This window comes from Burkholderia sp. SCN-KJ, assembly GCF_024656005.1.
Taxonomy (GTDB): Bacteria; Pseudomonadota; Gammaproteobacteria; order Burkholderiales; family Burkholderiaceae; genus Burkholderia.
Genome location: NZ_JANKOG010000003.1, coordinates 282,356 through 338,701 on the forward strand (window position 1 = coordinate 282,356; position 56,346 = coordinate 338,701).

52 protein-coding genes (2 of these 52 only partly in view) are annotated in these 56,346 nt (G+C 69.5%); 34 read left to right on the forward strand and 18 right to left on the reverse strand.

Going from position 1 to position 56,346, the window contains the following annotated elements; all coding sequences use genetic code 11:
• Window positions 1-814: the 3' portion of an alpha/beta fold hydrolase gene (locus tag NQV17_RS07110; protein ID WP_257770851.1), read on the forward strand. Its footprint begins 173 nt before the window's first position; 814 of the gene's 987 nt are visible here — the last part of the coding sequence; its start codon lies beyond the left edge, outside the window; it ends in the stop codon at window positions 812-814.
• Window positions 815-854: 40 nt separating this feature from the next.
• Here NQV17_RS07110 and NQV17_RS07115 read toward each other — a convergent pair whose 3' ends face one another.
• Both NQV17_RS07115 and NQV17_RS07120 read right to left on the reverse strand, forming a co-directional pair.
• Window positions 855-1,253 (reverse strand): carboxymuconolactone decarboxylase family protein, encoded by a 399-nt coding sequence (locus tag NQV17_RS07115; RefSeq protein ID WP_257770853.1) that lies wholly within the window; start codon window positions 1,251-1,253, stop codon window positions 855-857.
• 377 nt (window positions 1,254-1,630) lie between these two features.
• Window positions 1,631-2,593: a highly repetitive protein gene (locus tag NQV17_RS07120; RefSeq protein WP_257771223.1), complete on the reverse strand. Its 963-nt coding sequence runs from the start codon at window positions 2,591-2,593 to the stop codon at window positions 1,631-1,633.
• Between NQV17_RS07120 and NQV17_RS07125 the strand changes: the two genes are divergently transcribed.
• The 4 genes from NQV17_RS07125 to NQV17_RS07140 all read left to right on the forward strand — a co-directional run bounded on the left by NQV17_RS07125 (window position 2,577) and on the right by NQV17_RS07140 (window position 7,064).
• Window positions 2,577-3,770: a collagen-like triple helix repeat-containing protein gene (locus NQV17_RS07125; RefSeq protein WP_257771225.1), complete on the forward strand. Its 1,194-nt coding sequence runs from the start codon at window positions 2,577-2,579 to the stop codon at window positions 3,768-3,770. The two genes, NQV17_RS07120 and NQV17_RS07125, sit on opposite strands and share 17 nt — an antisense overlap.
• Window positions 3,771-3,890: 120 nt before the next feature.
• Window positions 3,891-5,174 (forward strand): isoprenylcysteine carboxylmethyltransferase family protein, encoded by a 1,284-nt coding sequence (locus NQV17_RS07130; protein WP_257770855.1) that lies wholly within the window; start codon window positions 3,891-3,893, stop codon window positions 5,172-5,174.
• A gap of 585 nt (window positions 5,175-5,759) precedes the next feature.
• Window positions 5,760-6,437, forward strand: coding sequence for a histone acetyltransferase (locus tag NQV17_RS07135; protein ID WP_257770857.1), 678 nt, complete (start codon window positions 5,760-5,762; stop codon window positions 6,435-6,437).
• Window positions 6,438-6,491: 54 nt separating this feature from the next.
• Window positions 6,492-7,064: an NADPH-dependent FMN reductase gene (locus NQV17_RS07140; protein WP_257770859.1), complete on the forward strand. Its 573-nt coding sequence runs from the start codon at window positions 6,492-6,494 to the stop codon at window positions 7,062-7,064.
• Window positions 7,065-7,094: 30 nt separating this feature from the next.
• Here NQV17_RS07140 and NQV17_RS07145 read toward each other — a convergent pair whose 3' ends face one another.
• From NQV17_RS07145 to NQV17_RS07160, 4 genes are read right to left on the reverse strand one after another with little or no spacing between them, the layout of a single operon-like run.
• Window positions 7,095-7,730, reverse strand: coding sequence for a DUF2894 domain-containing protein (locus tag NQV17_RS07145; protein WP_257770861.1), 636 nt, complete (start codon window positions 7,728-7,730; stop codon window positions 7,095-7,097).
• Window positions 7,727-8,371 carry an OmpA family protein gene (locus NQV17_RS07150; RefSeq protein ID WP_124487637.1) on the reverse strand — a complete coding sequence of 215 codons (645 nt, stop codon included), beginning with the start codon at window positions 8,369-8,371 and terminating at the stop codon, window positions 7,727-7,729. The genes NQV17_RS07145 and NQV17_RS07150 overlap by 4 nt, the downstream gene beginning before the upstream one ends.
• Before the next feature lie 3 nt (window positions 8,372-8,374).
• Entirely contained in the window at window positions 8,375-11,422 is a 3,048-nt protein-coding gene (locus tag NQV17_RS07155; RefSeq protein WP_257770866.1) for a DUF802 domain-containing protein, read from the reverse strand.
• A gap of 10 nt (window positions 11,423-11,432) precedes the next feature.
• The gene (locus NQV17_RS07160; RefSeq protein WP_257770868.1) at window positions 11,433-12,182 is read right to left on the reverse strand and encodes a DUF3348 domain-containing protein; all 750 of its coding nucleotides are present in this window, start codon (window positions 12,180-12,182) and stop codon (window positions 11,433-11,435) included.
• Window positions 12,183-12,687: 505 nt separating this feature from the next.
• Between NQV17_RS07160 and NQV17_RS07165 the strand changes: the two genes are divergently transcribed.
• Window positions 12,688-13,899, forward strand: a complete 1,212-nt coding sequence (locus NQV17_RS07165) for a hypothetical protein (protein WP_257770870.1) — start codon at window positions 12,688-12,690, stop codon at window positions 13,897-13,899.
• A 236-nt stretch (window positions 13,900-14,135) separates the two neighbouring features.
• On the opposite strand, the gene NQV17_RS07170 is transcribed toward NQV17_RS07165, so the two are convergent.
• Window positions 14,136-14,774 (reverse strand): LysE family translocator, encoded by a 639-nt coding sequence (locus tag NQV17_RS07170; RefSeq protein ID WP_044845331.1) that lies wholly within the window; start codon window positions 14,772-14,774, stop codon window positions 14,136-14,138.
• A 178-nt stretch (window positions 14,775-14,952) separates the two neighbouring features.
• Here NQV17_RS07170 and NQV17_RS07175 point away from each other — a divergent pair, with 178 nt between their 5' ends.
• The 7 genes from NQV17_RS07175 (at window position 14,953) to NQV17_RS07205 (ending at window position 23,759) form a co-directional block, all read left to right on the forward strand.
• A complete protein-coding gene (locus NQV17_RS07175) occupies window positions 14,953-15,417 on the forward strand; it encodes a GNAT family N-acetyltransferase (RefSeq protein WP_257770872.1) in 465 nt (154 codons plus the stop codon).
• The gene (locus tag NQV17_RS07180; RefSeq protein WP_257770874.1) at window positions 15,417-15,992 is read left to right on the forward strand and encodes a hypothetical protein; all 576 of its coding nucleotides are present in this window, start codon (window positions 15,417-15,419) and stop codon (window positions 15,990-15,992) included. The genes NQV17_RS07175 and NQV17_RS07180 overlap by 1 nt, the downstream gene beginning before the upstream one ends.
• A 226-nt stretch (window positions 15,993-16,218) precedes the next feature.
• Entirely contained in the window at window positions 16,219-17,595 is a 1,377-nt protein-coding gene (locus NQV17_RS07185; RefSeq protein ID WP_257770876.1) for an FAD-containing oxidoreductase, read from the forward strand.
• 202 nt (window positions 17,596-17,797) lie between these two features.
• Entirely contained in the window at window positions 17,798-19,027 is a 1,230-nt protein-coding gene (locus NQV17_RS07190) for a cyanate transporter (RefSeq protein ID WP_257770878.1), read from the forward strand.
• Window positions 19,028-19,178: 151 nt separating this feature from the next.
• Window positions 19,179-19,949, forward strand: coding sequence for an ABC transporter substrate-binding protein (locus tag NQV17_RS07195; protein WP_257770880.1), 771 nt, complete (start codon window positions 19,179-19,181; stop codon window positions 19,947-19,949).
• 311 nt (window positions 19,950-20,260) lie between these two features.
• A complete protein-coding gene (locus NQV17_RS07200) occupies window positions 20,261-21,748 on the forward strand; it encodes an alkaline phosphatase family protein (RefSeq protein WP_257770882.1) in 1,488 nt (495 codons plus the stop codon).
• Window positions 21,749-22,196: 448 nt separating this feature from the next.
• A complete protein-coding gene (locus tag NQV17_RS07205) occupies window positions 22,197-23,759 on the forward strand; it encodes a methyl-accepting chemotaxis protein (protein WP_124893083.1) in 1,563 nt (520 codons plus the stop codon).
• Window positions 23,760-23,852: 93 nt separating this feature from the next.
• Here the strand turns inward: NQV17_RS07205 and NQV17_RS07210 are convergent, their stop codons facing one another.
• The 6 genes from NQV17_RS07210 to NQV17_RS07235 form a co-directional block, all read right to left on the reverse strand.
• The gene (locus NQV17_RS07210; protein WP_257770887.1) at window positions 23,853-24,236 is read right to left on the reverse strand and encodes a hypothetical protein; all 384 of its coding nucleotides are present in this window, start codon (window positions 24,234-24,236) and stop codon (window positions 23,853-23,855) included.
• Between the two features lie 131 nt (window positions 24,237-24,367).
• On the reverse strand, window positions 24,368-25,840 hold the full coding sequence (locus NQV17_RS07215; RefSeq protein ID WP_257770889.1) for an amidohydrolase family protein: 1,473 nt from the start codon (window positions 25,838-25,840) through the stop codon (window positions 24,368-24,370).
• A gap of 103 nt (window positions 25,841-25,943) precedes the next feature.
• On the reverse strand, window positions 25,944-27,422 hold the full coding sequence (locus NQV17_RS07220; protein WP_257770891.1) for a sodium:solute symporter: 1,479 nt from the start codon (window positions 27,420-27,422) through the stop codon (window positions 25,944-25,946).
• A complete protein-coding gene (locus NQV17_RS07225) occupies window positions 27,419-27,631 on the reverse strand; it encodes a DUF3311 domain-containing protein (RefSeq protein WP_124528938.1) in 213 nt (70 codons plus the stop codon). The genes NQV17_RS07220 and NQV17_RS07225 overlap by 4 nt, the downstream gene beginning before the upstream one ends.
• A gap of 39 nt (window positions 27,632-27,670) precedes the next feature.
• Complete coding sequence (locus tag NQV17_RS07230; protein WP_374692682.1) at window positions 27,671-28,759, reverse strand: porin; 1,089 nt, start codon at window positions 28,757-28,759, stop codon at window positions 27,671-27,673.
• Window positions 28,760-29,106: 347 nt separating this feature from the next.
• Window positions 29,107-29,997, reverse strand: coding sequence for an IclR family transcriptional regulator (locus tag NQV17_RS07235; protein ID WP_257770894.1), 891 nt, complete (start codon window positions 29,995-29,997; stop codon window positions 29,107-29,109).
• Between NQV17_RS07235 and NQV17_RS07240 the strand changes: the two genes are divergently transcribed.
• The 9 genes from NQV17_RS07240 to NQV17_RS07280 all read left to right on the forward strand — a co-directional run bounded on the left by NQV17_RS07240 (window position 29,996) and on the right by NQV17_RS07280 (window position 38,626).
• Complete coding sequence (locus tag NQV17_RS07240; protein WP_257770896.1) at window positions 29,996-30,184, forward strand: hypothetical protein; 189 nt, start codon at window positions 29,996-29,998, stop codon at window positions 30,182-30,184. The two genes, NQV17_RS07235 and NQV17_RS07240, sit on opposite strands and share 2 nt — an antisense overlap.
• Window positions 30,185-30,291: 107 nt before the next feature.
• Window positions 30,292-31,374, forward strand: coding sequence for an ABC transporter ATP-binding protein (locus NQV17_RS07245; protein ID WP_257770898.1), 1,083 nt, complete (start codon window positions 30,292-30,294; stop codon window positions 31,372-31,374).
• Entirely contained in the window at window positions 31,375-32,373 is a 999-nt protein-coding gene (locus NQV17_RS07250) for an ABC transporter permease (RefSeq protein ID WP_257770900.1), read from the forward strand.
• Window positions 32,370-33,164: an ABC transporter permease gene (locus NQV17_RS07255; protein ID WP_257770902.1), complete on the forward strand. Its 795-nt coding sequence runs from the start codon at window positions 32,370-32,372 to the stop codon at window positions 33,162-33,164. Before NQV17_RS07250 ends, NQV17_RS07255 begins: the two co-directional genes overlap by 4 nt.
• The gene (locus tag NQV17_RS07260; protein WP_257770904.1) at window positions 33,164-33,511 is read left to right on the forward strand and encodes a (2Fe-2S)-binding protein; all 348 of its coding nucleotides are present in this window, start codon (window positions 33,164-33,166) and stop codon (window positions 33,509-33,511) included. The genes NQV17_RS07255 and NQV17_RS07260 overlap by 1 nt, the downstream gene beginning before the upstream one ends.
• Window positions 33,508-34,947, forward strand: a complete 1,440-nt coding sequence (locus tag NQV17_RS07265) for an NAD(P)/FAD-dependent oxidoreductase (protein WP_257770906.1) — start codon at window positions 33,508-33,510, stop codon at window positions 34,945-34,947. The genes NQV17_RS07260 and NQV17_RS07265 overlap by 4 nt, the downstream gene beginning before the upstream one ends.
• On the forward strand, window positions 34,940-36,091 hold the full coding sequence (locus NQV17_RS07270; RefSeq protein WP_257770908.1) for an FAD-binding oxidoreductase: 1,152 nt from the start codon (window positions 34,940-34,942) through the stop codon (window positions 36,089-36,091). The genes NQV17_RS07265 and NQV17_RS07270 overlap by 8 nt, the downstream gene beginning before the upstream one ends.
• Window positions 36,088-37,140 carry an ABC transporter substrate-binding protein gene (locus tag NQV17_RS07275; RefSeq protein WP_257770910.1) on the forward strand — a complete coding sequence of 351 codons (1,053 nt, stop codon included), beginning with the start codon at window positions 36,088-36,090 and terminating at the stop codon, window positions 37,138-37,140. The genes NQV17_RS07270 and NQV17_RS07275 overlap by 4 nt, the downstream gene beginning before the upstream one ends.
• A gap of 172 nt (window positions 37,141-37,312) precedes the next feature.
• Complete coding sequence (locus NQV17_RS07280; protein WP_257770912.1) at window positions 37,313-38,626, forward strand: MFS transporter; 1,314 nt, start codon at window positions 37,313-37,315, stop codon at window positions 38,624-38,626.
• A 110-nt stretch (window positions 38,627-38,736) separates the two neighbouring features.
• Here NQV17_RS07280 and NQV17_RS07285 read toward each other — a convergent pair whose 3' ends face one another.
• Together NQV17_RS07285 and NQV17_RS07290 are read right to left on the reverse strand one after the other, a co-directional pair.
• Window positions 38,737-39,747, reverse strand: a complete 1,011-nt coding sequence (locus NQV17_RS07285; protein WP_257770914.1) for a 3-hydroxybutyryl-CoA dehydrogenase — start codon at window positions 39,745-39,747, stop codon at window positions 38,737-38,739.
• Window positions 39,744-40,850, reverse strand: a complete 1,107-nt coding sequence (locus NQV17_RS07290) for an NAD/NADP-dependent octopine/nopaline dehydrogenase family protein (RefSeq protein WP_257770916.1) — start codon at window positions 40,848-40,850, stop codon at window positions 39,744-39,746. Before NQV17_RS07290 ends, NQV17_RS07285 begins: the two co-directional genes overlap by 4 nt.
• Before the next feature lie 149 nt (window positions 40,851-40,999).
• On the opposite strand from NQV17_RS07290, the gene NQV17_RS07295 reads away from it, so the two are divergent.
• Entirely contained in the window at window positions 41,000-41,974 is a 975-nt protein-coding gene (locus NQV17_RS07295; protein ID WP_257770918.1) for an AraC family transcriptional regulator, read from the forward strand.
• Window positions 41,971-43,002, forward strand: coding sequence for a LysR family transcriptional regulator (locus tag NQV17_RS07300; protein ID WP_044845355.1), 1,032 nt, complete (start codon window positions 41,971-41,973; stop codon window positions 43,000-43,002). The genes NQV17_RS07295 and NQV17_RS07300 overlap by 4 nt, the downstream gene beginning before the upstream one ends.
• A gap of 32 nt (window positions 43,003-43,034) precedes the next feature.
• Here the strand turns inward: NQV17_RS07300 and NQV17_RS07305 are convergent, their stop codons facing one another.
• Window positions 43,035-44,165: a porin gene (locus NQV17_RS07305; RefSeq protein ID WP_257770921.1), complete on the reverse strand. Its 1,131-nt coding sequence runs from the start codon at window positions 44,163-44,165 to the stop codon at window positions 43,035-43,037.
• Window positions 44,166-44,575: 410 nt separating this feature from the next.
• Here NQV17_RS07305 and NQV17_RS07310 point away from each other — a divergent pair, with 410 nt between their 5' ends.
• Entirely contained in the window at window positions 44,576-45,979 is a 1,404-nt protein-coding gene (locus tag NQV17_RS07310) for an MFS transporter (RefSeq protein WP_257770923.1), read from the forward strand.
• 282 nt (window positions 45,980-46,261) lie between these two features.
• A complete protein-coding gene (locus NQV17_RS07315) occupies window positions 46,262-47,242 on the forward strand; it encodes a PDR/VanB family oxidoreductase (RefSeq protein ID WP_257770925.1) in 981 nt (326 codons plus the stop codon).
• 150 nt (window positions 47,243-47,392) lie between these two features.
• Here NQV17_RS07315 and NQV17_RS07320 read toward each other — a convergent pair whose 3' ends face one another.
• The gene (locus NQV17_RS07320) at window positions 47,393-48,310 is read right to left on the reverse strand and encodes a LysR family transcriptional regulator (protein WP_257770927.1); all 918 of its coding nucleotides are present in this window, start codon (window positions 48,308-48,310) and stop codon (window positions 47,393-47,395) included.
• Window positions 48,311-48,449: 139 nt separating this feature from the next.
• On the opposite strand from NQV17_RS07320, the gene NQV17_RS07325 reads away from it, so the two are divergent.
• The 3 genes from NQV17_RS07325 (at window position 48,450) to NQV17_RS07335 (ending at window position 50,685) form a co-directional block, all read left to right on the forward strand.
• Complete coding sequence (locus tag NQV17_RS07325; protein WP_257770929.1) at window positions 48,450-49,733, forward strand: aromatic ring-hydroxylating dioxygenase subunit alpha; 1,284 nt, start codon at window positions 48,450-48,452, stop codon at window positions 49,731-49,733.
• Window positions 49,733-50,233, forward strand: coding sequence for an aromatic-ring-hydroxylating dioxygenase subunit beta (locus NQV17_RS07330; protein ID WP_257770931.1), 501 nt, complete (start codon window positions 49,733-49,735; stop codon window positions 50,231-50,233). The genes NQV17_RS07325 and NQV17_RS07330 overlap by 1 nt, the downstream gene beginning before the upstream one ends.
• A 65-nt stretch (window positions 50,234-50,298) precedes the next feature.
• Window positions 50,299-50,685 (forward strand): 2-hydroxymuconate tautomerase family protein, encoded by a 387-nt coding sequence (locus NQV17_RS07335; RefSeq protein ID WP_175818961.1) that lies wholly within the window; start codon window positions 50,299-50,301, stop codon window positions 50,683-50,685.
• A 125-nt stretch (window positions 50,686-50,810) separates the two neighbouring features.
• Here NQV17_RS07335 and NQV17_RS07340 read toward each other — a convergent pair whose 3' ends face one another.
• The gene (locus NQV17_RS07340; RefSeq protein WP_257770936.1) at window positions 50,811-52,367 is read right to left on the reverse strand and encodes an ATP-binding protein; all 1,557 of its coding nucleotides are present in this window, start codon (window positions 52,365-52,367) and stop codon (window positions 50,811-50,813) included.
• A 127-nt stretch (window positions 52,368-52,494) separates the two neighbouring features.
• Here NQV17_RS07340 and NQV17_RS07345 point away from each other — a divergent pair, with 127 nt between their 5' ends.
• The 5 genes in view from NQV17_RS07345 to NQV17_RS07365 are tightly spaced (at most 55 nt apart) and all read left to right on the forward strand, a layout consistent with a single transcriptional unit that may run on beyond the window.
• Window positions 52,495-53,688 (forward strand): acyl-CoA dehydrogenase family protein, encoded by a 1,194-nt coding sequence (locus NQV17_RS07345; protein WP_257770938.1) that lies wholly within the window; start codon window positions 52,495-52,497, stop codon window positions 53,686-53,688.
• Window positions 53,689-53,741: 53 nt separating this feature from the next.
• Complete coding sequence (locus NQV17_RS07350) at window positions 53,742-54,119, forward strand: hypothetical protein (RefSeq protein ID WP_011356094.1); 378 nt, start codon at window positions 53,742-53,744, stop codon at window positions 54,117-54,119.
• An 8-nt stretch (window positions 54,120-54,127) separates the two neighbouring features.
• The gene (locus NQV17_RS07355; protein WP_257770940.1) at window positions 54,128-54,697 is read left to right on the forward strand and encodes a nuclear transport factor 2 family protein; all 570 of its coding nucleotides are present in this window, start codon (window positions 54,128-54,130) and stop codon (window positions 54,695-54,697) included.
• 31 nt (window positions 54,698-54,728) lie between these two features.
• Entirely contained in the window at window positions 54,729-55,853 is a 1,125-nt protein-coding gene (locus tag NQV17_RS07360; RefSeq protein WP_257770942.1) for an amidase, read from the forward strand.
• A gap of 55 nt (window positions 55,854-55,908) precedes the next feature.
• Window positions 55,909-56,346, forward strand: the 5' portion of a protein-coding gene (locus NQV17_RS07365) for an SDR family NAD(P)-dependent oxidoreductase (protein WP_257770944.1). The gene runs 306 nt beyond the window's last position; 438 of the gene's 744 nt are visible here — the first part of the coding sequence; the start codon lies at window positions 55,909-55,911; the stop codon falls past the right edge of the window.

Here is a 56,346-nt window from a genome sequence, read left to right on the forward strand (position 1 = left end):
CGGGCCGCCGCTCGTGTTCGTGCACGGGCTCGCCGGGCAGATGCGCAACTTCGCGTACCTGCCGCTCACGCGGCTCGCGCAGCACCATCGCGTGATCCTCGTCGACCGGCCCGGCGCCGGCCGCTCGCTGCGCGGCGCAAGTTCGCAGGCGAACGTGTTCGCGCAGGCCCGCACGATCGCCGCGTTCATCGACGCGCTGAAGCTCGACCGGCCCGTGCTCGTCGGCCATTCGCTCGGCGGCGCGATCGCGCTCGCGGTCGGGCTCGACCATCCGGAGCGCGTGAGCCGGCTCGCGCTGATCGCGCCGCTGTCGCACGAGCAGACCGAGCCGCCGGCACCGTTCAAGCCGCTGATGCTGCCGTCGCCGCTGGTGCGCCGCTTCGTGTCGTGGACCTTCGCGATCCCGCTGACGATCCTGACCGGCCGCAAGGCCGTCGATCAGGTATTCGCGCCGGAAGCCGTACCGCGCGACTTCCCGGTGAAGGGCGGCGGGCTGCTCGGGCTGCGGCCGCACGTGTTCTACGCGACGGCGACCGACCTGCTGTCGGCGCCCGTCGACCTGCCCGCGATGGTGCGCCGCTACGCGGACCTCGCGCTGCCGGTCGACGTGCTGTACGGCCGCGCCGATCCGATCCTGAACTGGCGCACGCACGGCGAAGCGCTCGCGCAGAAGTCGGCGCGCGTGCGGTTGAAGGTCGTCGAAGGCGGGCACATGCTGCCGGTCACGATTCCCGACGCAACGGCGGACTGGCTGCTCGAAGTCGCCGCCGCGCCGGTCGAGGCGCCGGCGCAGGGCGCGCACGTCGAGCATTGAGCGTCGGCGGGCCTGCCGGCCGCGCCACGGCGCGCGCCGGTCAGGCTTCGTCGTCGGGCAGCGACAGCCCGAGCTCCACGATGACCTCGCGCGCGCTGCGGAACGCCTCGACCGCCGCCGGCGCGCCCGCGTACAGCGCGCTGTGCAGCAGCACCTCGCGGATCTCGACGAGGCTCGCGCCGTTGTTGAGCGCGCCACGCACGTGGCCCTTCAGTTCCGTGCCGCGGCCGAGCGCCGCCAGCATCGCGCACGTACAGAGGCTGCGCGTCTTCAGGTCGATGCCGCCGCGCTGCCACGTGCTGCCCCACGCGTGCTCGTTCAGCCAGTTCTGCAGCGGACGCGAAAAACCGTCGAGGTCGCGCATCGCGCGCTCGACGAATGCCTCGCCCATGACTTCGGTGCGGCGCGCCTTGCCCTGTTCCCTGTCCTGTTCGCTCATGTCGTGTCCTGTCTGAAGTCGTGGCCGCTTCGGCGTCGCCGCCGGCCGGGTGGGTTCGCGTCATGTTCGCGGCGCGCGAGTGTTTCGTCAAAGAACGTGCCCTCGGGGCGCGGCCGGCTGCGTCACACGCGGAACACCGGGCCGAACGCTACGTAACATCCAGCCCGGCGTTACGGCACCTTACGGGAACATCACGGCGCGCACAGCGGCGCAACCGGCGCGCCCGTCACGCGAAACCCCCACTCCTCCGTTTAAATCGCGCCGATATTCCCGATTCCCGCAACAAAGCGCCGGCGCATTGCACGGAAGATGTCATGGCGCGGAATTTGCAGTAATGGCCCGGACACAACTTCCAATGTCGAGGCCACCATGCACCATTACTTAAAGAAGACGACGGTATCGCTGGCCGTCCTGTCGCTGCTCTCACTGTATGGCTGCGGCTCGGTCGACGGGCCGGTCACGCCGTCGATCAAGCCGAGCACGTCGGGGACGTCCGGGACTTCGGGGACCTCCGGATTGTCCGGCGGCGGCTCGTCGGGTACATCCGGCGGCGGTAGTTCGGGGACTTCGGGTTCGTCGGGGACTTCCGGCACGTCAGGCACCTCCGGTACTTCCGGCACCTCCGGCACGTCGGGCACTTCCGGTACTTCGGGCACCTCCGGTACTTCGGGCACTTCCGGCACGTCGGGCACTTCCGGTACGTCAGGCACCTCCGGTACTTCGGGCACCTCCGGTACTTCGGGTACTTCGGGTACTTCGGGTACGTCGGGCACTTCCGGTACGTCGGGCACCTCCGGCACGTCGGGCACTTCCGGTACGTCGGGCACTTCCGGCACGTCGGGCACTTCCGGCACGTCAGGCACCTCCGGTACGTCGGGCACCTCCGGCACGTCGGGCACTTCCGGCACGTCAGGCACCTCCGGCACGTCAGGCACCTCCGGTACGTCAGGCACCTCCGGTACGTCAGGCACCTCCGGTACGTCGGGCACCTCCGGCACGTCGGGCACCTCCGGTACGTCAGGCACCTCCGGTACGTCGGGCACCTCCGGCACGTCGGGCACCTCCGGTACTTCGGGCACTTCCGGTACGTCGGGCACCTCCGGCACGTCGGGCACTTCCGGCACGTCGGGCACTTCCGGTACGTCAGGCACGTCCGGTACGTCAGGCACGTCCGGTACGTCGGGCACTTCCGCCACCCCGCTCGGCAACGTCCTCCAGCAAACCGGCACGCTCGTCACGGCACTGGGCACGACGGTCGCGAACGGCGGGTCGCAGATCGGCGGCGTACAAGTCCCCGGCACGAACCCGACGACGGCCACCAGCATCGGCAACGCGGTCACCAGCCTCGGCAACGGCGTGCAGTCGCTCGGCAGCGGCGTCGCGGCCGGCCTCGGCTCGATCGGCGTGTCGCCGAACCCACTCGGCCCGACGCTCACGTCGACCACCGGCCTGCTGACCGGCGCTGGCGGCGCCGTCAACAACCTCGGCAACGCGGTGACGAGCCTCGGCACCGGCCCGCTGGCGCCGCTCGCGCCGGCGACGACCCTGGTCGGCAGTCTCGTCAACACGGTCGGCACCGCGGTCAACTCGACCGCATCGGCGCTCAACACGGCGCTGAACAGCGCGCCGGTCCAGCAACTCGAGACGCAACTCGGCAGCGTGATCAACCCGATCACCAACACGCTGACCGGCGGCGTCACGACGCCGGGCGCCACGCAGACGCTCGGCAACGCGACCCTGCTCGGTGCCCCGCTCAGCGGCCTGCTGAACACGCTCGGTAGCGGCCTCGGCCTCGCCGGTACGCAGGTTGGCAGCGCGACCGGCAACCCGGTCGGCACGAGCGCCGGCAGCAGCGTGTCCCAGCTCGGCAACACGGTGTCGTCGACCGGCGGCCTGCTGTCCAGCGGCAGTTCCAGCAGCGGCACCAACCCGCTCGCCCCGATCACGGGCGTACTCGGTTCGCTGACGGGCGCCGTTGGCGGCGGCAGCAGTTCGAGCGGCTCCGGCGGCACCAGCGGCACGAGCGGCACCAGCGGCGGCCCGCTCGCGCCGATCACGGGCCTGCTCGGCACGGTGACGGGTGCGCTCGGCGGCCTCGGTTCGAGCGGTACGGGCGGCACCAGCGGTACGAGCGGTACCAGCAGCTCGGGCGCCGGTAGCCTGCTGGCACCGATCACCGGCCTCGTCAACTCGCTGACGCCGCTTGGCACAAGTCTCACCGGCACGGTCACGACGCCGGGCGGCAACCTGACCGGCAACCTCGGCGGTGCGCTGACGAGCGGCCCGGTCGGCACGCTGACGGGCTCGCTGACGTCGGCGGCCGGCACGCTCGGCGCAGTCGGCACGGCCAGCCCGAGCGGCGCGGCCGGCACGGTGACGACGCCGTCCGGCAGCGGCACCGTCACGGCCGGCCTGACCGGCAGTTCGAACGGCGGCACCGCGGCTGGCGCGACCAACCTGCTGGCACCGGTGACGAACCTGCTCGGCGGCCTGCTCGGCACCGCCCCGAAGAAGTAACGCGTCACGTATCAGAACCACAGGCCAATGGCCGGGCACATACCAATCCAAAGCCCGGCCGACGGCCGGCGCCACCCGCCAAGCGGGGGCGCCGGCCGTCATCCCGACGAGGATCCGATCATGAATTCCACGCTCGACGGCATCGTCGCGGTCCAGGACCGCCCGCCCCGTTCCGCCACACCGTTCCGCGCCGGCCTGCTCGGCATCGCGGCCGGTCTCTTCGCGCTGTGGATCACGCGCGACCAGCCGAGCCTCGATGCGGCCACGCGCGCGGTCATCGCCAGCCTCGCGATCATCGGCACGATCGCGCTGCACGAAATCTTCATCTCGCGCGTCTACCTGCGCCCGAGCGCGGGACTGTCGCGCCAGCCCGTGCGCCCGCTCGGGCTCGTTCGCGTCGCGACGCGGCTCGGCGCGCTGACGTCGATCTACGCCGGCATCGCCGCGATCTACTGGCTGCTGCCCGAATATCACGGCGCGTTCTACCTGCCGTTCTGGTCGCTGCTGCGCTCGCTCGCGCCGTACGTGATCGTCGCCGCGCCGTTCTACTTCGCGTGGATGGATCGGCACCAGCGCGAGACCGACGACGCGTACCTGCTGTGGGGCCGCTACCTGTTCCGCCGCGAGCCGCCCGCGAACTGGCAGCCCGTGCGCGAGATGCTCGCCGGCTGGGGCGTGAAGGCGTTCTTCCTGCCGCTGATGACGGTCTACCTGTCGAAGGACGCCGATCACCTGAGCGCATCGCTTGCGCACGCAGTGAACGCGCCGATGACGATCGCGACCTTCGTGTTCCTGTACGACCTGTCGTTCACGATGGACCTGATGTTCGGCACCGTCGGCTACCTGTGCACGTTCCGCATCCTCGACAGCCACGTGCGCACCGTCGAGCCGACCACGCTCGGCTGGGTCGCCGCGCTGATGTGCTACCAGCCGTTCTGGTCGCTGATCTCGAACAACTACATCCGCTACGAAGGCTCGCTGTTCTGGGACAACTGGCTGCTGTCCGCGCCGACGCTGCGCGTGATCTGGGGCGCGGCGATCATCCTGCTGCTGATGACCTATGCGCTGTCGACGATCTCGTTCGGGCTGCGTTTCTCGAACCTCACGAACCGCGGGATCATCACGTCGGGCCCGTATCGTTTCACGAAGCATCCGGCGTACATCACGAAGAACCTGTCGTACTGGATGGTGTCGGTGCCGTTCGTCGAGCCGCTCGGCTGGCAGGTCGGGCTGATGCACTGCGCAGGGCTCGTCGCGGTCAATCTGATCTACTACACGCGGGCGAAGACGGAGGAACGTCATTTGATGCGTGATCCTGACTATCGCGCGTATGCGGAATGGATCGCGCAGCATGGGTTGTTCGCGCGGATCAGGCAGGCGTTCGGGGTGCGGAAGGCGGGGTGAGGCGGCGGCGCGACGAGATCGCCGCAACCACCGGGTGAAGAAGGTCGTTGCGGCTCAGCGATCCGTGGACGGGCCCGCTCCCATGAGCAAATCCTGATGAAGTTCGTTTGCCGTGAAGTGTGTGTAATTTCGAGACAAACGCCGGCAAGCGACATCGACACGCCCGCCCCTTGCGACCGATTGTCGCGAAACACCCCCGATTCCCGCGTTTCGGCGCTTTTCTCCCGCCGTCCGGTTGCCCGCCTCGTGCCCGTCGCGTATGGTGCTGACCGTCCGCGCGCCTGCCGCCCGGACCTTCGACCGTCGTCCCGCACGACGGCCGCGCGGGCCGTGCCCGCCATCACCGTCTCCGCGGCACCGCCGTTCGGCGCCGCGCGTACATGAGGAGAGAGGCGTGATCCACAAAGTCCTGATCCTGTTCGCACTCTGCATCGCGGGCCTCGCCGCGATCGCCGCCGGTTTCCAGCACATCCCCAGCTGATTCGCGGCCCCGGCTCGCACGTCGAGCCCGGGGGCCGCTGCCATTTCCTTTCCCGCTTGCGATGAACCCCTTTCTCGATGCGCCCGGGACGGGCGCCTTTTGCCATGCGTATCGACGTACAGCATTCCCAGCACGACATCGACGATGAACTCGACACGCTCCATGCGCGTCTGCACCAGCCGGGCGATCGCCTGCACGGCCTGCCGGCCGTCGCGCTCGGCGACTCGGGCCTGATCGTCCGCCACCGCGAGGCCGACGGCGAATATTTCCTTTACGTCGAGGATCCGTCGGCCCGGCAGTTCGCCGGCTACACGATCTTCAACCGGCTTCCCGAACTGCCGCGCCGCGCGGACCGCTACCTGCGCGCGCCGCATACGCGGCTGCGCGGGTCCGCGCAACGCAAGGGGCTTGCGACGACGCTGTATCGATGGGGACTCGACGCGGGTCTCTGCCTGATCAGTGGCGCACGCCAGTCGGTCGGCGCGGCGCAGCTGTGGACCGCGCTCGCGCACGACTACCGGCACGGCTTCGTCGACGTCGAAGGCCGCGCGCTGCGCTATCTCGGCGAAATCGTCGCGGACGACGTGTACGGTGCGCTGCATACGCGCCGCCTGTTGCTCGGCAATGGATGGACACTCGGTGACCTGGCACGGGCAACCGGGATGCGCGACACGGTTGCCGCCCAGCGTCAGGACACGCAGTTGCCGCGGGACGGACGCGAATCGCATCACCTGCGCCGCGTCGCTGACGCACGGCACGTTGCTCACGCGCCGATGCGATAATCCGGCGGATCCGCGCGCCGTCGCCGCGCAAGACTCCCACCCCTACGCTCCTCGATGACTACCGAACCCCGAACCGATTCCGAGCACCGCATCGACATCGTCGCACTGTGCGGCAGCCTGCGTGCGCAGTCGTGCAACGCTGCGCTGCTGGACGCAGCCGCCCGCGTTGCGCCGCGCGGGATGCGCATCACGCGTTTCGATCGTCTCGGCGAGTTTCCGCTGTTCAACCCCGATATCGAAGATCCGTCGCCGGCCGCGGTGCGCGACCTGATCGAGCGGCTGAACGCCGCAGACGGCGTGCTGATCGCGAGCCCGGAATACGCGCACGGCGTGACGGGCGTGATGAAGAACGCGCTGGACTGGATCGTGGGATGCGAGGCCGTCGTGTACAAGCCGGTCGCTGTATTGAACGCGTCGCCGCGCGCGACGCATGCGGACGCGGCGCTGCGGGAAACGCTGTCGGTGATGTCGGCGTGCATCGTCGAGCGCGCGTCGATCGCGCTGCCGATCCTCGGCAGCCGGCTCGACGCGGCGGCCATCGCCGCGCATCCACCGTTCGCATCGGCGCTGACCGACGCGTTGCACGCGCTGCGCGCGGCGATCGACGAGCAGGCGACCGCTCGCTAGACAACGATCGGCGCGACGCAAGCGCGTGCGTTATCGCACCTTGGTGCGCGTAGTCTTCTTCGCCGGTTTCAGCGTCTTCGCGGCTTTCGCGCGCGGCGCCTCCTTCTCCGGCTGCGCGCCGCCGCCGGCCAGATCCTCGAGCCATGCCAGCGCATCGATGTACGACAGGAACTGCTGCAGGTATTCCGGCGACAGCTCGCGCATCGTCGCGAGCGACCGGTGCACGAGGCTGTTCGAATTGAGCGGTCCCGCGTTGCGCGGCACCTGGTCGAGCGACTGGCGGTACTGCTGTTCGGTGCGGACCCTCGACCACATCGCGCGGAAGTAGTCGATCAGCGCGGGATCGATCCCGCGCCGGTCAGCCTGTGCATCGCGCGCGAGGCGCTCGACGAGCCCGCCTATCGCACCACGCGCAGGCGCCTGCGCGTTCGCTTGCGCCGCCGAGCTGGCGGCTGCCGCTTCACCAGCTCGCGCGACGATCTGCGCAAACCCTTCCAGCAGCATCGCGAGCCGCGCGTCGAGCAACGCGCGCGCATCGCCGTCGAGCGCGGCCGCGCGCTTCTCGAGCGCGTCGAGCCGATGGAAGCGCACCGGATCGAGCCGGTCGGCGCCCTGCTCGCGCCACGCGTCGAGCGTCGCGCGCACGTGCGTCGCGTCGTCCGTCACTTCGCCTTCCCTCCGCTCGACGCGGTCTTGCGCGGCACCGGCGCGATCTCCACGCGACGGTTCTTCGCGCGGCCTTCATCGTCCGCATTCGAGCTGACCGGCTGCTCGGAGCCGAACGCGGCCGCGAACACCGACTTCGCCGGCACGCCGGCGTCGATCAGCGCACGCGTGACCGTCAGCGCGCGCTTGGCCGACAGTTCCCAGTTGTCCGCAAACTGGCGGTTGCCGGCGCGCACCTGCTGGTCGTCGGCGAAGCCGCTGATCATCAGGATCTCGTCGCGCGTCGTCAGGTAGGCGGCCAGCGGCGCAGCCAGCGTCTTCAACAGGTCGCGACCCTCGGGCTGCAACTGGTCGGAGTTCAGCGCGAACAGCACGTTGCCGCTGATGCCGATGCGGCCGTTCACGAGTGTCACGCGGCCGGCCGCGAGCGGCCCGGCCAGCGCCTCCTCGAGCGACTTGCGCTGCTGCGCTTCCTGCTGGCGCGCGCGCACCGCTTCCTCGAGCTTCGACGTGAGCTGCAACTGCATGCCGATCACGCCGACGAGGACCAGCACGAATGCGCCGAGCAGCACCGACATCAGGTCGGCGAACGCGGGCCACACCGGCGCGGAAGGCGCGCCGTCGTCGATTTCGTCGTGCATGCGTTACGCTCCGACCGATGCCCGCCGACCGGCGATCTGCTGCAGGTCCTCGACGATCTGCTTCTGCGACATCATGCTCAGGTCGATCACCTCGCGCGCCTGCGCGACGTAGTACTCGAGCTGCTCGTCGCTGCGCGCGAGCGATTTCTCGAGCGCGGCCTCGATGCGTTGCAGGTGGTTCAGCAGCTTGTCGTTCGACTCGCCGAACACCTGCACGGCCGCGCCGAATGCATCGCCGAGGCTCGCGACCTCGACCGCACCGGCCGTGACCTGTGCGGCGACCGAATCGAGCTTGCGCGTTTCGGCATCGACGGCGTCGTTGAAGCGCGCGCCGACACGCTCGAGCAGGTCGGCCGACGTGCTGACGAGCGCGTCGATCGCGGTGCGCTGTTCGGTCGACGCGTGATTGACCGCGCCGAGCAGCGTCTCGAGCGTCGCGAGCAGGCGGCTGCGCTCCTCGAGCATCGCGGTGTCGCGCACCATGCTGTCGGACAGGCGCTGGCGCAGTTCGGCGACGACGTCGGCCGCGGCCTTCGGCGCTTCCGATGCGGCCTGCACGAGGCGCGAGATCTCGTTGATCGTGTCGCTTGCATGCACCTGCGCCTGCGCGGTGATGTCGTTCGCGGTGCGGGTCAGCGTGTCGCAGATGTCCTGCTGGCGCGTCGCGGCCTGCGCGCTCGTCTGCGCCCATTCGTCGCGCAGCGCGGCGGCCATCGCGGCGAGCGAGTCGTTCCATGCGGACAGGCGTTCTTCGTCGCGCGCGGCCAGTTGCGTTTGCAGGCCGGCGTGCGAATCGCGGATCGTCGACAGCAGGTCGTTCGAGCGTTGTTCGAACGTGGAAGCTTGTGCCGCCAGATCGCGCGTCGTTTGTGCGAGTGCGTCGCAGATTGCCTGCTGACGGCCCGCGCTGTGTACGCCCGCGCGCTGCCACTCTTCGCCGAGCTTCGCCGCCATCGCGGCCAGCGAATCGTTCCATGCGGACAGGCGTTCCTCGTCGCGTGCCGCGAGTTGCGTCTGCAAGCCCGTATGCGAATCGCGGATCGTCGACAACAGGTCGTTCGAACGTTGCTCGAACGTCGCGGCTTGTGCGGTCAGATCGCGCGTCGTTTGTGCGAGTGCGTCGCAGATTTCCTGCTGACGGCCCGCACTGTGCACGCCCGCGCGCTGCCACTCGTCGCCAAGCTTCGTCGCCATCGCGGCGAGCGAGTCGTTCCATGCGGACAGACGTTCCTCGTCGCGCGCGGCCAGTTGCGTTTGCAGCCCCGTGTGCGAATCGCGGATCGTCGACAGCAGATCGTTCGAACGTTGTTCGAACGTAGACGCCTGTGCCGCGAGATCGCGCGTCGTTTGCGCCAGCGCATCGCAGATTTCCTGCTGACGGCCCGCGCTGTGCACGCCGGCACGCTGCCATTCGTCGCCGAGCTTCGTCGCCATTGCGGCCAGCGAGTCGTTCCATGCGGACAGACGTTCCTCGTCGCGTGCCGCGAGTTGCGTTTGCAGCCCCGTGTGCGAGTCGCGGATCGTCGACAGCAAATCGCTCGAACGTTGTTCGAACGTAGACGCCTGTGCCGCGAGATCGCGCGTCGTTTGCGCCAGCGCATCGCAGATTTCCTGCTGACGGCCCGCGCTGTGCGCGCTCGCGCGCTGCCATTCGTCGCCGAGCTTCGCGGCCATCGCCGTCAGCGATGCATTCCACGCCGCCAGGCGTTCCTCGTCGCGCGCGGCCAGTTGCGTCTGCAGCCCCGCATGCGACTCGCGCATCGCGGCGAGCGCCGCGCCCGAATGCCGCTCGAAGGTCGCGGCGGCTTCGCCGAGCGCCTGCGCATGCTGGCCGGCCAGCGTCGCGCCGACCTGCTCCTGGCGCGCGAGCGCATCGCGCCACGCGTCGGACAGCCGGCTTTCGGTCGATTCGAGGCGCGTCGCGACGCCGTCGAGCAGGTCCGTCGACCGCTGCGCGAAGGTGTCGGTGAACTGGCCGAGCGTCGTCTGCAATTGCTGCGCGACGGCGTCGCCCGCGCAGCGCTGCTCGTCGAGCGCGCGGTTCCAGACGGCCGTCACGTTCCCGGTGGTCTTCTCGAAACCGTCGGTCAGCCCGTCGAGCTGACGCTGCACGGCGCCCGTCACGGTGTCGCGCAACGCGGCCATCTCCTGCGCGAGCCCCGTCATCGTCGCCGCGACGACCGGCTGCAGCGCGGCACCGGCCACCCGTGCGCTTTCGGCGGCGCTTTCCTTCAGCGCATCGCCGACGTTCGACGCCAGGCCCGCATACGCGCGCTCGGTCCGATCGAAGAACGCCTGCTGGCTTTCGATCTGGCGATCGTGCAGCGCGACGCTGCGCGCCTCGAGCGTCGTCATCATCGTCTGCAGCCGGTCGACCAGGGCCGGCATCACGTCGGCCTGGCGCTGCAGCAGCCGGAAGGATTCGTCGCGCTGGTGTGCGGACGAATGCACGCGCAGCGTCGTCGCGATCTTCGCGTCGAGTTGCTGGCCCGCGTCGAGCCGTTCGCGGCGCACGAGCGCGGACAGGAGGCCGAGCATCGCCGACGTCGCGACGCCCGCGATCGACGTGCCGAACGCGAAGCCGAGGCCCTTCACCGGCGCGATCAGCGACGCGCGGATCGCATCGAGATCGGTCGCGCTTTCGAGCGCGGCGCCCGTGCCCTTCAGCGTGACGACCATCCCGAGCAGCGTGCCGAGCATGCCGAGCAGCACGAGCAGGCCGACCAGATACGGCGTCAGCGACGGGCCCGGCAGCGCGACGCGCGCGCCTTCGACGCGCGCCCGCACGGCGCCGCGCAGGCCCGCGGGCAGCGTGTCGAGCCAGGTGTCGAGCTGCGCCGGCGGTTCGGTCAGCCCGGCCACCGCGCGCGACAGCGTGGCGGTCGCCTGCCGGTAGCGCCGCAGTTCCCACGCACCGGCGACGTAGCACGCGCCGATCAGCAGCGTGACGGCCGTCGCGAGCGGGTTCGACGCGACATAGCCGACGCCGATCCAGCACACTGCGAGCAGGCCGGCGATGAAGACAACGAGATCAAGACGAATTCTGGACATAGCGTAGGGATTAGCAGGTACGAAGGGCCGCGAGCAGCCCGTCTACCGTTTGAAACCGGACTTCGAGTTCGGCGAGCAGGATGCTTTGCATCTCGTTGCGGAACGTGTCGAGCCACGTGCCGGGCACGATCGCCGCGGCGGGCGGTGCGTCGCCGTCGGAATCGGCAGCGGCCGCCGCTTGCGCGTCGGCCAGTGCCTGCCGTTCCGCGTCGCGCAGCCGCTCGAAGCGCGTGCCGAGCAGCGCGGGCACGGCGGACAGCAGGCTGCGCTCGCGCGCGCCGAGCACGCGCTCCATGATCGCGTCGAGCGCCGCGAGCCGCGCCATCCCGGACGCGCGCGCGGCCAGCGCGACCCGCAGGCGGCCGCGCAACTGGCCGATCGCCGTTTCCATTTCCTGCTGCAGGGACAGACAGCTCTGGCGGAAATCCGCGAAGTCCGCCGTGTCGGCGGGCGGCGGCGGCATTTCGCCGGGGCGCCGCCGCGTACGCGGACGATGGGCGGCCGTGATCGCCTGCGCGAGGTCGTGACGCACGCGCGCGCAGTCGCGCTCGGCGTCGTAACCGCGCACGCCGGCCGCGACGCCGGGCGGGCTCGCATTCAGCGCGGACGACAGCGTGATCGCGTCGGTCCAGCCGAGCCACTGGCTCAGGCGGTCCGACAGCGTCTGCCGGGATTCCGCGACGTCGGCATCGGTCAGGCGCGCGAGCAGCCGGACGAGCGTCGGGCCGCTCAGTGCCGGGCGCGGGGGTGCTTGCACCATGCTGCAAACCGTCAAAAAAGGCAGCAGTTTACACGTCGTCGGGAGGTCGGCCGCCAGAATCGGGGAAGCGGCCCGGCACGGCACGCCGCGCAACCGGCGCGAACGCCCGCCGTACAAGGCTCGCGGGGCGGTCGTCGGGGTTTCCCGGTGCGCCGGCGCGGCGCTGGTGAGATGTCTGGACGCCTTTCGCAGCCGGCCCGGCGAGACGTTCGGCCGCCTGGTGGAACCGCCCCGGCGGGTGCTGGTCACGCCGGGTCACGCCGGGTCACTAATGTTCACCTGCGTGCGACTCCGTCACGGACGTGCGGTACCATCGCCACACCCGCCATGCGATCGCGCCCAATGCGGGCCCGCGCCCTCCTTGAACCGGCGCGCGGTCCGCCGGACGCGTGACGGATATCAGGCCGATATCCGCGGGCCGCAGGCGGCGCGCCCCCGGCAGACGGGTGCCGCCGCTCACGACAACGAGAGATCAATAACAGACGGGCCCGCCCGACCGCATACGATGATTTCCGACTTCGTCGCGCGCCTGCGCGAGCGCTTCAGCAAACCGCCCAGCCGGCAGGACTTCGCCGAACGCCTGATCGCCGCGCTGCGCGCGACCGGCGACACGCGCGAGTGGCTTCACGAACACGACAAGGGCCGTCTCGTGCAAGCCGATGCCCCGTCGAACATCATCAACCTCCACAACCTGTTCCGCGATTACGCGGACGCGAAGCCCACCGAGCGCGAAGCGACGCTGCTGCGCCAGGCGAACGCGATGATGCAGCACGAGATTCCGGCGAACTTCGCGGACGTGCGCGCGCGGCTGCGCCCCGTGATCCGCAGCGCGACCGAGCGCGGCACGGTCGCGCTGCAGCTCGCCGGACAGCCCGAAGCGTCGGAGGTGGCGTTCCGGCCACTGTGCGAGAACCTCGAGATCGGCATCGCGTACGACGGCGAATTCAGCGTCGCGCGGCTGACGAGCGCGCGGCTCGCCGAATGGGGCGTCAGCTTCGACGCCGCCTGCGACATCGCGATCGACAACCTGCGCGGCGCGTCATCGGCACCGTGGGTCGCGTTGCGCGACGGCGCGTTCCTGTCGCAGTTCGGCGACTACTACGACGCGGCGCGGTTGCTGCTGACCGACCTGCTGCATCGCCAGCCGATCTCCGGCGCGCCGGTGGTGATGGCGCCGAACCGGGCCGTGCTGCTGCTCACCGGCGACCGCAACGCGGCCGGGCTCGCGACGATGGTCGAACTTGCCGAACACGCGCGCGCGCAGCCGCGTCCGCTGCCGCCGCTGATGCTGCGCTGGGACGGCGCCGCGTGGCGGAACTTCATCCCGGCAGGACTGGAGGCGAAGCTGCACGCGCTGCGCGTGGACGAACTCGCCGGCGACTACCAGGATCAGCGCACGCAGCTGGACGACCTGCACAAGCGGGACGGCACCGACATCTTCGTGGCGACCTACACCGTGTATCGACGGCAGAACGGCGAGCTGTTCAGTGTCAGCGTGTGGAGCGACGGCGTGCCGACGCTGCTGCCCGAGACCGACATCGTCGTGCTCTACCGGGAAGCGACGCGGCAGTCGGCGCACGTGCCGATGGCCGCGCTGCGGAACGCGTGCAGCGACCTGATGACGGCCACCGCGCATCGGCCGGTGCGGTATGAAGTGAAGGCGTTTCCGGACGAGGCGCGGTTCGCGGCGCTGCTGGAGCGGTTTCCGGCGGTGTGACGCGCGCTCGCGCGCGCGGATTGGGCGGATTGGGCGGATTGGGCGGATTGGGCGGATTGGGCGGATGGGCGGATTGGGCGGATTGGGCGGATGGGCTGATGGGCTGATGGACGGGGCGGATGGGCCCAAAAGAATCGCCCGGTTCGGACCGTCCCGCCACCGGACGGACTGACCGGCCGCGCCGGCATGCCCGGCGGGAATGAAACGGCGGTGCGCGCGAGTGGCACCGCCTGCCGTCAGATCCCCGCTTTCGGCGCGTTCAGGATCAGCCGCAGGCCGAGCAGCGTGATCGCGCCGGCCGCGACGCGGTCGACCCACTTCTTCGCGCGCAGGTAGAGTTCGCGCGGCCGGCGAGTCGAGAAGCACAGTGCAACGATCGTGTACCAGCCGAATTCGACGCCGAACACGAGCGGCGGCAGCGCCAGGTAGCACCACAGCGGCGGATGCTGCGGCAACAGCGCCGCGAAGATGCTGCCGTACCAGATCGCCGTCTTCGGATTGCTCAGCTGGGTCGTGAGGCCGGTCCAGAACGACTTGCGCGCGCTGCCGGCGACGACGGCCTGCGGGTCGTCCATCGCGATCGGCCGGTCGGCGCCGCGCCAGATCTTCGACGCCATGTAGATCAGGTATGCGCCGCCGGCCACCTTGAGCCCGACGTACAGCCATTCGACCGCCTGCAGCAGCGTGTAGAGCCCGGCCAGCGCGACGCCGCCGAACGCGATCCCGCCGACGCCCATGCCGAGCGCGGTCGCGAGCCCGTCGCGGCGCGACAGCCCGATCGAATTGCGCGCGACCAGCACGAAACTCGGTCCCGGAATCATTGCGCCAAGCCACAGCGCGGCCAGAATGGCGAGTACGGCAGCCGATGCAGTCATCGAAGTCTCCTTGGTCGACGGCGCCGAAACACCGGTGCCTGCGTGTCGCGTCGAGAATCGAGTCGCATTGCATCGATCGCCGACGCTGAAGCCGACGATTCTGGCACGCTTCGCCGCCCGCCGAAAGCGCCCGCGCGCTGCTATGCTGGCTGCCGTTCCCGCCCTCGCGCCCCGCCCCATGATCGAGATCCGCGCCGCCCGCTATCCCGACGATGCCGCCGTCGTCGAAGCGATCTTCCGCGAGTACATCGCAAGCCCCACCGTCAGCCTCGCGTTCCAGGACTACGAGCCGGAGCTCGCCGCGCTGCCGGGCAAATACGCGGCCCCGCGCGGGCAACTGCTGCTCGCATGGCACGGCGAGCGCGCGGTCGGCTGCGCGGCGTTTCGGGAAATCGACGCGACGACGTGCGAGATGAAGCGCGTCTACGTGCGTCCCGACGCGCGCGGGCTGAACGCCGGCCGCCAGCTCGTCGAACGGCTGCTGCGCGACGCGAAGGCGGCCGGCTATGCGCGGATGTGCCTCGACGTGCTGCCCGAGTTCGTCGCCGCAAGGCAACTGTATGGTTCGCTCGGCTTCACGCCCGCGCCGCCGGTCGCGTTCAATCCGGTGCCGGGCACCGAGTTCCTCGGGCGGGATCTGTGATGGGCGCCGCCGCACGCTGCGCCCTGGTTGCGCTGCTCGCCACGCTGTCGTCCGGCGCACGCGCCGGCGACCTGCCGCCATCGGTCGCGACGCAACTGCCGTCCGGCTACCGGCCGCTCGTCGCGCAGGAAGGGCCGGACCTCGGCAACGGACGGCGCAGCTTGCTCGTCGTCGTGCATCGCGAAGCCGATACGCGCGCGCAGCCGTCGCCGCGCCCGCTGCTGATCTTCGAGGAGAAGCCCGATCGCGCATACCGGCTCGCCGCGCGCAACGACCACGTCGTCCTGCGCGCGAACGAAGGCGGCCAGTGCGATCCGTTCGATCCCGAAGACGCCGCCGACAGCGGCCTCGCGGTGAAAGGCCGCTATTTCACCGTGCAGAACTTCGTCGCCTGCGGGCAACACTGGAGCGACTTCGTGACGTTCCGCTACGACCCGCGCACCCGCGGCTGGCTGTTCTCCAGCGAGATCTACACCGAATCGTTTCCGCTCGACGACAAGCCCGACCAAGTCACCGTCACGCGCGCCGACGCGCACCGGCCGGTGTCGTTCGGCCAATGGCGGCGCAAGGACTGAATGGCCCGCGCAGCGCAATCATCCACCGGCGCACAGCCGCGTTGCCGCCGGCCATGAAGCCTGCCGGCCGTCATGAACAATGTTCCGCGTCGCCCGCATCCGTACGACTCGCCTCCCCCCGCCAACCGGTCTACCATAAGCGCTCGTCGTCGTTCGGGCGCGCGCCGGCGCGGCATGCGGCTTGCGCGTGGTCCCTTCCCACGTTGAACCAGCGCAGGAGGACGTCATGACGCAACACTTCGATGCGATCGTCATCGGCACGGGCCAGGCCGGGCCGCCGCTCGCCGCGCGGCTCGCCGGCGCCGGCATGAAAGTCGCGATCGTCGAACGCGGCCGCTTCGGCGGCACCTGCGTGAACACCGGCTGCATCCCGACCAAGACGCTGATCGCAAGCGCGTATGCGGCGCAACTCGCGCGGCGCGCGGAAGAATACGGCGTGTCGGTCGGCCCCGTCAGCGTCGACATGAAGGCCGTGAAGGCGCGCAAGGACCGGATCTCCGGCCGCTCGAACCACAACGTCGAGCAATGGGTGCGCGGGCTCGACCACACGACGGTGTTTCAGGGTCATGCCCGATTCGAACGGCCCGATGCGGTGCGCGTGGGCGACGACGTGCTCGAGGCCGAACGCATCTTCATCAACGTCGGCGGACGCGCACAGATCCCGCCGATGCCGGGCCTCGACTCGGTGCCTTATCTGACCAACTCGACGATGATGGACGTCGACTTCCTGCCGGAGCATCTCGTGATCATCGGCGGCAGCTACGTCGGGCTCGAATTCGGCCAGATGTATCGCCGCTTCGGCTCGAAGGTCACGATCGTCGAGAAAGGCGCGCGCCTGATCCATCGCGAGGACGAGGACGTGTCGCAGGCCGTGCGCGAGATTCTCGAGAACGAAGGCATCGACGTGCAACTCGACGCGAACTGCCTGAGCGCACGGCGCGACGGCGACGGCGTCGCGGTCGGCCTCGACTGCACCGGCGGCCGCCGCGAGGTCGCGGGCTCGCACCTGCTGCTCGCGGTCGGCCGCGTGCCGAACACCGACGATCTCGGACTCGAGCGGGCCGGCGTCGCGACCGACGCGCGCGGCTACATCACGGTCGACGACCAGCTGCGCACCAGCGTGCCCGGCATCTGGGCGCTCGGCGACTGCAACGGGCGCGGCGCGTTCACGCATACCGCGTACAACGACTACGAGATCGTCGCGGCCAACCTGCTCGACAACGATCCGCGCAAGGTGTCCGACCGCATCAACGCGTACGCGATGTACATCGATCCGCCGCTCGCCCGCATCGGCATGACGCTCGCGGAAGCGAAGCAGACCGGCCGCCGGTTGCTGGTCGGCACGCGGCCGATGACGCGCGTCGGCCGTGCGGTGGAAAAAGGCGAGAGCCTGGGTTACATGAAGGTGATCGTCGACGCGGACAGCCATGCGATTCTCGGCGCGTCGATCCTCGGCGTGACCGGCGACGAGGTCGTGCACGGCATGCTCGACGTGATGGCCGCCGGCGCGCCGTACACGACGATCAGCCGCACGATGCACATCCACCCAACCGTGTCGGAGCTCGTGCCGACCTTGCTGCAGGATCTGCATCCGGTCGAATGAAGGAGCGCGGAAACGGGCGTGCATCCTGCGCGCCCGTTATGCACGCGCGCTGCACATTGCCCATCCGGCCCCGTCACGCGGCACCGCGCCATCGCAAACCGCACTGATCGCCAGTCGAATATTTAATTTTCCCCTGGACGAGCGCGCCTTTACCCTTTCGGCATCGCATCACAGGGCCACCGGCCCCCTCTGGAGCATTCCGATGACCGACCCCGGCACCGCGCAAGCCGTTTCCCGCCCGCACGCGGCTTCCGTGTCCTATGGCGCGCTCGCGCTGCTGGTGCTGGCCGGGCTCAACCTGCGTCCGTTCCTGACCGCGTTCGGCCCCGTACTCGACCTCGTGCGTGCCGACACGGGCCTCGGTTTCCGCGCGGCGGCGCTGCTGACCACGCTGCCGTTCGTGCTGATGGGTGTCGTCGCCGGCCTCGGCGTCGGGCTCGCGCGGCGCGTCGGCGAGCAGCGCGCGCTGCTCGCCGCGCTGGCGTTGATCGCCGCGGGTTGTACCGCGCGCCTGTGGAGCGACGGCAGCACCGGACTGGCCGTCACGGCCATCATCGCGGGTGCGGGCGTCGCCGTGGTGCAGTCGCTCGCGCCGGGCCTCGCCAAGCGCTGGTTCGTCGACCGGCTGCCGCTCGCGATGGGCCTCTATTCGGCCGCGCTGGTCGGCGGCGGTGCGTTCGGCGCGGTCGCGAGTCCGTGGCTCGCCGCGCACGGCGGCTGGCATCTGTCGCTCGCCGTGTGGGCCGTGCCCGCGCTCGTCACGCTCGCGCTGTGGCGCGCGAAGGCGCCGCGCGACGCGCTGCATGCGGCGGCGGCAACGGCGCCCGTCGCCGCGTTCGTACGCATTCCGCGCGCATGGCAACTCGCGCTGTTCTTCGGCCTCAGCAACAGCGGCTATGCGAGCCTCGTCGCGTGGCTGCCCGCGTTTTATCGCAGCGTCGGCATGAACCCGCAGGCGAGCGGCAACCTGCTCGCGTGGATGGCGCTGTTCCAGGCGGCCGGCGCGCTCGCGATGCCGATGTTCGCGAAACGTTCGCACGATCGCCGCCCGGTGCTGTGGCTCACGCTCGCGCTGCAGACGGCCGGCTTCGCCGGCTTCGCGACGATGCCCGCGCTCGCGCCGTGGGTGTGGGTCGCGAGCGTCGGCATCGGGCTCGGCGGCTTCTTCTCGATGAGCCTGATCGTCACGCTCGATCACCTGCCCGATGCGCGGCTCGCGGGTGCGCTCGCCGCGTTCGTGCAAGGCGTCGGCTTCCTGACCGTCGCCGCGAGCCCGTGGTTGATCGGCTGGCTGCGCGACGCCGGCGGCGGCTTCGCGATCGCGTGGTGGATGCATCTCGGCGTGATCGCGTCGATGGCCGCGCTGAACGCCACGTTCTCGCCCGCCGGCTACCGGCGCAGCATGGCGCGCGTCACCGGCGCCGCGCGCTGACACCGCACCACCGGATTCCCTGATCCGGACGATCGCCGGCCGCTTGCGGCGCTCGTCCAGCCGCCCGCGCATGGCCGGGCGCGGGCTGTCACGCCCTTCGGCCGCACCTTCGCTTCACCCCAGAACGACATCAATCGGTAAGGAGACAATCATGAAAAAGCTCGTCATCGCCGTCGCGCTCGCGCTGACGGCCGGCGCCGCCGCCGCGAAAGACCCGGCCGTCCTGCGCCTCGGCGTCGATCCCAGCTATGCGCCGTTCGAATCGCTCGCACCCGACGGCACGCTCGTCGGCTTCGACATCGATCTCGGCAACGCGATCTGCGAGCGCATGAAGGTGCGCTGCGTGTGGGTCGAGAACGCCTTCGACGGGATGATCCCGGCGCTGAAGGCGCGCAAGTTCGACGGCGTGCTGTCGTCGATGAGCGTGACCGAGAAGCGCCTCGCGCAGATCGCGTTCACCGACAAGATCAACAACGTGCCGCCGCGCCTCGTCGCGCGACGCGGCGCGAACCTGCAGCCGACGGCCGAGTCGCTGGCCGGCAAGAGCGTCGGCGTCGAACAGGGGTCGACGCAGGAGACCTATGCGCGCACGTACTGGGAACCGAAGGGCGTGATCGTGCGCACGTACCAGACGCAGGACCTCGTCTATCAGGATTTGATTTCCGGTCGTCTCGACGCGTCGCTGCAATCGTCGGTACAGGCCGATCTCGGCTTCCTGAAGACCGCGAAGGGCGCGAACTTCGCGTTCGCGGGGCCGCCGCTGCATGATCCGAAGACGCTCGGCGTCGGTTCCGCGATCGGCGTGCGCAAGGACGACGACGCGCTGCGCACGCAGATCAACCAGGCGCTCGCCAGCCTGATCCAGGACGGCACGTATCAGCGGATCGCGAAGAAGTATTTCTCGTTCGATATCTACAACTGACGGACTCGGCCGGTTGCGGCCGGCGGCCGAAAGGGGCGGCGCATGCAAGTGCGACGCCCCTTTCTTCTTTTCCGGAACCGGTTCGTCGACTCCTTTTGACCCACGCCCGGTGCAATGGCATCGACCCATCGTCTGACGACGGCTTCGCTATTCGCAACCACCGACGAAGTGCCACCCGTTCAGTGACAGGAACGAAGCTTGCGCCTTCCGCCCGCTCGCCTGTTCGAACGGCGAGCGCGCGTCGCTTCGCGGCTGCCGCGATGCGTGATCGGCTGGCCAGCGCCGCATTTAATAACGAAGGAGACGTTGTCATGGACGAGACGAATGCATATCGCCGCTACAATCGCCGCCGCTTTCTCGCCGGCGTTGCCGCGGTGGCCGGCAGTGTCGCACTGCCGGGTTGCGGCGGCGGAGGGGACGGCATATCGGCCGTGGACGGCAATGCGCCCGCCCCATCGATCGGCGACACGCCGTCGCCGAACGGCGGCAATCGCTACAGCCTGCCGCGGCCGGCGTTGCCCGACCCGGCGAGTTCCGGCATCGATCACATCGTGCTGGTCACGATGGAAAATCGATCGTTCGACCATTTCATGAGCTGGGTGCCGGGTGCCGAGGGGATGCCCGCCAATCGGCAGTTCCGGGACGCGTTCGGCGGGACCAACGCACCGTTTCCGCTGTCGGCGAATCCCGCCTACGGTTATCAGGCATGCGCGTACCACGACCCGAACCACACCTACCAGGGCGCGCGCACGCAACTGGCTTCGGGCGAGATGAACGGCTGGCTCCTGACGCCCGGGACGAGCCTGACCCAGGGCGACCTGCTGCCCATCGGCTTTTACACGTCGGCCGACCTACCGTTCTTCAGCGCGGCGGCAAGCAGCTACACCATCGGCGACTTCTACTTCAGCGGCGTGCTGACCAATACGTTTCCGAATCGCCTCTACCTGCACAGCGGCGCCACCGACCGCCTCACCGACACCCCCGACAATTCGTCGCTGCGCACGATCTGGGACAACCTGAGCGACGCCCGCATCGGTTGCAGTTATTACTACCACGACCTGCCGTTCACCGCGCTGTATGGCACGCGCTATCTCGGCATCTCGCATGTGTTCGCGGATTTCCTGTCGAGCGCGGCGGCGGGAACGCTGCCACCGTTCTGCATGGTCGACCCGGTTTTCGCGGGCGAGCTGCAAGGTGCGTCCGCGGACGACCATCCGCATGCGGACATCCGCGACGGGCAGGCATTTCTCAACCAGGTGTACGACGCGCTGCGCATGAGTCCCACCTGGAACCGCACGCTGATGATCGTCGTCTATGACGAGTGGGGCGGTTTTCTCGAGCACGTGGTGCCGCCGATCCGGCCGATCAGCAACAACGAGCTCGCGCTCGGCAACGACGGCAAGCTCGGCTTTCGCGTGCCGCTCGCCCTGCTCGGCCCGCGCGTTCGGGCAGGCGCGGTGACGCGCTATCCGTTCGACCCGAGTTCGATTCACGCGCTGCTGCAATGGCGTTTCGGGTTGAAGCCGCTCGGCGTGCGCGGCAGCGATCCGGCGACCTTCAATCTCGCTTACGCGCTCGATTTCAACGACGCGCCGCGCACGGACGCGCCGGCGTTCACTGTCCCGCCAGGTCCGTTCGGCGGAACGTGTCCGGGGACGACCGCGCCCTCGTCGCCCGGTTCGGTTACCGGCGTGGATCCGTCGCAAATGGCGGCCAATCCCGCAACCAATCCGGCGGTCGACCGCTTCGCCGAGTTGCGCGCGAAGGCCGCGGCACTGGGGTTCAGGACCGGAGGCTGACGGCCGCGCGGACGCGGCGGCCGACCTGCGATACGACGACAGGCGAGCGAAGGCCGGGGATTCGTAGGGCAACACCCGGCAGTTCGCCACGCATCAGCGCGATCGGTCGATTGCCGAGATCCGGTCGCGACCGGCCGACGGCGACCGGGAAATGGCGACTGGCAGATGGCCGGGGCCACGGACGATTCGGGTGCATCCCGAGCGGCGCATGCGACGTGGCCTCGACGATCGACACGGCGTACTTCACGCGCGCGCATCCGTCCTCCGCCCCCGCTGTCGCAATCATCCAGATTCGCGTCGCGTGCAGATAAAACCTCCTCACCCGGCCCGCCGTTAACCCGTTCGCAGTCCCGGCGCCCCGCCTTGCAACGCGGCGCCCGTCGTCGTTCGTGATCCGGAATCCACATCCGCCGTCGGCCGCCCGTCGGGCCGTCGGCAAGGGAACGTCATGCGAAAACTCACCATCCGCGGCGGCCTCGTCGCGACCGTCGCCGGCTATACGGCGCTGCTCGTACTGGTCGTCGGCGCGTGCATCGCCGCGCTCTATGCCGGCAACGGCTCGCTCGAAGCGATGTACCGCGACGACACCGCGTCGCTGCTGCACCTGAAAACCAGCTCGGAGCGCATGCTCGTGCTGCGCGAACGCGTCAGCGACGTCGCGCAGATCATCAGCGCCGGCCAGCCCGCGAAGGCGGAAATCGCGCAGCTCCACACGCTCCTCAAGCAGAGCGACGACGAACTGGACGCGTACTCGCGGCTGCATGCGCGCGACGCCGACGAGCAGGCCTTGTTCGATACGCTGCAGCAGCGCCGTCGCATGTTGCTCGATCAGGTTTTCCTGAAAGCGATGTCGCAACTCGATCACGACAACGCCTTCGACTTCCTCGACACGCACCGCACCGCGCCGCCGGCCCTCTTCACCGCCTACCAGGAAGCGATCGATGCGCTCGAATCGTTCCAGGTCGCGCGCCAGAAGGCGCGCTACGACGCGGCCGGCGAACGCTTCCACCGGATCGTGTGGGCCATGGCGGCGGTCGCCGCCTTCGCGCTGGTCGTCGGCTTCCTGGCGCAGCGCGTGCTCGCGAAGGCGATCATCGCGCCGATCCATCTCGCCGTCGCGCATTTCGACAGGATCTCGAAAGGCGACCTGACCGGCGCGGTCGTCATTCCGGGCGAAAACGAAATGGCGTATCTGTTGAATGCGTTGAAGCGCATGCAGGACGGCCTCGTCGAAACCGTGAGCCAGGTGCGCGCGAGCACCGAGACGATCGTCGGCGACGTGCGCACGATCGCGAGCGGCAACGTCGACCTGTCCGCGCGCACCGAGCAGCAGTCCGTCTCGCTGCAGCAAGCCGCGGCGAGCGTGGAGCAGCTGACGGCAACCGTACGCCAGAACGCGGACAACGCACGTGATGCGCGCACTTACGCCGAGGGTGCGGCCGGCATCGCGGCAAAAGGCGGAGACGCGATGCAGCGCGTCGTCGAGACGATGTCGGCGATCTCGCACAGCTCCGCGCGGATTTCCGGCATCGTCGGCGTGATCGAAAGCATCGCATTCCAGACCAACATCCTCGCGTTGAACGCCGCCGTCGAAGCGGCGCGCGCGGGCGAACAAGGGCGCGGTTTCGCCGTCGTCGCGACCGAGGTGCGGGGGCTCGCGCAGCGCTGCGCATCGGCGGCAAAGGAGATTCGCGAACTCATCGGCAATTCCGCGCAGCGCGTCGAAGACGGCAGCGGTCTTGTCGCGCTCGCCGGTTCGGCGATGACCGAGCTCGTCGTCGCGGTCGAGCGCGTGAACGCGATCATGGGCGAAACGAGCATCGCCTTCGACGAGCAGTCCGCCGGCATCGAGCAGGTGAATGCCGCGGTCATCCAGATGGAGCAGACGATGCAGCGCAATGCCGCACTGGTCGAGGAAGCGGCCGCCGCGGCGCTGTCGCTCGAGGATCAGGGCGCGCGGCTCAGCGATGCCGTCGCGCAATTCCGTCTGCGAGAAGCGGCGGCGGCGTGATGTAACGGCCCGGCCCGTCACGACACCCGGGCCGCAGCCCGGTGTCGTGACGGGAAACAGGTGGATCGCCGGTGTACGGTGTGCCGTGTGTGACTAGACCGCCCGCTCCAGCAGGTCGGTCGCGAACGACTTCGCATGCTCGACGGCCTCCTGCGCATCGGGGAATACACCGAGCTGTTCCCAGTGCTCTTCGGCCGCATAAGTTCCCCTCACCGCCAGCGCCCGCTGAACGCGCAACTGCGCCGCGTATCTGCCGTCGTCCAGTGGCCGGGCCGTCGCGACGACCTTGTGCGGCGGGCTCGCTCGCTCCGGCTGAACCAGCTCGACGGAGCCACCGGCCGTGCCGATCGCCATCAACTCGTTCCTGGCCTTGCAGTCCGGGCAGTAGAAGCACCATCCCGCATCATCCTGGCGAGACTTGACCTGCCCGCGCGCCAGCACGGCACGACATTCAACGTTTTCGCAGATGAACGGCATAGCTGTCTCCGAAGTTGTTTGAGAGAAATCCTAGCATGTCCGTCGGCGGCGAAACCAGAAAAAAAGCCGGCCCCGAAAGGACCGGCCTCGCCGACATCGCACCGCGCAAATGCCTGCCCGCGCGGCCTCGCTCAGTAGTGACTGCGCCCCCACAGCGTCTTCGGTGCGTCGAGCAGGCGACGCAACCCGCTGCGCTCGATCATCGTCTCCGCGACGTCCATCACGCGCTCGAGAATCGCGTTCTCGTCGACCGACAGCACGCGACGATCCTCCATCAGCACGCGGCCGCCGACCATCGTCATGCACACGTCGGCCGCGTTCGCGAAACACGTCACGCGATACACCGGCATGTTCATCGGCATCATGTGCGGGCGGAACAGGTCGACGAGGATGATGTCGGCGAGCTTGCCGGCTTCGAGCGAGCCGATCTCGTGATCGAGCGACAGCGCCTTCGCCGCGTCGATCGTCACCATCTCCAGCACCTTGCCGTGCGGCAGCACATCGGGGTCGCGGAAATGGCGGCGATGGTAGTGCATGCACTGCCACATGTGGCGGAACATGTCGTAGCCGCGATCGGGCGCCGCGCCGTCCGACGCGATCGCGACCGTCACGCCCGCATCGATCAGCTCGGGCACCGGGCAACGGCCGATGATCGACATGATCGCGCTCGGGTTGTGGATGATCGCGGTGCCGGTTTCGACGCATGCGGCGATGTCGTCGTCGGTCAGGTCGATGCTGTGCGACATGAACGACGTCGGGCCAAGCAGCCCGAGCTCGCGATGCGCGAACGCGAGCGTGCCGGCGCGGTGCCCGTCCTGCGTGAACGTCAGGCCGCGCTCGCGCGCAAGCGCGCCGTAGCGTGCGGCCTGGTCGCGAAAGTCGCGCTCGTACTGCGCGAGTTCCGGGTCATGCTCGGGCCCGTACACCGGCAGCGTGATCGCGATCCGGATTCGACCGTCGGCGTCGCCGTGGCATTCGTCGACGATGCGTTCGCACACGTCGTACATCGTGTCGAAATCGATGTCGCGCGTGTCGCCGCCGTCCGGCGTGTGGCGCGTGTATGCACGCGGCGCGGGCGGGCGCGACGGGCCGACGGCGACGATCGAGCGCGTGCCGGTGCGCACCACGGCATCGCAATGACGCCGCGCGTAGACGGGATCGTCGACGCGCATGATCGAGTTGCCGCCGCCGAGCAGCGACACGCCGGTCGTCACGCCGGCCTTCAGCCGTTCGAGCGCCGCGAGATGCGATTCGGTTTCCCAGAACGCCTCGTCCGACGCGCGCGTATAGATCGTCTCGGCCGCGGCCGACCACGCATCGCCGTCCGCGCCGCCGATCGTGCGCAGCATCGCGTGGCCCGCGTGCGCATGCGCATCGATCAGGCCCGGCAGCACGGCCTTGCGGCGTGCGTCGATCGTGCGCGCGGCACGGAAGCGCGCCTGCAATTCGGCGGTGTCGCCGACGGCGACGATGCGATCGCCCGTCACGGCAACCGCGCCGTTCTCGATCACGCGCCGCTGCGGGTCCATCGTGATCACGCAGCCGTTCGCGATCAGGGTGTCGATTGCTTCGCGCCGGTCGTCGGCCTTGTCATCGGTCATCATCGTTTCGGAATCCTGTTGTAGTTCGAATGGGGCGAGCGCCGCCGCACGGAGAAACCGCCGGGCAGTCGCCCGGCGGTTCGGCGGCGGCATGCCGATCGGGTCGTCACGCGGAGCGGGCCGGCGCGGCCACGCGCGCCTTCAGCTTGCGCTGCACCGCGCTGATCGCGATGAACACCGCCGCGTTCACGGCGAGCGCGACGAGCCCGGGGTTGATCGACGTCAGCGTGCTCGACGCGCCGGGAAACAGCGACGCGAGCGTCACGCCGTAGTAGTTCGTCAGCGCGATCACGATCGCACCGGCGACGATCCCCGCGAACGCGCCTTCCCGCGTGCCGAACGGCCGCTTCAGGAAGCTCGACGCGAGCATCGGCACGAGCTGCGTGAGCAGGCTCGACGAGAAGATCGCGAGCGTGACGAAGGTGGCGCCGCCGCGCAGCACGAAGTAGACGACCACCAGCGTGAAGATCGGCAGCGCGATCCGCGCGACGCGCGTCACCTCGCGGTCGGTCGCGTTCGGCGCGAAGCCTTCTCGGTAGATGTTGCGCGCGATCGTCGTCGACGCGTTCAGCATGATCAGCGAGCCCGGCACCAGCGCGGTCAGCAGGCCCGTGCCGCCGACGATGCCGACGAACCACGCGGGGAACGTCTGCTTCACGAGACGCAGCAGCGCGAGATCGGTCTGCGCGCCTTCGAGCCCGTGCACCGTCATCACGGCCGCGAAGCCGACGAGGAACAGGAACGCGATCAGCACCTGGTACAGCGGCATCAGGATCACGTTGCGGCGCAGCGCGCGTTCGTCCTTCGCGACGTAGATCGCCGTGAAGCCGTGCGGATACAGGTAATAGCCGAGCGACGTGAGCAGGATCGTCGAGTTGTACCAGCTCAGGTTGAAGCCGTGCTCGGGCATGCGCAGCAGTTCGGGATGCGCGGTGTCGATCTTCGCGAACATCTCGCCGAGGCCGCCGTAGTAGTGCATCGGCAGGTACAGGCCGAGGAAGATCGCGATCGCGAGGATCAGCACGTCCTTGAAGATCGCGATGCTCGCCGAACCGTGGATGCCCGACACGACCATGTACACGGCCATCAGCGTCGCGGCGATCCAGATCGCGGCCGCTTGCGGAATCAGCCCGTACGACATCTCCGACACGATCACGCCGAGGCCGCGCAGCTGAATCATCAGCAGCGACACCATCGCGAACACGGCCACCACCGACACCAACACGCCGATCGCGCGGCTGTCGTACTTCGACGCGAAGTAGTCGGCGAACGACACGAGCCCGCGCGCCTTCGCGTAGCGCCACACCGCGGGCAGCATCCAGTAGCCGATCACGAACGCGAGGCAGCCGTACGACAGGATGTAGAACGCGGGCACACCCTTGCTGTAGGTCCAGCCGCTCGCGCCGAGGAACGAGAACGTCGAGAACGCCTCGCCGGCCATCAGCAGGAACGTGAGCAGCGAGCCGAAGCCGCGCCCGCCGACCGCCCACTGTTCGAGCGTGAGCTTGCGGCCGCGCCGCGCCATCACGCCGATCGCGAGCGCGAACACGGCGAACGCCGCGATGATGATGATCGAGGCGTTCATCGCGCGTCTCCCGTGCGGCCGTCGCGGGCTGCGTCGCGCTCGTCGAGGTGGAACAGGATCGCGAGGATCGCGGCGGTCGCCGCCATCCAGATCAGGTTCCACACGAGCAGGAACGGCAGGCCGAACAGCAGCGGCCGCACCTCGGCGATCGAGCCACCGGTGTACATCCCGACGAACGGCAGCGCCGCCAGCAACAGTCTGAATTTCATCTATGTCTCCTCCGGAAGACGCGCGAACGCGTCAGCGCATCAGAACTTCTGGCGGATGCCGACCACCACCGCCACCTGCGACGTCGTCGACGACGGCCCGTCGGTCCCGTCGATCCACGCGTGGCCCACGCCCGACGACGCCTTCTGGTAGAAGCCGTTCACGTACACGTCGGTGCGCTTCGACAACAGGTACTGCAGGCCGGCCGACACCTGCTGGTAATGACCGTCGTCGGCGCCGCGCGCGACCTTCGTATAGGTGTAGCCGGCCGCGGCCATCAGCGCGGGCGTGATCAGGTAGCGCACGCTGCCTTCGTAGTTGTTGAAGCGCAGCGCGCCCCCCGTCGCCTGGCCGAAATTCGAGCCCGTGTACAGCAGCCCGAGCGTCGCCGCGCCGATCGTGTAATTGCCGCCCGCGCCCCAGATCTGCTGGCGCACCGCGCTCGACAGGCCGGCGCCGAACACCGACGCCGAGCCAGGGTAGTAGTTGTCCGACGCGACGGCGCCCGTCGCGCTGGCCGCCGGATGGTTCACGCGCGCATAGGCGGCGCCTGCATTGAGCGGCCCGTGCGTGTAGGTAATGCCGGCGCTCCACGAGTTGTCGTTCGAGAAGCCCGTCGAGTTCGAGAACCCGTACATCAGGTTCGCCTGCAGGCCCGCGATCGTCGGCGACACGTACTTGACCGCGTTGTTGGTGCGGAAACTATTGTTGATGTCGTCGTTGTCGAACGGATGCGTCGAGTACTGCGCGAGGAAGCTGCTCATCTGCAGCGAGCCGAGGATGTCCTGCGTCGAGTTGTACTGGCGGCCGAGCGTCACCGCGCCCCAGTTCGCGCCGCTCAGGCCGACCCACGCGGAGCGGCCGAACATCCGGCCGCCCTGCCCGAGCGCACCGTTCGCGACGTTGAAGCCGTTCTCGAGCCGGAAGTTCGCCTTCAGGCCGCCGCCGAGATCCTCGCTGCCGATCAAGCCCCAGCGCGGGCCCGATTCGTTGCCGCCCGTGAACTGCCACAGTGCATGGCCCTTCGAATTGTTCGTGTAGGTCACGCCGGCGTCGACGATCCCGTACAGCGTTACCGTCGACTGCGCGTGCGCGGCGCCGGCGACCATCATCGCCATGGCCGCGCTCATGCACGCGACGCCCGTCTTCCTGCTCATCGTTCGCACCATCTCCGTCATCTCCTCTCCAAACCGTCTTGTCGATGTTGTGTTGTGTTTTGTTGATGCTGGCCATACGCGCCGGTCGGCTTGTATAGACAGTGGCTGGATGGTATCCAGCCGCAGTCGCATCAAGAAATGAAATGTTCAACTGGCCGGCAGTTGAAAATCGAATGGAGACGGATGAAGGGGAAGCGGGCGGCGAATGCGCGCGTCTGCAAGCCGATAGAAAGCGTGGAAGCCCGCCGGACGCGGCGCATTCTGCTCAGACATGAATGGCTCGCGTAAGCAAGCTGACGAAACGGTAATGCGCGACGCGCCTATGCGGTTTTCCCCGATAGACCGTGCATCGGCCGCCGCAGCGCGGCGTCAAACGGATTCGTGCGCGGGCCGATCGCGTCGGCCTGGCGCCGCAGCAGCTCGACGACCATCGGCATCCGGTCGTCGCCGAGCCGCGACGCCAGCGTGCCGACGCTCAGCGCGCCGACCGGGTAGCCGGTGCGATCGAGGATCGGCACCGCGACGCCGGCCATCCCGTCGAGCACGCCGCTGTTGCGGCCCGCGTAGCCGAGCTCGCGCACGCGTTCGATCTCGGTGCGCAGGTAGACCTCGTCGAGCACGCCGTAACCGCGAATGCGCGGCACGTTGAAGCGGATCACTTCCTCGCGCTCGGCTTCCGGCAGGAACGCGAGGATCGCGAGGCTGCCCTGCCCGACGCCGAGCGCGATGCGCCCGCCGATGTCCCCGGTGAACGAGCGGATCGGGAACGGACCTTCGCACAGGTCGAGACACACCGCGTCGAAGCCGCTCTTCACGAGCAGGAAGATCGTCTCGCCGAGGCTTGCGCACAGCCGCAGCAGCGCAGGCCGGCACAGCGTGCGCATGCTGCTCGGGTTGCCGGCCAGCGCGGCGAGCGCGAAGAAGTCGACGCTCAGCCGGTACAGCTTCGACTGTTCGTCCTGCTCGACCATCCCTTCGGCGATCAGCGATTGCAGGATCCGGTGCGCGGTGCCCTGTGTGAGGCCGACGGCCTTCGCGAGGTGCGTGACGCGCACGCCGTCCTGCTGCATGCCGGCCAGCGCGCGCAGGATCGCGAACGCACGCTGCAGCATGCCGGTGCCCGGCGCGCCGGCCGCATCGACGGCGGCGTCCTCGTCCGCGGCCGGCATGCGTACGGCACGCGACGTTCCGCGCGAATGCGGTTCCTGCATGCGGATTCTCCTCGATGATTTCATTGAACGGAATACATCAGCCGCCATTGTCGTGCCGCCAAAATGCGCGCGGCATCCGGGTGTGCACGGGATTGACGCGCATCTTTCACCACCTGCCCGCCCTTCATTCAACGGAACGATTTTCCGGCGACTCGGCAAAGCATTCCGTTCACTGGAATTTTTCTGAAATTCATCTCGTTGAGCAGAATTCCAAATTGACGCTCCGAAATATGGCTGGCTAGAGTCCGCGTCAATGACGCACCGGCCATGCGGTGTGCGAACCCGGAGTGCTCCATGTCGTTTCTCACGCTTACGGATCTGACGAAATCGTTCGGCGCGCTCACCGCCGTCGCCGACGTCAACCTGTCGGTCGAACAAGGCGAATTCGTGTCGCTGCTCGGGCCGTCGGGCTGCGGCAAGACCACGACGCTGCAGATGATCGCCGGCTTCGTCGACGTCACCCGCGGCCGCATCGCGCTCGACGGGCAGGACATCACGTACATGAAGCCGAACCGCCGCGGGCTCGGCATCGTGTTCCAGAGCTATGCGCTGTTTCCGCACATGAGCGTCGCGGAGAACGTCGGCTTCGGGCTCGACATGCGCGGCGTCGACAAGGCGGAGCGCGCCGAGCGCATCCGCGCGGCGCTCGCGCTCGTGCGCCTCGATGCGCTCGCGCACCGCTTTCCGCGTGAATTGTCCGGCGGGCAGCGGCAGCGCGTCGCGATCGCGCGCGCGGTCGTGATCGAGCCGCCGGTGCTGCTGCTCGACGAGCCGATGTCGAACCTCGACGCGAAGCTGCGCGAGGAGATGCAGTTCGAACTGCGCGCGATCCAGCGCAAGATCGGCACGACGACGATCATGGTCACGCACGATCAATCGGAAGCGCTGTCGATCAGCGATCGCGTGGTCGTGATGGAAGCCGGCCGCATCACGCAGACGGACACACCGTACCGCGCGTACGAACGCCCGGAGAACCACTTCGTGTCGCAGTTCATCGGCAAGGCGAACCTGCTGCCCGGCACGATCGTCGCGCACGACGGCGACGCGATCCGCATCGATCTCGGCCACGATCTCGCGGAGACCGGCCGCACCGCGCACCTGCCGGCGCGCGAGCGCGACGTGCGCATCGGCGATGCGGTGTCGGTGTGCATCCGGCCGGAAAAGCTGCGATTGTGCGCACCCGGCGCGGGCCGCTTCGCCGCGACCGTCACGAGCCGCTTCTTCCTCGGCAGCCAGTGGCTGTACCGCGTCGACAGCGCGCTCGGCGAAGTGCTCGTGTGCTGCCAGAACGAAGGCGCGGAGCCGCTCGCGGAAGGCGCGCCGGTCGGCGTCGACTGGCACAGCGACGCGGTGCGCGTGATGCGCCGGGAGGCCTGAATGCGACAGCCTACCCGTCCGCTTTCGACCGACGGCGCGCCGGCCGGGCTCGCGCCATCGGGCGCGGCCGCGACCGCGGCGGCCAACGCGGCCGACGCCGTTCCGCTTCGCACCGGCGGCGTTGCGCTGCGCGCGACGTGGCGTGCGCACGCGCCGCTGTGGCTGATGTGCGCGCCCGCGTTCGCGCTGTTCGCGGCGCTCGTGCTCGTGCCGCTCGCGAAGACCTTCGCGCTCACGTTCTACCGATACGACCCGGCCACAGGCCCGATCGCCGCCTTCCAGCTCGGCAACTACGCTGAGGTGCTCGGCTCGTCGTACTTCCACACGATCTTCGCGCGCACGTTCGGCATCGCCGCGCTGACCACCGTGCTCTGCGTCGCGATCGGCACGCCGGAAGCGTACGTGCTGTCGAAGATGCGCGACCCGTGGCGCTCGCTGTTCCTGCTCGCGATCCTCGCACCGCTGCTCGTGTCGGTCGTCGTGCGCGCGTTCGGCTGGAGCATGCTGCTGAACACGAGCGGGCTCGTGAACCAGGCGCTCGGGCTCGTCGGCCTCGGGCCGTACAAGCTCGAGTACACGACGTTCGCGATCGTGATCGCGCTCGTCCACGTGATGCTGCCGTTCATGGTGATTCCCGTCTGGACCGCACTGCAGCGGCTCGATCCGCAGACCGAGCACGCGGCGCTGTCGCTCGGCGCGTCGCCGTTCACGACGCTGCGCCGCATCGTCGTGCCGCAGCTGATGCCGGGCGTGCTGTCGGGCAGCCTGATGGTGTTCGGGCTGTCGGCGAGCGCCTTCGCGATTCCCGGCCTGCTCGGCGGACGCCGCCTGAAGGTCGCGGCAACCGCCGTCTACGACGAATTCCTCGGCTCGCTGAACTGGCCGCTCGGCGCGACGATCGCGGTGCTGCTACTCGTCGCGAACCTCGTCGTGATGCTCACCTACTACCGCGTGCTCGAACGCCGCTATGCGCGCAGCCTCGGAGGCGCTTCCCGATGAGAAAGAACGGCCCCATTGCGCTGGCGTTCCATACGCTCGTGATCCTGTTCGTGCTCGCGCCGCTCGCGATCGTCGTGCTGGTCGCATTCACGCCCGACGAAACGCTGACGCTGCCGACGCATGGCCTGTCGCTGCGCTGGTTCCGCGCGATCCTCGACTATCCGGACTTCGTCACCGCGTTCGCCAACAGCGTGAAGCTCGCATTCGCGTCGGCGACGCTGTCGCTCGCGATCGCGTTGCCCGCCGGGCTCGCGATCGGCCGCGCGACCTTTCCCGGCCGCGCGTTCCTGAACGGCCTGTTGCTGTCGCCGCTCGTGATTCCCGGCCTCGTGCTCGGCATCGCGCTGCTGCGCTTCTTCGCGCTGATCGGCGCGACCGGCTCGTTCGCGTGGCTGGTGCTCGCACACATGATCGTCATCACGCCGTTCGTGATGCGGCTCGTGCTGGCGTCCGTCGCCGGCCTCGACCGCAGCGTCGAACAGGCCGCATGCTCGCTCGGCGCCGATCCGTGGACGACGTTCCGCCGCATCACGCTGCCGATGATCCTGCCTGGCATCACCGGCGGCTGGCTGCTCGCGTTCATCAACAGCTTCGATGAACTGACGATGTCGATCTTCGTCACGTCGCCGCAGACGGTCACGCTGCCGGTGCGCATGTACATGTATGCGACCGAGTCGATCGATCCGATGATGGCGTCGGTATCGGCGCTCGTCATCTTCATCACCGCCGGCGCGATGCTGCTGCTCGATCGCGTGTACGGCCTGAACCGCATCCTGATCGGCCAACACTGATGACGACTTTCGTTTCCCGCTCCACCGACAACGCGGACGACGGCGCGCAATTCGTGCGCGTCGCCGAACGCGAGCGCGCCGCCGTCGCGTTCACGCTCGACGGCCGCCCCGCGCAGGCGCTCGCCGGCGACACCGTGCTCACCGCGATCCTCGTCGCGCAGCGCCGCGTGCGCGTGAGCGAATTCAGCGGCAAGCCGCGCGCGGGCTTCTGCCTGATCGGCGCGTGCCAGGACTGCTGGGTGCGCACCGAAGCCGGCGCCCGCGTGCGCGCCTGCTCGACGCCGATCGCCGATGGCATGCGGATTCTCACCGGCGCGCAGCCCGCCACGGCCGGAGACGCATCATGAGCGACGCACTGCGACCGGTGATCGTCGGCGCGGGGCCGGCCGGCGTGCGCGCGGCCGAGGCGCTGGTCGACGCGGGGCTGCGCCCCGTCGTGATCGACGAGAACGCGCGCTGGGGCGGGCAGATCTATCGCCAGCCGCCGGCCGACGGCGCGTTCGCGCGCGGCAAGCGCGTGCTGTACGGCTTCGAGGCCGCGAAGGCCGATGCCGTGCACCGCACCATGGCCGCGTTGCTGCCGCACGTCGACTATCGGCCGAACACGCTCGCCTGGGCGTGCGGCGCGGGCCGCGTCGACACGCTGCAGGACGGCCGCGAAACAACCGTGCCGTTCTCGCATCTGATCATCGCGAGCGGTGCGACCGATCGCATGCTGCCGGTACCCGGGTGGACGCTCGCGGGCGTCTATACGCTCGGCGGCGCGCAGGTCGCGCTGAAGGCGCAGGGCTGTGCGATCGGCAGCCGCATCGTGTTCGCGGGCACGGGGCCGTTGCTGTATCTCGTCGCCTATCAGTACGCGAAGGCCGGCGCGCAGGTCGCAGCCGTGCTCGACACGAGCCCGCTGCGCCGGCAGGTTGCCGCGACGCCCGCCCTGCTGCGCATGCCGTCCACATTCGCGAAGGGGCTGTACTACATCGGCTGGCTGCGCGCGCACGGCGTCGCGATCGAAACCGGCGTCACGCTCGAGCGCGTGCTCGGCGAGCGACACGTAACGGGCCTCGCATGGCGCGCGGCCGGCGGCGATGCGCCGCCGCGGATGCTCGACTGCGATGCGCTCGGCCTCGGCTTCGGGCTGCGTTCCGAGACCCAGCTCGCGGATCTCGCCGGCTGCCGGTTCCGTTTCGATCCGCTCAACCGCGCATGGCTGCCCGAACGCGATGCGGCCGGCCGCACGTCGGTGCGCGGCATCTACGTGGCGGGCGACGGTGCCGGCATCGCAGGCGCCGACGCGGCCGAGGCGTCCGGGCGACGCGCGGCGCTCGCGTTGCTCGAGGATGCGGGTATCGCGATGCCGTCGCCGTCGCTGGCCGGCAAGCCCGACGTAGCGACGCTCGATCGCACGCTCGCCCGGCTCGGCGCGTTCCGTGCCGGCCTCGAAGCGGCGTTCGCGCCGCCCGCCGCACTCGCCGCGCGCTGCCCGGACGACACGATCGTGTGCCGCTGCGAGGAAATCGACGCGGGTACGCTGCGACGCTGCATCCGCGGCGGCGAAGCGACCGAGCTGAACCGGCTGAAGGCGCTGACACGCGCCGGGATGGGTCGCTGCCAGGGCCGCATGTGCGGCGACGCGACCGCACTCGTGCTCGCCGCGGAAACCGGCCGCGCGCTCGCGGACGTCGGCCGGTTGCGCGCGCAACCGCCGGTGAAGCCCTTCCCGATCTCGGCCGCGCTCGCGGGCGACGATGTCACGGCGATTCCCGACGAGGCACGCGATGAGTGAACGCCGTCACTACGACGTCGCGATCGTCGGCGGCGGGCTCGTCGGCGCTTCGGCTGCGCTGGCGCTCACGCGGCACGGCTTGCGCGTCGCGCTGTTCGAACGCCGCGACTGCGGCGCGCAGGCGAGCGGCGTGAACTACGGCGGCGTGCGCTGCCAGGGCCGCCCCGCCGAACAACTGCCGCTCGCGCTGCGCGCGCGGCGCATCTGGGATCGCCTGCCCGAGCTGATCGGCATCGACGGCGAATTCGTCGTGTCGGGTCATTTGCGGCTCGCGCGCAGCGACGCCGATCTCGAGGCGCTCGATGCCTACGCGACGCTTGCCGGCGAGCACGGCTTGCCGTTGCAGGTGATGCGCGGCGACGCGTTCCGCCGCCGCTACCCGTGGCTCGGCCGCGCGGCGGTCGGCGGCTCGCTGTGCGCGACCGACGGGCACGCGAACCCGCGTGTCGTGTCGCCCGCGTTCGCGCGCGCGGCCCGCGCAGCGGGTGCCGACGTGTTCGAGCACACGCCGGTCGACGACGCCCGGCACGACGGCACGCGTTTTCATGTCCTTGCGGGCGGCCGTGCGTTCAGTTCGACGTGGCTGATCAACTCGGCCGGCGCATGGGCGAACACGATCGCCGAGCGCTTCGGCGAAGCCGTGCCGATGGAGCCGATCTACCCGAACATGTGGGTGACCGAACCGCTGCCGCCGTTCATCACGCACAACCTCGGCGTGTACGGCGGCGGCGTGTACGCGCGGCAGGTCGCGCGCGGCAACTGCGTGATCGGCGGCGGGCGCGGCCGCGGCGACGGCGAGTTCGGCCAGCCGTCGGTCGACACGACGCGCGCGGTGATGCGCGATGCGTGCGCGCTGCTGCCCGCATTGCGCGACGCGCTGCTGATCCGCACGTGGAGCGGCGTCGAAGGCTGCACGCCCGACCACAACCCGATCATCGGCGCTAGCCGTACCACGCCGAACCTGCTGCATGCGTTCGGCTTTTCCGGCGGTGGCTTCCTGCTCGCGCCGGGCGTCGGCGAAGTGCTCGCCGAGCTCGTCACAATCGGCGAAACCGCCACGCCACTCGATGCATTCTCGATCGGCCGCTTCTTCCCCCAAGCCGCGCCGACTGCCCCTTTCCGTCAAGAGGAGACCCAACGATGAAACTGCTCGGAACGATCGCGGCGGCTGCCGCCCTCTGCATCGCAGGCGCCGGCGTGCCCGCGCCCGCCTTCGCGCAAACGAAGACGATCTACGTCGGCATGAACGGCGGCCCGATGGAAAAAGCCTATACGAGCCAGGTGCTGCCCGACTTCGAGAAGGCGAACAACGTGAAGGTCGTCGTCGTGCCCGGCACGTCGTCGGACGTGCTCGCGAAGCTGCTCGCGAACCGCAACAAGCCGCAAATCCACGTCGCGTTCCTCGACGACGGCGTGATGGCGCGCGCGGTCAGCCTCGGCGTGTGCCAGAAGCTCGACGATGCGCCGGTGCTGAAGGAGCTGTATCCGTTCGCGCGGATGAAGGACGACATCGGCGCCGGCGTGCAGCTCGGCATGACCGGCATCGCCTACAACAAGAAACTGTTCGCGGAGAAAGGCTGGGCGCCGCCGACGTCGTGGATGGATTTCGCCGACCCGAAATACAAGGGCAAGGTCGTGTTCCAGTCCGCGTCGAGCAGCACGTTCGGGCTGCACGGATTTCTCGCGATCAACCGGCTGCTCGGCGGCAGCGAACAGAACGTCGAGCCCGGCTTCAGCAAGTGGGCGAGCACGGTCGGGCCGAACGTCGTCGAGTACATCCCGAACTCGGCGAAGATCTCCGAGATGGTGCAGACGGGCGACGCCGGCCTGTTCCCGCTGACGCCGACCGGCGTCGGCGACCTGCAGGACAAGGGCATTCCGGTCGCGTATGCGAACCCGAAGGAAGGCCCGGTGCTGCTGCTCGTCGACCTGTGCGTGGTCGCGAACAACCCGGATCCGCAACTGGCCCAGAAGCTCGCGCAGTTCCTGCTGTCCGCACCCGCGCAGACGAAGGCGGCCGAAGCCGGCAAGCAGATCCCGACCAATCGCCTCGCGAAGATGCCCGCCGCGATGCAGCAAAGCCTCGGCAACGTCGACGATCTGGTACGCAAGTTGACGGTGGTCGACTGGACGGCGATCAATGCCCGCCGCGCGCAGTGGGACACGCGCTGGAACCGGCAGATCGAGCGGTGACGGGCACCGGCGCGCGCGGGCACGGCCGTGCGCGCCGCGACCATCATTTGCGGGAGTGATGACACTCCCCTTTTTCTGCGGATTTGACCGGGGCGGCGGTGCCGACAACACTAGCCCGCAGTGCCGCATGCGTCGCAGAGACGGCACGCACCCGCCCCCTTCAGAGTCCACCATGTACCCGACCGACACCGTGCAATCCCCGAGCGCCGCCCGGCCGCTCGCCGACCGGCAGCTTCGCCGCATCGTCATCGCTTCCGTCGCCGGCAACGCGATGGAGTGGTACGACTTCTTCGTCTACGGCACGGCCGCCGCGCTCGTGTTCGGCCACGTGTTCTTTCCGCCCGGTGCGTCGCCGCTCGCGGGCAGCCTCGCGGCGTTCGCCGCGTTCGCGCTCGGCTTCGTCGCGCGGCCGCTCGGCGGGATCGTGTTCGGGCATGTCGGCGACCGCTACGGCCGCAAGGCGTCGCTCGTGTGGACGCTGCTGATCATGGGCGCGTCGACGTTCGCGATCGGCCTGCTGCCGACCTACGCGCAGGTCGGCCTGTGGGCGCCGGCGGCGCTCGTCGTGCTGCGGCTGCTGCAGGGCATCGCGTCCGGCGGCGAATGGGGCGGCGGCGTGCTGATGATCAGCGAGAACGCGCCGCCCGAGCAGCGCGGCTACTACGCGGCGTGGAGCCAGCTCGGCGTCGGCGGCGGCTTCGTGCTGTCGTCGGCCGCGTTTCTCGCCGCCCAGGCGCTGCCCGACGACGCGTTCCGCACCTGGGGCTGGCGGCTGCCGTTCCTCGCGAGCATCGCGATCTTCGCGATCGGCATCTACATCCGCCGTCACCTGCCGGAAAGCCGCGACTACGAGCAGGCCGGCAAGCGCGGCGCGCACACGCACTTGCCGATCGTCGAATGCATCCGCCGCCATCCGAAGGAAATCCTGCTCGCGATGGGGCTGCGCGTCGCCGAAAACGGCGGTGCGTACATCTTCCTCGCGTTCTCGCTCGTCTACGGCAAATACGTCGGCATCCCGAACGGCGTGATGCTGACCGGCGTGATGATCGCGATGATCGTCGAAATGGGCGCGATGCTCGCGTGGGGCCGGCTGTCCGACCGGATCGGCCGCAAGCCCGTGTACCTGATCGGCGCGCTGAGCCTCGTCGCGTGCGCGTTTCCGTTCTTCTGGCTGCTCGACACGCGCGCGACGCCGCTCGTGTGGCTCGCGCTGACGGTCGGCACCGCGGTGAGCCACGGCGCGATGATCGGCACGCTGCCCGCGCTGGTCGGCGAGCTGTTCAGCACCGAGGTGCGCTATTCGGGCGTCGCGCTCGGCCATGAAGTCGCGTCGATCTTCGCGGGCGGCATGTCGCCGCTGATCGCGACCGCACTGCTCGCGCGCTATCACGCGTCGTGGCCCGTGTCGCTGTTCCTCGTGGCGCTCGGCCTCGTGACCGTCGCGACGCTGTGCGTGATGCGCGAGACGCGCGGCGACGCGGCATGAGCGTAGCCGCCGCGCACGCGACGCTTCCGGCCGGCGAACGACACACCGGTTTGCGGTACCGCATGCACGCGTGCGCTGCACGACGATCGCACCGGGCCGCGACGACCGTCCTATGCGTCCGTGCTGCGCCGCGCGCCGTCGAACGCCGGCGCCAGTCCCAGGTGGTCGAGCAGCCGTGCGAATTCGCCGAGCCGCTGCCGCATGTAGGCCGGCACGTCGACCTGCGCATAATCGTGGAACCCGGCGCCGCTACGCACGCCGTCGCGCCCGGCCGCCATGTTGCGCACGACGCTGTCGGCCGGCGCGAAGCGCGGGCCGATCTCGCCGGCGAGATACGTCGACGCGTAGTACAGGATGTCGCAACCGCCCCAGTCGATGAACTCGAGCAGCCCGAGCACCGCGAAACGCGGGCCGAAGCCGGTGCGGATCGCCGTGTCGATGTCCTCGGCGCTCGCAACGCCCTCTTCCACCATGCGTGCCGCCTCGTTCATCGCGAGCGCCTGGATGCGCGGCACGATGTAGCCGGGCGCCGGCCCGCAGATCACCGGCTTCTTGCCGACGCGTTCGAGCAGCGCGGCCAGTGCGTCTACGACCCGCTGATCGGTCGCGTCGCTGCGGCTGATCTCGACGAGCGGCATCAGCAGCGCCGGGTTCAGCCAGTGCGCATTCAGCATCCGTTCGGGGTGCGCGACATGGCGCTGCAACTCGGTGACGACGAACGTCGACGTCGTCGACGCGATCGTTGCACGCGCATCGACATGTGCGCCGAGCCAGCGCAGCGCGTCGGCCTTCGCGTCGAGCACTTCCGGCAGCGCTTCGAACACGATGCCGGCGTCGCGCAGCGCGGGCGCCGCGCCATCACGCGCGACCAGCGCGATGCGGGCGACGACGGCCGCGGCCTGGTCGCCATCGATCCGGCCGAGTGCCACCTGCGCATGCAGCGGCCGCGCGATCTCGCCGCGCGTGCGATCCTCGAATACGCGCCAGCCTTGCGCGTCGCGCGGCTTGAAGTCGATCAGCGTCACGTCGAGGCCCGCGAACGCAAAGACGAGCGCAATCCCCTGCCCCATGCGTCCCGCGCCGAGCACGTGCACGCGCGTCACGTCGGCGGCGGGCGTCATGCGGCGTACCCCGCATCGAGCAACGCGCGCATCGCGTCGCGCGACAGCGCGGCGAGGCCGAGCGCCTCCAGCGTGCGCCCTTGCGCATACAGGTCGCGGCCGGTCACCGCCGACGCGACGCTCAACAGCCCCTGCGCAACGGGCGTCGGCACGTGGGCCCGGCGCCCGCACGACACGATGAAGGACAGCCCGAGCCGGGTGTCCTCGAGCATGTAGCGATGCGTGCGCAAATCGATCTTCTCGCGCCAGTCGCCGCTGTCTGTCAGCTTGCCGTGCGCGCCGCGCCCGTACATCCATTCGTCGCCGTCGGTCGCGTAGTGGTCCGCCAGCGGGAAATGCGGCGCGCGGTAGCCCAGTGCCTCGCGCACCGCGATGCGTTCGGCATCGAGCGCATTCGTCACGCGGCGGATCGACGGCTGCGTGCCTTCGTTGTGGATGTCCCACGCGTCGAAGTGTTCGAGCGGCCCGGCGTTCATCAGGATCAGCGGCGGATGAATCACCGGGCCCGCGTTCATCAGCGCGCCGGACAGCGCATCCTCGACCGGCTCGACCGACGGGTAGCCCGCGCGCAGCACGTCGAAAGCCCATGCCGCCGCGTTCGCGGGAAACACGCCGGTCGGCAGGCGCGTCGCATACGCGCTGATCACGACCGCGTTGTCGCCATGCTTGCGTACCAGGTACGGCAGCGTGCCGGTCTCGGCAAAGGCGACGCGTGCGCGGTTGCCGGCATCGGCCGCCGCACGCGCGAACACGACGCTGCCGAACGTGCCGGGCGGCAGGAACACGACCTGGTCGTCCTCGAGCAGGGGCGCGACCTGCGCGGCGAGCGCATCGTGCGAGACGGCCGGCAGCGGCACCACGACGAGCCGCGCGCCGCGCAGCGCGGCCGCGAGATCGTCGCTCAGGCGGATCGCGCCGGACGCGTCGCCGAGCGGCACGGCACGCCTGCCGCGATAGTCGGTCACGTGCAACGCGCCGAGCTCGCGCAGCCGCGCATGCGGTTCGCGGTCGCGCCGCCACCACGTCACGTCGTGGCCCTTCTCGAACAGGTCGATCGCGGCCGCATGGCAGCCGTGGCCGCCGCCCAGTACACATACCTTCATCGTCGTCTCCCGGTGAGTGAGTGTTGCCGAGACTACGCGGCGGCGCGCATCGCGTCGCTTCAAAACGCGCAACGGCGCGCCCGTTCGCGCAACGCAATCGCGGCGATGCGCACGACGTCGCATCCATCCATCCGACACGAGGCCACCGCATGGATATCGCCCTTTCCCGACATGCGCCGAATCGGCTCGGCACGCTGCATGCACCGGACGAAGTCGAACGCGCGGTCGCGCACCGGCTCGGGCCGCACCGGATGGCCGCGCACGGCCGCGATCCGTTTCATGCGGAGCTGTACGAGGTGCCGCTGCATCACGGCGCACTGCTCGAGCTCTGCTACGGCCGCGAGACGCGCATCGAGTTCGGCGACGATGCCGGGCATTTCCTGTTCCGGCTGACGCTGTCGGGCGCATGTGAGCTGCAGGCCGGCGACGTGGTCGCACGCGCCGGGCCGGGCCAGCTGACGGTGTCGTCGCCGGCGCTTGCGAGCCGCCTGAGCACGAGCCCCGATTGCCGCAACCTGGTGCTGCGGCTCGAACGCGGCGCACTCGAGCGCAAGCTGCAGGACATGCTGCACACGACGCTCACGCGGCCGCTGCAATTCGATCTCGCGGCCGGCGGCAACGGTGCGGGCGCGGCGCTCGTGCTGCCGACCTTCGAATACCTGTGCCGGCTCGGCGCGCAGCCGGGGATCGGCACGTCGATCACGACGTTCGGCGCCGATCTCACCGCGTGGCTGATGGCGCTGCTGCTCACGCACCTGCCGCATTCGTACAGCGCCGCGCTCGCGCGCGGCACGCCGCCGCTGCCGGCGTACGTGCGCCGCGCGTGCGACCACGTCGACGCGCACCTGGGCGACCCGCTCGCGCTCGCCGCGCTGGCGGCCGTCGCGGGCGTCGCGCCGCGCACGCTCCAGCATGCGTTCCGCGCGTTCCTGAACACCACGCCGGCCGCCTACGTGCGCGAGCGCCGGCTGGCCGCGGTGCACGCCGCGCTGCAGCGCGGCGACGCGCGCAGCGTGACCGACGTGCTGATCGCGCACGGCATTCACGGCTTCGGCCATTTCGCGAAGGCGTATGCGCGGCGTTACGGCCACCTGCCTTCCGTCACCGCGAGGCAAGCACCATGACGCACTCCGCCACCGGCCGGCCGCCGGCCCGCCCCGAGCCCGCGGCGCACGACGCGGACGCGCCCGACGGCCTGCGCGTGCAGGACCTCGACCTGAACCTGTTGAAGACGTTTCGCGCGGTGTACGAAGAACGGCACGTCGGCCGCGCAGGGTTGCGGCTCGGCGTCACGCAGCCGTCGGTGAGCTACGCGCTCGGCCGGCTGCGCCTGATGTTTCGCGACGCGCTGTTCGTGCGCACCGGCACCGGCGTCGAGCCGACGCCGCGCGCGCAACGGCTTGCACTATCGGTCGACAAGGCGCTCGCGATCCTGCAGGACGTGCTCGACGAAGGCTCGCGCTTCGCGCCGGACAGCACCCAGCGCGTGTTCCGGCTGCACATGAGCGACTTCGCGGCGAGCGCGTTCCTGCCGACGCTGCTCGCGGCATTCGACCGACGCGCGCCGGGCGCGGTGATCGAGACGCTGCACGTCGACGAATGCCAGCTCAACGTCGCGCTCGAATCGGGCCGCATCGACTTCGCGCTCGGTCATTTCGCGGATGCATCGAGCCATTTCCAGCGGACCGCGCTGCTGCACGAACGCTGCGTGCTGCTGATGCCGCGCCGCACCGCGCAGCGCCTCGCGCTGCCCGGCGGTTTCGTGCTCGACGGCGACGCGCCGGACGCGCTGCGCTTCGTCGCGGTGACCGCGCATCCGCAATCGATGCAGCTGCTGGAGCGGCACGGCCTGATGCCGCGCGTGCGGGCGGCGCTGCCCGACTTCCTGGTGGTGCCGGCGCTGCTCGAACACGGCGATTACGCGCTGATCCTGCCGGAGACCGTCGCGCTCACGTTCGCGGCGCGCCAGCCGTGCACGCTGTACGAGATCGCGGGCGCCGGCGAATGGGCCGTCAACGCGTACTGGCACCGGCGCTTCGATGCGGACCCGGGCCATCGCTGGCTGCGCGCGCTGCTGCTGGAGCTGTTCGACATCGGCCGGCAGGCACCGTTCGACGCATGGCTCGCGCCGCAACCGCCCGCCTGCGCATAGCGGCGCGGGCGGGCGCAGACCGACCTCGGCGGTCAGAACGCCGTGAGGATGCCCGCGACGATCGAGCTGGCGGTCGCGCCGGGTTTCGCGACCGCGACGCCGCCGCCCGCCGCGCCATTGACGACGAAGCGCGCGTGCGCGCCGTTGCGCACCATCGCGGCCCCCGTGTACAGCACCGTGCGCTTCGACAGCGGATAGTCGAAGCGGATGCCGTACGAATCGGCGTTGCCGTCGCTGTCGGCGACCTTCCGGTAGTGGCCGATGCTCAGCAGCAGCGACGCGCGCCCGATCGGCACCGTCGCGCTGAGTTCCATCGTGTCGCTATGCGGATACGCGCTCTGGCTGTCGATCGCGGCCGCGACGTCGGGGCCGCCGCGATGCCGCATGTACAGCGCGGCGACCTTCACGACGTTGAAGTCGTACGAGATCGCGCCGACCGTGTAGTTGCCGTTCGCGGCCGAACTGGTGACGCCGAGCGCGGATGCCGCCACCGGGCTGAACTTCTGCTGCATGTAGTCGACGTCGACCGACAACCCGCCGCGCACGTAGTTGAGGCCCGCGCCGTACGTGTCGCCGAGCGTTGCCGGCTGGCCGGCCGCGCCGTTGGTGCCGCGCGCGGCCATCGCGCGCAGCATGAAGCCCGCGTAGCGCGGCGACGTGTAGCGCATCGAGTTGCGCACGCGCAGGAACGCGGGGCCGACGAAGTTGTTCGTCGCGTTGCCCCATGCGAGGCCCGCGCCGAGCCCGGGCAGGCTGTACGTGACGAGCGTCGTGTGCACGATCGTGTAGAGCTCGCCGAACTGCACGCCGCCGAACGGCCCGGTGATGCCGACCCACGCCTCGCGGCCGAACAGCGCGCTGCTGTTCGACAGCGCGCCGCTCGCCGCGTTGAAGCCGTCCTCGAGCTTGAAGATCGTCGCGTAGCCGCCGCCGAGATCCTCGACACCCTTCAGCCCCCACTGCGACGCCCACAGGTTGCCGCTGCCCATGCGCGTCACGTGGTTCGGCCCGGCGTTCGCATATTCGATCGCGGTGTCGATGCGGCCGTAGAGCGTCACGCTCGATTGCGCGACAGCCGGCAGCGATGTGCACGCAAGGAGCGCGGCCGCCAGCGTGGCAAGCGGTACGGCAAGCCGGTCGGCCCGCCCGTTCGAATGGTTCATCTTGGTCGTCCCGTGGAAATGCCGGCGCTTGTCGGCAACGCGCCGTTTGACATGAAGCGCGTTCGCATTCGGATGCGAACGCTGCCGATCAAAAACGGGCCGAGTCTAGGAACGACAATTTCGGACGTCGACGCAATGCGCTCTATAACGCTTATAGACGCGCCGCATGATGCGCGCACGCGCCGCCGCACGTGCGCCGCGCGGCGGCCCGCGCGCACGGCCTCGGTGTTTTCTTTATCCGCGTCGGTAAATGTCCGTGTGGCGCGGCTGTCACTCCGGCTATGGCGGCCGAATTTGGCCGACTACGCTGCGTCTCCGATCGTGTCACCCGCACGCTTTCGCACCGCGACGGCGCCCGGCCCGCGAGGCCCGCGCCGCGCTTCCCCACCGCCCGCTCCTGGAGAATCCGCATGTCCGCACCCACGGCCCGCGCTGCCGACGGCAAGCGCTATACGTACGAATGGTATGTCGTCGTCATCTGCATGCTCGCGTATGTCTTTTCGTTCGTCGATCGCCAGGTGCTCGTCCTGATGATCGAACCGATCAAGCGCGACCTGCACCTGACCGACACGCAGTTCAGCCTGCTCAACGGCTTCGCGTTTTCGCTGTTCTACGCGGTGATGGGCCTGCCGGTCGCGTATCTCGCCGATCGCTACGCGCGCCCGCGCATCATCGCGCTCGGCATCGCGCTGTGGAGCGTCGCGACCGCCGCGTGCGGGCTCAGCCAGCAGTTCGTGCAGATGTTCATCGCGCGCATGGGAGTTGGCGTCGGCGAGGCCGCGCTGTCGCCCGGCGCGTATTCGATGCTCGCCGACTACTTCCCGAAGGAGAAGCTCGGCCGCGCGATCGCCGTGTATTCGCTCGGCTCGTTCATCGGCGGCGGCGTCGCGTTCCTGATCGGCGGCTACGTGATCGCGCTGCTCAAGCATGCGAGCGCGTTCACGCTGCCGGTCGTCGGGCAGGTGCATGCGTGGCAGGTCACGTTCCTGATCGTCGGGCTGCCGGGGATCCTCGTTGCCCTGCTGTTCGCCGCGACCGTGCGCGACCCGCAGCGCAAGGGGCTCGCGCAGGACCGCTCGGGCGCCGTGCGGCGCGTGTCGATGCGCGATTCGCTGCGCTTCGTCGGCACGCATCGCGCGACCTTCGCGTGCCACTACCTCGGCTTCTCGTTCTACGCGATGACGCTGTACTGCCTGCTGAGCTGGACGCCCGCGTTCTATATCCGCCGCTTCGGGATGACGGCCGTCGAAGCCGGCTACACGCTCGGCATCGTGCTGCTCGTCGCGAATACCGCCGGCGTGTTCTGCGGCGGCTGGCTGAACGACTGGCTGCTGCGCCGCGGCCGCACCGATGCGCCGATGCGCGCCGGCGCGATCGGCGCCGCGTGCATGGTGATCCCCGCGACGCTGTTCACGCAGCTCGACAGCCTGCCGGCATCGCTCGCGATGCTCGTCGTCGCGATGTTCTTCGCGTCGTTCCCGATGCCGACGTCGACCGCCGCGATGCAGACGCTCGCGCCGAACCAGATGCGCGCGCAGATCTCCGCGCTGTTCCTGCTCGTGTCGAACCTGATCGCGCTCGGGATCGGCACGACCGTCGTCGCGCTGTTCACCGATCGCGTGTTCGGCGCGCCGGCGGCGGTCGGCCATTCGATGTCGATCGTGAACGTCGCGGCGGCCACGCTCGCCGCGCTGTTGCTGGCCGTCGGCTGCCGGCAGTATCGACGCAGCCTCGAGCGCGAACGCGGCCATGCGTCGGCGTCGGCTTCGGCCGACGCGGCTGTCGACGGCGGCAACGCTGTTGCCGCACGCTGAAGTCGCGCTGGTCGGCGTCGGCTTCGGCTGACGCGGCCGTCGACGGCGGCAGTGCCGCTGCCGCACGCTGAAGTCGCGCTGTTCAGCGATCGCGTGTTCGGCGCACAGCCTGCGCGATGGTCGACGCCGCGGCCGCCATGCTGGTCGCCGACCATCATCCACCTCACTGATTCTGGCATCGCTTTTTTATCGATTTGATTTATGCGATGCCCGTCCTTATTCTCGGTTGCATGACGGCGCGGTATCCGCCGCGCCGGTTTCTTCTACCCCACGGAACACCCCATGCAAGCGAACCGCCACCAGGTCCGGATCGACGCGCTGATCGACGCGGCGCAGGACATCCGCTGTTTCCGGGTCTCGCGCGTCGACGGCCAGCCGTTCGACGCGTACGAGCCGGGCGCACATATCGACGTCACCGCGCCGTCCGGCGTCACACGGCAATACTCGCTGTGCGGGCGCCCCGACGAGCGCGGCAGCTATCTGTTCGCGGTGAAGAAGGAAGCGCAGTCGCGCGGCGGCTCGCGCTCGCTGCACGACGACGTGCGCGTCGGCGCCGAGCTGTCGATCGGCGCGCCGCGCAACCTGTTTCGTCTGGCGGATGACGCGAGCGAGCATGTGCTCATCGCGGCCGGGATCGGCATCACGCCGCTGCTGTCGATGGCGTACGCGCTCGAGCAGCGCGGCGCGCGTTACCGGTTGCACTACTTCGCGCGCAGCCGTGAACACGCGGCCTTCGTCGACGAACTGTCGGCCGAACCGTTCGCATCGCGCGTGACCTTCCATTACGGGATCGGGCCCGATGCGCTCGCGGCCGAACTGGGCCGCTGCGTCGAGTCGATCGACGCGAAAGCGCACGTCTATACGTGCGGGCCCGGGCCGTTCATGGATGCCGTCGTCGCGGCGGCGGCCACGCGGCTTCCGGAAGACGCGATTCATCTCGAACGCTTCGCGGCGGAACCCGTCGCGGCCGACGCCGCTGTCGATGCCGCCCCGGCGGAAGGCTTCGAAGTGCGCCTGCAGCGCAGCGGCCAAGCGGTGCGCGTCGCGCCCGGCACGTCGATCGTCGACGCGCTCGCGCGCATCGGCGTCGAGGTCGATACGTCATGCGGCGAAGGCGTGTGCGGCACCTGCATGGTGCCGGTGCTCGACGGCGAGCCCGATCATCGCGACCACTGCCTCAGCAAGGCCGAGCGCGCGAGCAACACGGTGATCTGCTGCTGCGTGTCACGGGCGCGCTCGGCGGTGCTCGTCCTCGATCTGTGATGCCTGGCGGGCGCTGAGGTGCTGACGTGCTGCGGCGCGGCGGGCGCTGACGTGCTGCGGCGCTGATCGACTGATCGACTGATCGACTGATCGACCGATGCGCCGATGCGCTGGCGACTCGCAGAGCCGCCCCGGCGCGTCGCCCGATCGTCACGCGTCGAACCGCTCGACGATCTCGGCGAGCAGCGCGCGCATCCACGCGATCCCCTCGTCCTCGTGAAAATGCTCGTGCCAGTGCATCGTGACCGGCGCGGGCGGCAGCGTGACCGGCAGTTCGTAGAGCCGGAACGCGTTGTCGCGGTTCAGGATCCGCGCGAGCCGCTTCGGCAGCGTCGCATAGAGATCGGTCACCGACAGCACGCTCGGCAGCGCGACGAAGTGCGGCACTTCGAGCGCGATGTTGCGGCCCACGCCCTGCGCGCGCAACGCGTCGTCGAGCGCGTGGTGGCTGTGCTCGACCGATTTCACGTTGACGTGCGCGGCGCGCACGAACTGCTCGAGGCTCAGCGCCGCACCGGCCGGCAGCCCGCGCCGGCGCCCCGTCATGCACACGTAGGTTTCCTCGAACAGCAGCTGGTGGCGCGTGCGCGGCATCAGCTCCGGCAGGTTGCCGATCGCGAAGTCCAGCCGGCTCGCACGCAGCGCCTCCTCGATCTCCTCCACCGGCAGCGGCTGCACGCTGAGCGTCACGCGCGGCGCGCGCTCGCGCAGCGCCTGGCAGATCGCCGGCAGGTACGCCATCTCGCCCGCATCCGACAGCGACAGCCGGAACGTGCGCGTGCTCGACGCCGGATCGAAACGCTCCGCATAGCGCAGCGCGACGCGCACCATGTCGAGCGCCTTGCCGACGATCCCCGCGAGTTCGAGCGCGACCGGCGTCGGCTGCATCCCCGCGCGCGTGCGCACGAACAGCGGATCGTCGAACAGCGTGCGCAGCCGCCCGAGCGAATAGCTGACGGCCGGCTGCGACAGCGCGAGCCGCTCGCCGGCCTTGGTCAGGCTGCGCTCCTCGACGATCGTCTGGAACACCCGCAACAGGTTCAGATCGAGATGATCGACCGATGTCATCGTGACCTCCATCATTTGCCGCATTTATTTGATTGGCAATTTTAGATCAATTTGACGGATATGTAGCGGAAGACGAGACTGGGTACCCGATGCCGCGCGCGACGCGGCCCGATTTCGCGACTCTTTCCCCACGACGACGATGAGCGACATTCCCACCCAGACGATCGACACCCGCGCGTTGCACGGCTTCGCGCAGCCCGACCGCATCGCGCCCGCGATGTATCACGACCCCGCGCTGTTCGAGGCCGAGCTCGACCGCATCTTCTACCGCACCTGGATCTGGGTCGCGCACGAGAGCGAGCTGCCGAACCCGGGCGACTTCGTCACGACGACGATCGGCCGCCAGCCGGTGATCGTCGTGCGCGACAGGACCGGCGAGATCAACGTGCTGCAGAACCGCTGCCGCCATCGCGGCGCGACCGTGTGCGAATCGCACAAGGGCAACGCGAAGGGCTTCACGTGCCCGTATCACAGCTGGTCGTACGCGCTCGACGGCACGCTGCGCGCGCTGCCGTACGGCGACGGCTACGAAGGCGTGTGCGAGAAAGGCGACCTGCCGCTCGTGAAGCTGCGCGTGGGCGTGTACCAGGGGCTGATCTTCGCGAGCTTCAACGACGCGATCGAACCGCTCGAGGATTTCCTCGGCGGCGCGAAGCCGTGGATCGACCTGTTCATGAAGCAGGGTGCCGGCTACCCGATCAAGGCGAATGGCGAGCACAAGTTCAAGTTCAAGGGCAACTGGAAGATCCAGCTCGAGAACACGACCGACCTCTATCACTTCCCCGTCGTGCACAAGTCGTGGATGAAGTCGATCGACGACGAAACGGCGGCCGCGATCACGAGCTTCATGACGAGCGAGGACGCCTTCTGTCGCGGGCTCGGCAACGGTCACAGCCTCGCGGTGCTGATGCCCGAGCTGATCGATCTCGACCAGGACGACGGCGCGCCGCTGCCCGAACGCTTCGCGCCGCTCGCGGCGAAGCTCGCCGAGCGCCACTCGCCGGACGAAGTACGCCGCATCGTGCGCTCGCTGATGGGGGTCGGCTTCAACCTGAACCTGTTCCCGAACCTCGCGCTGTCGATGGCGTTCTTCCGCGTGCTGCGGCCAATCTCCGCTAATGAAACCGAGATCCGTCACGTTGCGCTCGCGATGGATGGCGGCCCGGACGAAGCGAATCGCGAGCGGCTGCGGATTCACGAGCATTTCCAGGGCCCGTTCGGCTTCGGCAGCCCCGACGACGCGGAAGCGTGGGAGCGCGTGCAGCGCGGCGCGCATGCGGGGCCGGACGTGCCGATCCTCGTGAACCGCGGGCTGAACCGCGAGACGACCGCCGCGAACGGCGAAAAGACCGCGCATGCGACCGACGAGACGGGCATGCGCGAGGCCTACCAGCAATGGCGCAAGATGATGGAGCAACAGTAATGGACGACCGCAACGCCCTCTTTTCCGAGCAGACCTTCGCCCGCGCGGTCGAATTCGTGTGGCGCGAAGCCGAGCTGCTCGACCGCCGCGACTATCGCGCATGGCTCGACCTGTGGGATCCGGCCGGTCACTACGTGGTGCCGATCGATCCCGACGCGACCGACTTCGCGGCGACACTGAACTACGTGTTCGACGACCACGACATGCGCGAGAAGCGCGTGCAGCGAATGGTGTCGGGTTACTCGGCGTCGGCGACCGACGCGGCGCGCACGGTGCGCACCGTGTCGCGCTTCACGCTGGAGAGCAGCAGCGCCGGCATGATCGAGCTGAAGTCCGCGCAGGTCGTCGTCGCGTACAAGCGCGGCGTCGCGACGCTGTTCGCGGCCGACGTCACGCACAAGCTGCACGTCGACGCGGACGGCGAGTTGCGGATCGCGGAGAAGGTCGTGCGGCTGATCGACTCGACCGAGGCACTCAGCGCGATCGGCTTCCTGCTGTAAGCGGCCGCCGGTTCGCCGCCGAATCTGCAACGGTGAACCGGTCACCTTCACCTTTCTGGACGACCATGCCCACACTCGAAGTTTTCCTGCCGGCCGGCCACGACGACGCGCGCAAGGCCGAGCTGATCGCGCGGCTCAGCAACGCGACCGTCGACGCGATCGGCGCGCCGATCGAATCGGTGCGCGTACTGCTCACCGAGTTGCCCGCCACGCACATCGGCCTTGGCGGCCGCACGGCCGCCGATGGCGCACCGCCGTCGCTGCCGGTAATCGTCGCGATCCTGATCGCCGGCCGCACCGACGAGCAGAAACGCGCGTTGATCGCAGCGCTGTCTGACGCTGGCGCGAATGTGCTCGATGCACCGCTGCAGGCGACGCGCGTGATCATCAAGGACATCCCGAACACCGACTTCGGGATCGGCGGCCAGACCGCGCGGGCGCTGGGGCGCTGATCGTGTGCCGCGCGTCGCTGTCTGGCTGCGATGTGCGTGACGTGCGTGATGTGCGTGATGTGCGTGATACGCGTGATGCGCGCGATGTGCGTAGCGCCCGCTACGCTTGCGCCGCGACGCACCGCTTACGCCTGCGTACCGACAAGCGGCAGCGTCACGCGGCAGTCGAGCCCGCCGCCTTCGGCCGGGCTCGCGCCGATGCGCCCGCCATGACGCGTGACGATGCTCTTGCACAGCGACAACCCGATCCCGTTGCCGCCGGCCTTCGACGACGAGAAACCGTCGAACAGCCGGTCGTGCGCCCCTTCTGCGATACCCGGCCCGTTGTCGATCGCACGCAGCTCCGCCTCGCCGCCGACGTCGGCGGTGCCGAGCGTCAGCGTACACGGCGCGCGCGCGCAGCCGGCCAACGCCTCGATCGCGTTGAAGGCGAGATTCAGGATCACCTGCCCGATCAGCACACGCTCGCAGCGAATCGGCAGCGGCCTGTCGGCCTGCACGATCGCGACCGTCACGCCTGCTTCCTTCGCACGCAGCTCGATGAAATACGCGACGTCGGCGAGGATCTCGCGCAGGTCGGCGAGCGCGACGACCGGCTCGCGCTTCACGATGAACTCGCGCACGCTCTTGATGATCAGTGCCGCATGCTCGGCCTGCCGGTCCGCGCTGCGCAGCCCCCAGATCGCATCGTCGACGGCGCCGCGCGTGTTCAGCCGCTGCACCGCACCCTCGATGAAGTTGCGCACGGCCGCGAGCGGCTGGCTCAGTTCGTGCGCGATCACCGTCGCCATCTCGCCCATCGCGTTGTAGCGGCCCGCGTATTCGAGCATGCGCGCTTCGGCGCGGCGCGCCTCCTCGATCGCGACCTCGTCGCTGACGTCGCGGAAATGCACGAGCAAACCGTCGAGGTCGCCTTCGATCTCGACTTGCCGGCACGTGATGCGCAGCCAGCACGCCGAGCCGTCGCGCCGCACGAAGCGGTAGCGCTGCGGCTCGGACGGGCACGTCGACGGCGCATCGCGCAGCTGCGCGACGAGCCGGTCGCGATCGGCCGCGGTGCAGTAGTCGAGCACGCCGCCAAGCGCATCGTCGGGCGCGAGCCCGAGCACGCGGCGCCCCGACTCGCTGATGAACTGCGCGCCGCCGTTCGGCGTCACGACCGCGATGCCTTCGTCGAGGTCCTGCATGAATTCGCGCAGCCGCGCCTCGTAGCGGCGCAACTGCTGACGGATCGCCTCCTCCGCGCTGATGTCGCGGAACTGCACCATCACGACGTCGCGCCCGCGCAGCGGCACGTGCGTCGCGATCGCCTCCGACAGCATGTCGACGCCGGTGCGCGACCGATAGCACCACTCGTACACCTGCGGCCGCCCTTCGGCGATCGCGCGATCCATCGCGCCCACGCCGATCTCGCGCCGGTATTTCGGTTCGGGACGCGTCATGTCCGGTGCCTTCAGCGGCAGCAGCTCCTCGACGGAAAAGCCGAGCGCGATGCACGCGGCGCGGTTCGCCCACACGATCGCCTTGGTCTGCGCGTCGTGCAGCAGCACGCAGGTCGTCAATGCGTCGAGCAGCCGGTGGAAATCGTCTTCGTCGGGGAAGCTCATGAGCGGATTCGGTTGAAGGCGCGCGGCGTCGCGCGGCCGGAGGTCCAACATAGCACCGGCGCGCACGGCCCGCATCTGAAGATTTCTTTAGTCCGGCACGGAGCCACACCAGTCGCACGGCCCTACGCACCAATTGCTGCGTGTTTTCGGCGTTTCTAGACTGATTGCATCGTCTTTCGAACCCCATTCCCAGGAGCCACTCATGCCCAACGCCGCCCTCGCCATCGACGCCGCGTCCCCCTCGCCGCATGCGGTCCGCGAAGCGGCCGCGCGGGTGTCGCCGCTCGACGCGGTGATCGAGACCGTCGCCGCGCGCCGCGACGAATTCGACCGCCTGTCGCACGTGCCGCGCGACGTGATCGCGCTGTTCAAGGAGGCCGGCATTTATCGCGCGGGCACGCCGCGCCGCTTCGGCGGCGATGCGCTCGCGCCCACCGCGTTCCTCGACATGATCGAGCGGATCGCGACCGCCGACGGGTCGGCCGCGTGGGTCGCGAGCTTCGGCTCGGCCAACGTCTATCTCGCCGCGCTGCCGCTCGCCACGCAGGCCGAGCTGTACGCGAGCGGCCCCGACCAGGTATTCGCGGGCGGGCTGTTCCCGGTCCAGCCGGCGCAGGCGGCACCCGGCGGCTGGCGCGTGAACGGCACGTGGAAATTCGCGAGCGGCTGCAAGGGCGCCGACTGGCTCGGCGTCGGCATCGCGGTGCCCGGCGCGCAGGACGCCGCGCCGAACAAGCCGCGCACGGCCGTGTTCCGAGCCGCCGACGTCGAGATCGTCGAGAACTGGAGCGTGGTCGGCATGCAAGGCACCGGCAGCCACGACCTGCGCGTCGACGACCGCTTCGTGCCCGACGCGTGGACCTTCGTGCGCGGCGGCGAGCCGACCGTCGACGAGCCGCTGTACCGCTATCCGACCGTCGCATATGCGGCGCAGGTGCTCGCCGTGGTCAACCTCGGGCTGGCCCGCGCGGCGCTCGACGTCGCGAACCGGATGTCGGGCGGCCGCCAAACGACCACCGGCGCCCCGCGCCTCGCCGATCGCGCGTATTTCCGCATCGAGCTCGCGAAGGCCGAAGCGCAGCTGCGCTCGGCGCGCGCGTTCTTCTACGACGCGACCGACTCGGTCTGGCAATCGATCCTGGCCGGCAACCCGGTCACGCCCGAGCAGGTCAGCCTGCTGCGGCTCTCGGCCACGCATATCGCACGCGAAGGCGCGCGCGTCGTCGAGCGCGCGTACCGCCTCGGCGGCACGGCCGCGATCTATCGCACGCATCCGCTGCAGCGCCTGCTGCGCGACGCGATGGTCGTCACGCAGCACGCGTTTCTCGGCGAAGGCAACTTCGACGGCGCGGGTGCGGTGTTCACCGGCGTCACGCCGTTTCCCGGCTATCTGTAATCCGCGTCGATTCGCTTCGACGCCGCACAACGCATTGTTCAGGAGAACCTTTCATGTCCGATTCGAATCCGCTGCCGCTGCGCGTGCTGTTCTGCTGCGGCGTGTCGCAAAACTTCTTCGACCTGCCGCGCGAGAAGATCGGCGAAGTGTGGCAAGCGTACGGCGCGATGCTCGCCGCCGTCGAGGCGATGCCCGGCGTGCGCGTGCTCGGCGTGATGGATGACGATCGCCTCGTCGTCGGCCAGGCCGACGGCGCGCCGTGGACGTTCTACATCATGGCCGACGTCGCCGACTTCGACACGACGGTCGCGGTATGCAACCTGTATCGCACGACGCCCGTCGGCGAATACAACCTGTGGCGCTACGGCAAGATCGAGGCGCGGGTCGGCCGTGCGCTGACCGTGCCGCCGGCCGCGAAGCCCGCGGCGTGAGGCGCGCGATGACCGGACACGATTCGACGCGCACGCTCGAAGTGCGCGACGCGCCCGACGCACGCGATGCCGTCAAAGCGCTCGACGCGCTCGCGCGGCGCGTGGCTACGCTCGACGCCGAACGCGCGGTGCGTGCGACGATCGCGCGCTACATGACGCTGTGCGACGTGCCGGAGGATGCCGGCGACGGCCCGGCGCTCGCCGCGCTATTCACGGCCGACGCGGTGTGGGAAGGCATCGGCCCGCAGTACGCGCGCAAGTTCGGTCGCCTCGACGGCACGGACGCGATCGTCGCGATGCTGCGCCGCTATCTGCCGCCCGATCCGCATTTCTCGGCGAACCTGCACTTCCTGACGTCGGAGTCGATCGACGTCGGCGCCGATCATGCAAGCGCGCGCGGCCGCTGGATCATGCTGCAGGCGTCGCGCTACGCGGACGGCACGGCCGAGCTGATCGCCGCGCGGCTGACCATCGATTTCGCGCCGGCCGCCGACGGCGCGACCTGGCTGATCCGCCATTTCCGCACCGAGCGCGTGCTCGACGGCCCGTGGCCGCTCGCCGCCGCGCCGCACGCCTGAACCCCTTCACCGCACTCGCACGCCATCGACCATGACAGGCTTCATCGACACCTTCACGCTGGGCGGCCCGGGCCCGACGATCGCGATCAAGGACACGATCGACATCGCCGGCCATCCGACCCGCGCGGCCAGCCGCGCGCTCGCCGACGCAGCGCCCGCCGCGCAGCACGCGGACGTGGTCCGCCTGCTGCTCGACGCCGGCTGGCAGATCGCCGGCAAGGCGAACATGCACGAGCTCGCGTTCGGCATGACCGGCATCAACGACTACACGGGCACGCCGGTCAATCCGCAGGACCCGACGCGCATCCCGGGCGGCTCGTCGAGCGGGTCGGCATCGCTCGTCGGGCTCGGCGCCATCGACGCCGCACTCGGCACCGATACCGGCGGCTCGATCCGCGGGCCGGCCGCCTGCTGCGGCGTGGCCGGGTTCAAGCCGACGTTCGGCCGCGTGTCGCGGCGCGGCGTCGCGCCGGCCGTCACCACGCTCGACTGCGTCGGGCCGTTCGCGCGCGACGTCCGCACGCTCGCCGCCGTGATGGCCGCCATCGCACCGGGCTTCGACCGGGCGCGCGCTGCGGCACCCGTTGCCGGCTGCACGATCGCACGCGTGATCGTCGAAGCCGAGCCGGCCATCGCGGCCGCGCTCGACGCGGCGATTGGCGCGTCGGGCCTGCGTACGCACGACATCGTGCTCGATGCGATGCAGGATGCGTTCACCGCGGGGCTTGCGGTCATCAACGCGGAAACGTCGCGTGCATTCGGTCATCTCGTCGAAACCGGCAAGCTCGGCGCGGATCTCGATGCGCGGCTGCGCTCGGCCGCGACGACGACACCGGCCGCGCTCGCGGACGCCGAAGCCGTACGCGCGCGCTTCACCGCACAGGTCGATGCCGCGCTCGAGCGCGCGGAGGTGCTGGTGCTGCCGACCTTGCCCGCGCTGCCGATCACGCTTCGGCAGGCACGCGACGGCGTATCGGTCATCGCGATGTCGTCGCTGATCCGGCCGTTCAACCTGAGCGGCCATCCGGCGCTCAGCCTGCCGCTGCCGCTCGCGGGAACGCCGCTGAAGGCCGGGCTGCAGATCGTCGGACGCAAGGGCGCGGACGAACAGGTGTGCGCGGTCGCCGCGCACTTCGAAGCGGCGCTCGCCGCATGAACCACGATGCGGGCGCGGCTGTGGCCACGATCCGCGAACCACGGAATCACGCACCATGTCAGACCGAGTCGTCCTCGTCACCGGCGCCGCGCGCGGGCTTGGCGCCGTCATCGCCGAACGCTTTCATGCGGCCGGCTATCGCGTCGCGCTGGCCGACATCGCCGTCGACGCCATTCACGCGCATGCGCGCGACCTCGACCCGAGCGGCGCACGCGCGATCGCGCTGCCGCTCGACGTCACGTCGAAACGCGATTTCGAAGCCGCGCGCGATGCGCTCGTCGCGCGCTGGGGCGAGATCGACGTGCTCGTCAACAATGCCGGCGCATCGAAGGTCGTGCCCGCGATGGAGATCACGGCCGAGCAGTTCGACCAGGTGATCGACGTGAACCTGCGCAGCGTGCTGTTCGGCTGCCAGGTGTTCGGCCAGTACTTCGCGACGCGCGGCGCGGGCCGCATCGTCAACATCGCGTCGCTCGCCGGGCAGAACGGCGGC

Coding starts and splice junctions, on each gene's coding strand:
- NQV17_RS07155 (WP_257770866.1), bottom strand. CDS start 11,422: ATGTCCAGAATTCGTCTTGATCTCGTTGTCTTCATCGCCGGCCTGCTC.
- NQV17_RS07335 (WP_175818961.1), top strand. CDS start 50,299: ATGCCCACACTCGAAGTTTTCCTGCCGGCCGGCCACGACGACGCGCGC.
- NQV17_RS07235 (WP_257770894.1), bottom strand. CDS start 29,997: ATGCAGGAACCGCATTCGCGCGGAACGTCGCGTGCCGTACGCATGCCG.
- NQV17_RS07345 (WP_257770938.1), top strand. CDS start 52,495: ATGCCCAACGCCGCCCTCGCCATCGACGCCGCGTCCCCCTCGCCGCAT.
- NQV17_RS07325 (WP_257770929.1), top strand. CDS start 48,450: ATGAGCGACATTCCCACCCAGACGATCGACACCCGCGCGTTGCACGGC.
- NQV17_RS07150 (WP_124487637.1), bottom strand. CDS start 8,371: ATGCACGACGAAATCGACGACGGCGCGCCTTCCGCGCCGGTGTGGCCC.
- NQV17_RS07350 (WP_011356094.1), top strand. CDS start 53,742: ATGTCCGATTCGAATCCGCTGCCGCTGCGCGTGCTGTTCTGCTGCGGC.
- NQV17_RS07320 (WP_257770927.1), bottom strand. CDS start 48,310: ATGACATCGGTCGATCATCTCGATCTGAACCTGTTGCGGGTGTTCCAG.
- NQV17_RS07185 (WP_257770876.1), top strand. CDS start 16,219: ATGACGCAACACTTCGATGCGATCGTCATCGGCACGGGCCAGGCCGGG.
- NQV17_RS07275 (WP_257770910.1), top strand. CDS start 36,088: ATGAAACTGCTCGGAACGATCGCGGCGGCTGCCGCCCTCTGCATCGCA.
- NQV17_RS07315 (WP_257770925.1), top strand. CDS start 46,262: ATGCAAGCGAACCGCCACCAGGTCCGGATCGACGCGCTGATCGACGCG.
- NQV17_RS07180 (WP_257770874.1), top strand. CDS start 15,417: ATGGGCGCCGCCGCACGCTGCGCCCTGGTTGCGCTGCTCGCCACGCTG.
- NQV17_RS07230 (WP_374692682.1), bottom strand. CDS start 28,759: ATGAGCGCGGCCATGGCGATGATGGTCGCCGGCGCCGCGCACGCGCAG.
- NQV17_RS07260 (WP_257770904.1), top strand. CDS start 33,164: ATGACGACTTTCGTTTCCCGCTCCACCGACAACGCGGACGACGGCGCG.
- NQV17_RS07135 (WP_257770857.1), top strand. CDS start 5,760: ATGCGTATCGACGTACAGCATTCCCAGCACGACATCGACGATGAACTC.
- NQV17_RS07250 (WP_257770900.1), top strand. CDS start 31,375: ATGCGACAGCCTACCCGTCCGCTTTCGACCGACGGCGCGCCGGCCGGG.
- NQV17_RS07245 (WP_257770898.1), top strand. CDS start 30,292: ATGTCGTTTCTCACGCTTACGGATCTGACGAAATCGTTCGGCGCGCTC.
- NQV17_RS07200 (WP_257770882.1), top strand. CDS start 20,261: ATGGACGAGACGAATGCATATCGCCGCTACAATCGCCGCCGCTTTCTC.
- NQV17_RS07355 (WP_257770940.1), top strand. CDS start 54,128: ATGACCGGACACGATTCGACGCGCACGCTCGAAGTGCGCGACGCGCCC.
- NQV17_RS07115 (WP_257770853.1), bottom strand. CDS start 1,253: ATGAGCGAACAGGACAGGGAACAGGGCAAGGCGCGCCGCACCGAAGTC.
- NQV17_RS07280 (WP_257770912.1), top strand. CDS start 37,313: ATGTACCCGACCGACACCGTGCAATCCCCGAGCGCCGCCCGGCCGCTC.
- NQV17_RS07140 (WP_257770859.1), top strand. CDS start 6,492: ATGACTACCGAACCCCGAACCGATTCCGAGCACCGCATCGACATCGTC.
- NQV17_RS07175 (WP_257770872.1), top strand. CDS start 14,953: ATGATCGAGATCCGCGCCGCCCGCTATCCCGACGATGCCGCCGTCGTC.
- NQV17_RS07130 (WP_257770855.1), top strand. CDS start 3,891: ATGAATTCCACGCTCGACGGCATCGTCGCGGTCCAGGACCGCCCGCCC.
- NQV17_RS07290 (WP_257770916.1), bottom strand. CDS start 40,850: ATGAAGGTATGTGTACTGGGCGGCGGCCACGGCTGCCATGCGGCCGCG.
- NQV17_RS07300 (WP_044845355.1), top strand. CDS start 41,971: ATGACGCACTCCGCCACCGGCCGGCCGCCGGCCCGCCCCGAGCCCGCG.
- NQV17_RS07340 (WP_257770936.1), bottom strand. CDS start 52,367: ATGCGGGCCGTGCGCGCCGGTGCTATGTTGGACCTCCGGCCGCGCGAC.
- NQV17_RS07240 (WP_257770896.1), top strand. CDS start 29,996: ATGCGGATTCTCCTCGATGATTTCATTGAACGGAATACATCAGCCGCC.
- NQV17_RS07265 (WP_257770906.1), top strand. CDS start 33,508: ATGAGCGACGCACTGCGACCGGTGATCGTCGGCGCGGGGCCGGCCGGC.
- NQV17_RS07215 (WP_257770889.1), bottom strand. CDS start 25,840: ATGATGACCGATGACAAGGCCGACGACCGGCGCGAAGCAATCGACACC.
- NQV17_RS07285 (WP_257770914.1), bottom strand. CDS start 39,747: ATGACGCCCGCCGCCGACGTGACGCGCGTGCACGTGCTCGGCGCGGGA.
- NQV17_RS07220 (WP_257770891.1), bottom strand. CDS start 27,422: ATGAACGCCTCGATCATCATCATCGCGGCGTTCGCCGTGTTCGCGCTC.
- NQV17_RS07305 (WP_257770921.1), bottom strand. CDS start 44,165: ATGAACCATTCGAACGGGCGGGCCGACCGGCTTGCCGTACCGCTTGCC.
- NQV17_RS07170 (WP_044845331.1), bottom strand. CDS start 14,774: ATGACTGCATCGGCTGCCGTACTCGCCATTCTGGCCGCGCTGTGGCTT.
- NQV17_RS07195 (WP_257770880.1), top strand. CDS start 19,179: ATGAAAAAGCTCGTCATCGCCGTCGCGCTCGCGCTGACGGCCGGCGCC.
- NQV17_RS07210 (WP_257770887.1), bottom strand. CDS start 24,236: ATGCCGTTCATCTGCGAAAACGTTGAATGTCGTGCCGTGCTGGCGCGC.
- NQV17_RS07310 (WP_257770923.1), top strand. CDS start 44,576: ATGTCCGCACCCACGGCCCGCGCTGCCGACGGCAAGCGCTATACGTAC.
- NQV17_RS07255 (WP_257770902.1), top strand. CDS start 32,370: ATGAGAAAGAACGGCCCCATTGCGCTGGCGTTCCATACGCTCGTGATC.
- NQV17_RS07165 (WP_257770870.1), top strand. CDS start 12,688: ATGATTTCCGACTTCGTCGCGCGCCTGCGCGAGCGCTTCAGCAAACCG.
- NQV17_RS07270 (WP_257770908.1), top strand. CDS start 34,940: ATGAGTGAACGCCGTCACTACGACGTCGCGATCGTCGGCGGCGGGCTC.
- NQV17_RS07295 (WP_257770918.1), top strand. CDS start 41,000: ATGGATATCGCCCTTTCCCGACATGCGCCGAATCGGCTCGGCACGCTG.
- NQV17_RS07190 (WP_257770878.1), top strand. CDS start 17,798: ATGACCGACCCCGGCACCGCGCAAGCCGTTTCCCGCCCGCACGCGGCT.
- NQV17_RS07205 (WP_124893083.1), top strand. CDS start 22,197: ATGCGAAAACTCACCATCCGCGGCGGCCTCGTCGCGACCGTCGCCGGC.
- NQV17_RS07330 (WP_257770931.1), top strand. CDS start 49,733: ATGGACGACCGCAACGCCCTCTTTTCCGAGCAGACCTTCGCCCGCGCG.
- NQV17_RS07160 (WP_257770868.1), bottom strand. CDS start 12,182: ATGGTGCAAGCACCCCCGCGCCCGGCACTGAGCGGCCCGACGCTCGTC.
- NQV17_RS07225 (WP_124528938.1), bottom strand. CDS start 27,631: ATGAAATTCAGACTGTTGCTGGCGGCGCTGCCGTTCGTCGGGATGTAC.
- NQV17_RS07360 (WP_257770942.1), top strand. CDS start 54,729: ATGACAGGCTTCATCGACACCTTCACGCTGGGCGGCCCGGGCCCGACG.